Origin of the sequence: Pectobacterium aroidearum, from assembly GCF_015689195.1 — a bacterium.
In the GTDB taxonomy this organism is placed as follows: domain Bacteria; phylum Pseudomonadota; class Gammaproteobacteria; order Enterobacterales; family Enterobacteriaceae; genus Pectobacterium; species Pectobacterium aroidearum.
On record NZ_CP065044.1, the window covers coordinates 2,014,858 to 2,072,528 of the forward strand.

The 57,671-nt window shown below is 51.0% G+C and carries 49 protein-coding genes (2 of these 49 only partly in view); 25 read left to right on the forward strand and 24 right to left on the reverse strand.

Annotated elements, in window-relative coordinates; all coding sequences use genetic code 11:
- From I2D83_RS09095 to yeiP, 3 genes are all read right to left on the reverse strand, one after another.
- On the reverse strand, positions 1 to 157 hold the 5' portion of the coding sequence (locus tag I2D83_RS09095) for a phosphatase PAP2 family protein (RefSeq protein ID WP_205947970.1). 545 nt of this gene lie to the left of the window's left edge; only the first 157 of its 702 coding nucleotides appear in the window; it begins with the start codon at positions 155 to 157; its stop codon lies off the left edge, out of view.
- A gap of 38 nt (positions 158 to 195) precedes the next feature.
- Positions 196 to 1,182, reverse strand: a complete 987-nt coding sequence (locus I2D83_RS09100; protein WP_205947971.1) for a CobW family GTP-binding protein — start codon at positions 1,180 to 1,182, stop codon at positions 196 to 198.
- A gap of 87 nt (positions 1,183 to 1,269) precedes the next feature.
- Positions 1,270 to 1,842, reverse strand: a complete 573-nt coding sequence (gene yeiP / locus I2D83_RS09105) for an elongation factor P-like protein YeiP (protein WP_015839910.1) — start codon at positions 1,840 to 1,842, stop codon at positions 1,270 to 1,272.
- A gap of 78 nt (positions 1,843 to 1,920) precedes the next feature.
- Here yeiP and I2D83_RS22345 point away from each other — a divergent pair, with 78 nt between their 5' ends.
- Together I2D83_RS22345 and I2D83_RS09110 are read left to right on the forward strand one after the other, a co-directional pair.
- Complete coding sequence (locus tag I2D83_RS22345; protein ID WP_225182656.1) at positions 1,921 to 2,094, forward strand: hypothetical protein; 174 nt, start codon at positions 1,921 to 1,923, stop codon at positions 2,092 to 2,094.
- Positions 2,063 to 2,260, forward strand: a complete 198-nt coding sequence (locus I2D83_RS09110; RefSeq protein WP_225182625.1) for a YkgJ family cysteine cluster protein — start codon at positions 2,063 to 2,065, stop codon at positions 2,258 to 2,260. Before I2D83_RS22345 ends, I2D83_RS09110 begins: the two co-directional genes overlap by 32 nt.
- Positions 2,261 to 2,270: 10 nt before the next feature.
- On the opposite strand, the gene setB is transcribed toward I2D83_RS09110, so the two are convergent.
- Positions 2,271 to 3,449, reverse strand: a complete 1,179-nt coding sequence (gene setB, locus I2D83_RS09115; protein WP_205947972.1) for a sugar efflux transporter SetB — start codon at positions 3,447 to 3,449, stop codon at positions 2,271 to 2,273.
- Positions 3,450 to 3,783: 334 nt separating this feature from the next.
- Here setB and fruB point away from each other — a divergent pair, with 334 nt between their 5' ends.
- The 3 genes from fruB to fruA are packed head-to-tail and all read left to right on the forward strand — an operon-like array spanning position 3,784 to position 7,562.
- Positions 3,784 to 4,917 carry a fused PTS fructose transporter subunit IIA/HPr protein gene (gene fruB, locus I2D83_RS09120; RefSeq protein ID WP_015839913.1) on the forward strand — a complete coding sequence of 378 codons (1,134 nt, stop codon included), beginning with the start codon at positions 3,784 to 3,786 and terminating at the stop codon, positions 4,915 to 4,917.
- Positions 4,914 to 5,852 carry a 1-phosphofructokinase gene (gene fruK, locus I2D83_RS09125; RefSeq protein WP_005967280.1) on the forward strand — a complete coding sequence of 313 codons (939 nt, stop codon included), beginning with the start codon at positions 4,914 to 4,916 and terminating at the stop codon, positions 5,850 to 5,852. Before fruB ends, fruK begins: the two co-directional genes overlap by 4 nt.
- A gap of 18 nt (positions 5,853 to 5,870) precedes the next feature.
- Positions 5,871 to 7,562 carry a PTS fructose transporter subunit IIBC gene (gene fruA / locus I2D83_RS09130; protein ID WP_205947973.1) on the forward strand — a complete coding sequence of 564 codons (1,692 nt, stop codon included), beginning with the start codon at positions 5,871 to 5,873 and terminating at the stop codon, positions 7,560 to 7,562.
- A gap of 184 nt (positions 7,563 to 7,746) precedes the next feature.
- On the opposite strand, the gene nfo is transcribed toward fruA, so the two are convergent.
- Together nfo and I2D83_RS09140 are read right to left on the reverse strand one after the other, a co-directional pair.
- The gene (gene nfo / locus I2D83_RS09135; protein ID WP_015839915.1) at positions 7,747 to 8,592 is read right to left on the reverse strand and encodes a deoxyribonuclease IV; all 846 of its coding nucleotides are present in this window, start codon (positions 8,590 to 8,592) and stop codon (positions 7,747 to 7,749) included.
- 90 nt (positions 8,593 to 8,682) lie between these two features.
- On the reverse strand, positions 8,683 to 9,756 hold the full coding sequence (locus tag I2D83_RS09140) for a YeiH family protein (protein WP_205947974.1): 1,074 nt from the start codon (positions 9,754 to 9,756) through the stop codon (positions 8,683 to 8,685).
- A 118-nt stretch (positions 9,757 to 9,874) separates the two neighbouring features.
- On the opposite strand from I2D83_RS09140, the gene yieE reads away from it, so the two are divergent.
- The 4 genes from yieE (at position 9,875) to I2D83_RS09160 (ending at position 16,231) form a co-directional block, all read left to right on the forward strand.
- Entirely contained in the window at positions 9,875 to 10,747 is an 873-nt protein-coding gene (gene yieE, locus I2D83_RS09145; RefSeq protein WP_015839917.1) for a DNA-binding transcriptional regulator YeiE, read from the forward strand.
- Positions 10,748 to 10,882: 135 nt separating this feature from the next.
- Positions 10,883 to 12,358: an amino acid permease gene (locus I2D83_RS09150; RefSeq protein WP_181844314.1), complete on the forward strand. Its 1,476-nt coding sequence runs from the start codon at positions 10,883 to 10,885 to the stop codon at positions 12,356 to 12,358.
- A gap of 315 nt (positions 12,359 to 12,673) precedes the next feature.
- A complete protein-coding gene (locus tag I2D83_RS09155; RefSeq protein ID WP_181846563.1) occupies positions 12,674 to 14,818 on the forward strand; it encodes a TonB-dependent receptor in 2,145 nt (714 codons plus the stop codon).
- A gap of 423 nt (positions 14,819 to 15,241) precedes the next feature.
- Positions 15,242 to 16,231 carry a 2-hydroxyacid dehydrogenase gene (locus I2D83_RS09160; protein WP_181846564.1) on the forward strand — a complete coding sequence of 330 codons (990 nt, stop codon included), beginning with the start codon at positions 15,242 to 15,244 and terminating at the stop codon, positions 16,229 to 16,231.
- A gap of 420 nt (positions 16,232 to 16,651) precedes the next feature.
- Here the strand turns inward: I2D83_RS09160 and I2D83_RS09165 are convergent, their stop codons facing one another.
- Both I2D83_RS09165 and I2D83_RS09170 read right to left on the reverse strand, forming a co-directional pair.
- On the reverse strand, positions 16,652 to 17,572 hold the full coding sequence (locus tag I2D83_RS09165) for an ABC transporter permease (RefSeq protein ID WP_219607039.1): 921 nt from the start codon (positions 17,570 to 17,572) through the stop codon (positions 16,652 to 16,654).
- Between the two features lie 71 nt (positions 17,573 to 17,643).
- A complete protein-coding gene (locus I2D83_RS09170; protein WP_205947975.1) occupies positions 17,644 to 19,155 on the reverse strand; it encodes a sugar ABC transporter ATP-binding protein in 1,512 nt (503 codons plus the stop codon).
- A 271-nt stretch (positions 19,156 to 19,426) separates the two neighbouring features.
- Between I2D83_RS09170 and I2D83_RS09175 the strand changes: the two genes are divergently transcribed.
- Complete coding sequence (locus I2D83_RS09175; RefSeq protein WP_205947976.1) at positions 19,427 to 20,515, forward strand: oxidoreductase; 1,089 nt, start codon at positions 19,427 to 19,429, stop codon at positions 20,513 to 20,515.
- A 65-nt stretch (positions 20,516 to 20,580) separates the two neighbouring features.
- Here the strand turns inward: I2D83_RS09175 and I2D83_RS09180 are convergent, their stop codons facing one another.
- The 5 genes from I2D83_RS09180 to ptrR all read right to left on the reverse strand — a co-directional run bounded on the left by I2D83_RS09180 (position 20,581) and on the right by ptrR (position 24,880).
- Entirely contained in the window at positions 20,581 to 20,793 is a 213-nt protein-coding gene (locus tag I2D83_RS09180) for a KTSC domain-containing protein (protein WP_015839924.1), read from the reverse strand.
- Positions 20,794 to 21,032: 239 nt separating this feature from the next.
- Complete coding sequence (locus I2D83_RS09185; RefSeq protein ID WP_181846568.1) at positions 21,033 to 21,677, reverse strand: glutathione S-transferase; 645 nt, start codon at positions 21,675 to 21,677, stop codon at positions 21,033 to 21,035.
- A gap of 190 nt (positions 21,678 to 21,867) precedes the next feature.
- A complete protein-coding gene (gene fghA, locus I2D83_RS09190; RefSeq protein ID WP_277395611.1) occupies positions 21,868 to 22,713 on the reverse strand; it encodes an S-formylglutathione hydrolase in 846 nt (281 codons plus the stop codon).
- A 41-nt stretch (positions 22,714 to 22,754) separates the two neighbouring features.
- On the reverse strand, positions 22,755 to 23,876 hold the full coding sequence (locus I2D83_RS09195) for an S-(hydroxymethyl)glutathione dehydrogenase/class III alcohol dehydrogenase (RefSeq protein ID WP_015839927.1): 1,122 nt from the start codon (positions 23,874 to 23,876) through the stop codon (positions 22,755 to 22,757).
- Between the two features lie 113 nt (positions 23,877 to 23,989).
- A complete protein-coding gene (ptrR, locus tag I2D83_RS09200) occupies positions 23,990 to 24,880 on the reverse strand; it encodes a putrescine utilization regulator PtrR (protein ID WP_181828331.1) in 891 nt (296 codons plus the stop codon).
- Positions 24,881 to 25,571: 691 nt separating this feature from the next.
- On the opposite strand from ptrR, the gene I2D83_RS09205 reads away from it, so the two are divergent.
- The 3 genes from I2D83_RS09205 to yeiB all read left to right on the forward strand — a co-directional run bounded on the left by I2D83_RS09205 (position 25,572) and on the right by yeiB (position 29,568).
- Positions 25,572 to 27,254, forward strand: coding sequence for a methyl-accepting chemotaxis protein (locus I2D83_RS09205; protein ID WP_194430031.1), 1,683 nt, complete (start codon positions 25,572 to 25,574; stop codon positions 27,252 to 27,254).
- Between the two features lie 326 nt (positions 27,255 to 27,580).
- Complete coding sequence (gene folE / locus I2D83_RS09210) at positions 27,581 to 28,243, forward strand: GTP cyclohydrolase I FolE (protein ID WP_005967317.1); 663 nt, start codon at positions 27,581 to 27,583, stop codon at positions 28,241 to 28,243.
- A gap of 137 nt (positions 28,244 to 28,380) precedes the next feature.
- Positions 28,381 to 29,568, forward strand: coding sequence for a DUF418 domain-containing protein YeiB (yeiB, locus tag I2D83_RS09215; protein WP_241007295.1), 1,188 nt, complete (start codon positions 28,381 to 28,383; stop codon positions 29,566 to 29,568).
- Between the two features lie 9 nt (positions 29,569 to 29,577).
- Here the strand turns inward: yeiB and sanA are convergent, their stop codons facing one another.
- The 6 genes from sanA to I2D83_RS09245 all read right to left on the reverse strand — a co-directional run bounded on the left by sanA (position 29,578) and on the right by I2D83_RS09245 (position 39,982).
- Positions 29,578 to 30,357, reverse strand: coding sequence for an outer membrane permeability protein SanA (gene sanA / locus I2D83_RS09220; protein ID WP_015839931.1), 780 nt, complete (start codon positions 30,355 to 30,357; stop codon positions 29,578 to 29,580).
- Positions 30,358 to 30,538: 181 nt separating this feature from the next.
- Positions 30,539 to 31,867 (reverse strand): 30S ribosomal protein S12 methylthiotransferase RimO, encoded by a 1,329-nt coding sequence (gene rimO, locus I2D83_RS09225; protein ID WP_015839932.1) that lies wholly within the window; start codon positions 31,865 to 31,867, stop codon positions 30,539 to 30,541.
- A 368-nt stretch (positions 31,868 to 32,235) separates the two neighbouring features.
- On the reverse strand, positions 32,236 to 34,068 hold the full coding sequence (locus I2D83_RS09230; RefSeq protein WP_205947977.1) for an ABC transporter ATP-binding protein: 1,833 nt from the start codon (positions 34,066 to 34,068) through the stop codon (positions 32,236 to 32,238).
- A gap of 141 nt (positions 34,069 to 34,209) precedes the next feature.
- On the reverse strand, positions 34,210 to 36,018 hold the full coding sequence (locus tag I2D83_RS09235) for a glycosyltransferase (protein WP_205947978.1): 1,809 nt from the start codon (positions 36,016 to 36,018) through the stop codon (positions 34,210 to 34,212).
- 82 nt (positions 36,019 to 36,100) lie between these two features.
- A complete protein-coding gene (locus I2D83_RS09240; RefSeq protein ID WP_205947979.1) occupies positions 36,101 to 37,948 on the reverse strand; it encodes a glycosyltransferase family 8 protein in 1,848 nt (615 codons plus the stop codon).
- Between the two features lie 201 nt (positions 37,949 to 38,149).
- Positions 38,150 to 39,982, reverse strand: a complete 1,833-nt coding sequence (locus I2D83_RS09245; protein WP_181844304.1) for a glycosyltransferase family 8 protein — start codon at positions 39,980 to 39,982, stop codon at positions 38,150 to 38,152.
- A 642-nt stretch (positions 39,983 to 40,624) separates the two neighbouring features.
- Between I2D83_RS09245 and I2D83_RS09250 the strand changes: the two genes are divergently transcribed.
- Entirely contained in the window at positions 40,625 to 41,791 is a 1,167-nt protein-coding gene (locus I2D83_RS09250) for a PQQ-dependent sugar dehydrogenase (RefSeq protein WP_194430069.1), read from the forward strand.
- 31 nt (positions 41,792 to 41,822) lie between these two features.
- Here I2D83_RS09250 and I2D83_RS09255 read toward each other — a convergent pair whose 3' ends face one another.
- Positions 41,823 to 42,440 carry a glutathione S-transferase family protein gene (locus I2D83_RS09255; protein WP_205947980.1) on the reverse strand — a complete coding sequence of 206 codons (618 nt, stop codon included), beginning with the start codon at positions 42,438 to 42,440 and terminating at the stop codon, positions 41,823 to 41,825.
- Positions 42,441 to 42,584: 144 nt separating this feature from the next.
- On the opposite strand from I2D83_RS09255, the gene I2D83_RS09260 reads away from it, so the two are divergent.
- From I2D83_RS09260 to I2D83_RS09275, 4 genes are all read left to right on the forward strand, one after another.
- On the forward strand, positions 42,585 to 43,430 hold the full coding sequence (locus tag I2D83_RS09260; RefSeq protein WP_181828340.1) for a MetQ/NlpA family ABC transporter substrate-binding protein: 846 nt from the start codon (positions 42,585 to 42,587) through the stop codon (positions 43,428 to 43,430).
- 82 nt (positions 43,431 to 43,512) lie between these two features.
- A complete protein-coding gene (locus I2D83_RS09265; RefSeq protein ID WP_194430071.1) occupies positions 43,513 to 44,529 on the forward strand; it encodes a methionine ABC transporter ATP-binding protein in 1,017 nt (338 codons plus the stop codon).
- The gene (locus tag I2D83_RS09270) at positions 44,522 to 45,181 is read left to right on the forward strand and encodes a methionine ABC transporter permease (RefSeq protein ID WP_015839941.1); all 660 of its coding nucleotides are present in this window, start codon (positions 44,522 to 44,524) and stop codon (positions 45,179 to 45,181) included. Before I2D83_RS09265 ends, I2D83_RS09270 begins: the two co-directional genes overlap by 8 nt.
- Before the next feature lie 286 nt (positions 45,182 to 45,467).
- Positions 45,468 to 46,673, forward strand: coding sequence for a serine hydrolase (locus I2D83_RS09275; RefSeq protein WP_015839942.1), 1,206 nt, complete (start codon positions 45,468 to 45,470; stop codon positions 46,671 to 46,673).
- On the opposite strand, the gene deoR is transcribed toward I2D83_RS09275, so the two are convergent.
- The 3 genes from deoR to I2D83_RS09290 all read right to left on the reverse strand — a co-directional run bounded on the left by deoR (position 46,670) and on the right by I2D83_RS09290 (position 50,170).
- The gene (gene deoR, locus I2D83_RS09280; RefSeq protein WP_205947981.1) at positions 46,670 to 47,443 is read right to left on the reverse strand and encodes a DNA-binding transcriptional repressor DeoR; all 774 of its coding nucleotides are present in this window, start codon (positions 47,441 to 47,443) and stop codon (positions 46,670 to 46,672) included. The genes I2D83_RS09275 and deoR overlap by 4 nt on opposite strands.
- 31 nt (positions 47,444 to 47,474) lie before the next feature.
- Positions 47,475 to 48,143 carry a deoxyribose-phosphate aldolase gene (gene deoC / locus I2D83_RS09285; RefSeq protein ID WP_010277306.1) on the reverse strand — a complete coding sequence of 223 codons (669 nt, stop codon included), beginning with the start codon at positions 48,141 to 48,143 and terminating at the stop codon, positions 47,475 to 47,477.
- 338 nt (positions 48,144 to 48,481) lie between these two features.
- A complete protein-coding gene (locus tag I2D83_RS09290) occupies positions 48,482 to 50,170 on the reverse strand; it encodes an aspartate:alanine antiporter (protein WP_015839945.1) in 1,689 nt (562 codons plus the stop codon).
- Positions 50,171 to 50,550: 380 nt separating this feature from the next.
- Here I2D83_RS09290 and I2D83_RS09295 point away from each other — a divergent pair, with 380 nt between their 5' ends.
- Positions 50,551 to 50,922, forward strand: a complete 372-nt coding sequence (locus I2D83_RS09295; protein WP_015839946.1) for an inner membrane protein YbjM — start codon at positions 50,551 to 50,553, stop codon at positions 50,920 to 50,922.
- A 67-nt stretch (positions 50,923 to 50,989) separates the two neighbouring features.
- Here I2D83_RS09295 and I2D83_RS09300 read toward each other — a convergent pair whose 3' ends face one another.
- Entirely contained in the window at positions 50,990 to 51,256 is a 267-nt protein-coding gene (locus tag I2D83_RS09300; protein ID WP_010277298.1) for a GrxA family glutaredoxin, read from the reverse strand.
- Between the two features lie 307 nt (positions 51,257 to 51,563).
- On the opposite strand from I2D83_RS09300, the gene nfsA reads away from it, so the two are divergent.
- The 6 genes from nfsA to potH all read left to right on the forward strand — a co-directional run.
- On the forward strand, positions 51,564 to 52,283 hold the full coding sequence (nfsA, locus tag I2D83_RS09305; RefSeq protein WP_205947982.1) for an oxygen-insensitive NADPH nitroreductase: 720 nt from the start codon (positions 51,564 to 51,566) through the stop codon (positions 52,281 to 52,283).
- Positions 52,284 to 52,299: 16 nt separating this feature from the next.
- Entirely contained in the window at positions 52,300 to 53,211 is a 912-nt protein-coding gene (gene rimK / locus I2D83_RS09310) for a 30S ribosomal protein S6--L-glutamate ligase (protein ID WP_205947983.1), read from the forward strand.
- Positions 53,212 to 53,478: 267 nt separating this feature from the next.
- The gene (locus tag I2D83_RS09315) at positions 53,479 to 53,958 is read left to right on the forward strand and encodes a type III secretion system chaperone family protein (protein WP_015839949.1); all 480 of its coding nucleotides are present in this window, start codon (positions 53,479 to 53,481) and stop codon (positions 53,956 to 53,958) included.
- 372 nt (positions 53,959 to 54,330) lie between these two features.
- Positions 54,331 to 55,440 carry a spermidine/putrescine ABC transporter substrate-binding protein PotF gene (gene potF, locus I2D83_RS09320; RefSeq protein ID WP_010277286.1) on the forward strand — a complete coding sequence of 370 codons (1,110 nt, stop codon included), beginning with the start codon at positions 54,331 to 54,333 and terminating at the stop codon, positions 55,438 to 55,440.
- Positions 55,441 to 55,643: 203 nt separating this feature from the next.
- Positions 55,644 to 56,777: a putrescine ABC transporter ATP-binding subunit PotG gene (gene potG / locus I2D83_RS09325; protein WP_181829136.1), complete on the forward strand. Its 1,134-nt coding sequence runs from the start codon at positions 55,644 to 55,646 to the stop codon at positions 56,775 to 56,777.
- A gap of 14 nt (positions 56,778 to 56,791) precedes the next feature.
- Positions 56,792 to 57,671, forward strand: partial view of a putrescine ABC transporter permease PotH gene (gene potH, locus I2D83_RS09330; RefSeq protein WP_180777000.1) — the 5' portion only. 86 nt of this gene lie beyond the right edge of the window; 880 of the gene's 966 nt are visible here — the first part of the coding sequence; it begins with the start codon at positions 56,792 to 56,794; its stop codon lies off the right edge, out of view.

The window sequence follows — 57,671 nt, forward strand, 5'->3', positions numbered from 1 at the left end:
ACGTCGGACTATCGACTAAGAGTTGATTGAAATAGAAAAAGATATGGCTATCAAGTGTGAACCAAAATCCATGGTTTTCGAGTAGATACCAAGATAAAAACAAGCTAATGCCCAATACATTGAGCACGACAATAGAAGAAAAACGAGCAAATGACATAAGGCAAAGCATCCAAATAAAGACGAAAAAACTCCAGTTTAGTCCACGTTAGCTAAACGAGCCTTTAACAATGAGGCTTGTAACGTGTTCCATTCTGCTGGTGTTTCATTGATGATTTCGATACGGCTATCCATCGGTGCCGCCGATCGGGTTTCTATATGAAGGTCGTGTCCCTGACGGTTAACGACGAGCGTCCCTTCTTTTATACGCATGACTCCTTTAACTCGGTTTACGGGAGAAAGACGAACCCAGTCCAGCAGGGCCGCAGTATCAAAAGCGGTTTCAGGGGCGAATATCCAGCCGCAGGCGTGATATCCCTGTCCCTGATTGAGAGAACGACGCCAGGATTGCCCACCCGGTAATTGTAGCGCGGCCAGACCATTTGTGGGTTTATGCGAGTGGTGATGAGCGCCATCCGGCAGTTCTCGCATGTTGTGTCGCGATTGATCGAGCAGTTGTCGGTCAATCTTTCCCTCACTGGCTTCGATAATTTGCCGCCCGTCGCCGCTCGCCTGCTGCCACTGCTGTAAGGCTGCGAGATCGTCGGCGTTATAAGTGTCACGCTTGTTGGCAATAATAATGTCAGCGGCGGCAAGCTGGTCACGGAAATTTTCATTTCCCGTGTAACGAGTATCGCTTAACTGACGCGCATCCAGCAGGCACAGCGTGGACTGCAATGTCAGCCAGGGCTGATAGATATCGCTTGTCAGCAATGAGAGAATTTGTTTTGGGTGGCCGAGCCCTGTGGGTTCGATGAGCAGACGGTGAGGCTTTTTCTGTTGGAGCAGCATATTCAGACCAACCTGCATAGGCAGACCGTTCACGCAGCACATGCAACCGCCGGGAATCTCTTTTAGTACTGCGCCGCTGTCCGCCAGTAGTGCGCCGTCAATGCCTATTTCGCCGAATTCATTGACCAGCACCGCCCAAACTTCGTCTTCTGGCTTTTGTGACAGAAGATGACGGATAGTGGTGGTTTTCCCACTCCCCAGAAACCCCGTAATCAAATTGACTTTCGTTAGCATGGCAGGCTCCTATGTGTGTGGAAGGTTTACGTGTGCCGGATGTATCACCCGGCGACAAGTATTGTGCGGGAAGCACAATGTAGAATGTTAGTCTGCGCGGCCCATATAGCGACGTTCTGGAATGTGAATACGGATTTTTTCACCCGCGCTCAGGTATTCTGGAACAGGGATGGTCAGGCCTGTGCTCATGGTGGCAGGCTTGTTGCGCGCACTGGCGGAGGCACCTTTAATACCCGGAGCCGTATCCACGATTTCCAGGTCTACCGTTTGTGGCAATTCCAGCGCGATGATCTGGCCGTCCCAGCTCAAGACCTGAATTCCTGGCATACCGCCTTCAGGGATAAACAGCAGCTCTTCTTCTATTTGATCTTTTTTGAAGAGGTAAGGGGTGTAGTCCTCATCATCCATAAAGACGTATTCGTCGCCATCAATATAAGAGAAGGTGACCGTGCGGCGTGTCAGCGTGATGGTGTCGAGAATATCATCGCCTTTAAAACGCTCTTCCACTTTCAGCCCGGTACGTACATCAGAAAAACGCATTTTGTATAGCGTGCTGGCACCACGGGCGCTGGGGCTTTGGACATCGATATCCTTTACCAGCAATAACTTGTCGTTATAGTTAACGACCATACCACGTTTAATCTCGTTCGCTCTTGCCATAAAAATTACCTGCTATAAGGAGTGTGATTTTTGTGGCGACACGTTACTCGCGACGGGGAATTCAGGCAAGTGATTAAGATGAAGGAGCTGATATTGGTTTTTGACGACGAGACTGCTATCGTGGCGCTCTCTATCTTTTGTCAGCCCACCGGAGAGTTTGCTGATGGACTGTCGCTCCCATTGCGGCGCCTGTTGTACCGCGCCATCGATTTCAACCCCCATGCCGGGGTTGCCGCACGGCAAGCCAGCTAATACGCCCTGTATTCATCTAGATGACGCGATGCGCTGCGGGTTATTTCATTCACCGCTGCGGCCCGCGGTTTGTGCAGGGCTACAGCCGCGCGCAGATATGTGTTTCAGTCATCGGGATGAGGCGATGGTTTATCTGCTTAAACTGGAAGCTGACACTGCGCCTTGACGTCCGGCGATCAGGCGTCCTTGATACGCCACATGCAATAGATGGAACCGGCGATCATCAGCAGCGCGAAGAAGAAGACTGCATGATAGTTCCAGATTTCAGCAACGATCCCAGCCAGTGAACCAGAGATGATCCAGCCAACGCGCGTGGTATTGGTAAACAGCGTCGTCGCTGCACCCGCTTGTCCAGGCATCAAATCCTGGAAGTAAAGCATGCCGATTCCGGCCAGAATACCAATGAAAATGGCATTTAGCGCCTGTAACACCAGCAGGGCTATTTCCCCGTTGAGAACCAGCAAGCCGCCGAAAAACAGTAGCCCGGAGGCAACGGCAAGCCGCATCAGGAAACGTTTCCCAAAGCGTTTAGCGACGTAGCCAGCAATCAGCATGACCGGAATTTCCAGCCCGGCAGCCACACCCATCATGATACCGGCCAGCTTTTCCGGTAGATGCAGTTCATGCACCAGATACAGCGGCATATTAATGAGGTAAATACCGTTGCAGGTCCACATCAAGGTACAGGCAACGAACAGCAAGAGCGTGTCCCGGCGATTGCGACGTGGTGATTCCAGCGTAGAGGTGGTCTTTTCCACGGCTTTGGGCATGGAAGGTAAGAAGAGTTTGACCAGAATACCGCACAGGATAAAGACGGCCGCAGCGGTCAGATACATTGTTGTGAAGCCGAAGCCCAGCGCCAGTGCAAAAGCGATAGGGGGGCCAACAACCCAGGCGAGAGAAATCTGGGCGCGGAGGATGGAGCTGAACATTGCCGCTTCTCGGCCGGTTTTATCCGCGTGCTCCCGCGCCAGCGCAAAAAGCTGCGGGTTCGCGGTTGAGCCAAAGCTGCTCAGCAGAACGCCGATAAAAAGCAGAATAAAGTAGTTACGATTCCATGCAAACAGCATGCAGGCCAGTGCGCCCAGCAGGCAGCAGACGAAGATCAGAGATTTGCGATCGCCTTGACGGTCCGAGCGCGTGGCCAGCATTTGGCTGACGACAATGCCAATAACTGCACTTCCGGTATAAAACATCCCCACCAGAAAAGGACGAGCTTGTACTTCGCTGGAAAGAAAGAGGCTGAGCGTAGGAAGTTGCAGGGCGCCGGCCGTTCCGGTCAGAAAGGCAATAATCAGGAATGCTGACGATGTCAGGTCAAGCGGGCGTCGTGTTGTGTTTGCTGGAGTGAACATAAATTGATAGCGCTTGGAAAATAGGCAGAGGCTGTCGAGCGCGACATAGTACTCGGGTTTATTCTGAAACAGAAATCATGTTTCATTATTTTTCGTCAGCACAGCTTCAGCCATTTACGGATTTTTGTTGGCGGGCAGCGCATCATCCACGTTAAAATGTGCGTGATGTCAAAATTCTGTTACGTCATCAGCGTAGAAAGCTTGCATAAATGACGTAATAGAATGAGACTTTTGAAACGTTTCAGCGGAATTTTTTTTGAAACGCCCTAACAATCGACACATTTTTTTCTCATAAAAGCTGAAACGATTCAACTTTCAGCAAGAGAGGAGAGCCATGTTCCAGTTGTCACAGCAAGATATTCATTTGGGCGCAGCGGCCAGTAATAAGCAGGAAGCCATCCAGCTTGTTGCTTCAGCACTGACCGAGGCCGGGTGCGTTAACGCAGGGTATGTCGACGGCATGCTACAGCGCGAACAGCAGACATCCACCTATTTGGGAAGCGGCATTGCTATCCCTCACGGCACCACCGACACCCGCGATCTGGTATTGAAGACCGGGGTTCAAGTATTCCAGTTTCCTCAGGGTATCGCCTGGGGTGAAGATCAAACCGCCTATGTGGTGTTGGGGATTGCAGCCCGTTCTGATGAACACCTTGCGCTGCTGCGTCAGCTGACTCACGTCCTGAGCGACGATCGCGTAGCGGCACGTTTGGCAAGCACCACATCAGCAGAAGAACTGCGTAGCTTGCTGATGGGCGAGCAACAGCTGGCAGAATTCCGCTTTGACACCTCGCTGATTGCGCTGGACGTGGCAACCGATAATCTGCTGACCCTTCAGGCGCTGAATGCCGGTCGTCTTCAGCAGGTCGGTGCAGCAGACGCCAGCTTCGTCAGCACCGCTGTCAGCAACAAGCCGCTGAATCTGGGACAAGGTGTATGGTTCAGCGATAGCGCTGTCGGTAACCTCAGCAGCGCGGCGGCAGTCGCTCGTCCAGCAACGCCTTTCAGCGTTGACGGTGAAAACGTGGCGTTACTGGTAACGGTAGCTGCGGCTGACGATCAGGCTTTTGCGCCGATCGATTACCTGAGCAATCTGCTGATTGCACAAAAAGCAGAACGTCTGCTGACGGCTGATGCACCGACGCTGCTGGCTCTCTTGACCAGCGATGTACCGGAAGAAAGCGAAGTGCTGACGGCGGAATTTACCATTCGTAACGAACACGGCCTGCACGCGCGTCCGGGCACCATGCTGGTGAATGTGATCAAACAGTTCACCAGTGAGATTACGGTGACCAATCTGGATGGCACAGGCAAACCGGCAAATGGCCGCAGCCTGATGAAAGTCGTCGCGCTGGGCGTGAAAAAAGGTCACAAACTGCGCTTCACCGCCAGCGGTAGCGATGCAGAACAAGCACTGGCTGCTATTGGCGACGCAATTACGTCCGGTTTGGGCGAGGGGGCAGCATGAGCAGGAGAGTAGCCACAATCACCCTGAATCCAGCTTATGACCTGGTTGGCTATTGCCCGGAAGTTGAGAAAGGCGAAGTCAATCTGGTTCAGACAGCAGGTCTGCACGCCGCCGGTAAAGGCATTAACGTTGCCAAGGTGCTGAAAGATCTCGGGATTGATGTCACGGTAGGTGGCTTTCTGGGCAAAGACAATCAGGATGGTTTTCAGCAACTGTTCAGCGAGCTGGGTATTGCTAACCGTTTCCAGGTTGTGCCAGGACGTACGCGCATTAACGTCAAATTAACCGAAAAAGATGGCGACGTAACCGACTTCAACTTTTCCGGTTTTGAAGTGACACAGCAAGACTGGCAGCGTTTCGTTAATGATTCGCTGAGCTGGCTGGGGCAGTTCGACATGGTCGCGGTAAGCGGCAGCCTGCCTGCTGGCGTCGATCCTGATGCGTTTACCGACTGGATGTCTCGTCTGCGTACGCAGTGTCCTTGCATTATTTTCGACAGCAGCCGTGAAGCGCTGGTGGCGGGACTGAAAGCCTCTCCCTGGTTGGTGAAACCGAACCGCCGGGAGCTGGAGATATGGGCTGGGCGTAAATTACCTACGCTGGCTGATGTGGTGGACGCTGCCCACGCGCTGCGTGAACAGGGTATCGCGCATGTTGTGATCTCATTGGGGGCGGAAGGCGCACTGTGGGTGAATGCATCCGGCGCGTGGCTGGCGAAACCACCAGCTTGTGATGTGGTAAGTACGGTAGGTGCGGGCGACTCCATGGTTGGGGGGTTGATTTATGGCTTATTAATGCGTGAGTCCAGTGAGCACACTCTGCGTTTGGCGACGGCCGTTTCAGCGCTGGCTGTGAGCCAAAGTAATGTTGGTATTACCGATCGTCCTCAGTTGGCCGCGATGATGGCGCGTGTCGACCTGAAACCCTTTAACTGATACAGCAGGAGATAAACAATGAAAATGCTGCTGATTTTGGATAAATCACTGGGCCTGGCGAGAAGCCAACTGGTGAAGAACCTACTCGGCGCTGCCGCTGCGAAAGCAGGGGTGACGTTTACAGAACAGGCTAACGACGCAGAACTGGCGATCTTTCTGGGTGCATCCGCTGCGGCGGACAGCGCGCTGAATGGCAAACAGGTTTATGTCGGTGACATTGAACTGGCTGTTTCACAACCGGAAGCCTTTTTGGCGAAAGCACAGGCTGAAGCAACGGTATATCAGGCTGCCGCGTCAGCTTCCGTTCAGCAACCCGCTGCTGCCAAGCGCATTGTTGCCGTAACGGCGTGTCCGACGGGAGTCGCGCACACGTTTATGGCAGCAGAAGCGATTGAAAGCGAAGCGAAAAAACGTGGCTGGTGGGTTAAGGTAGAAACGCGCGGATCCGTTGGTGCGGGCAACGCGATTACCCCAGAAGAAGTGGAACAGGCCGATCTGGTAATCGTCGCTGCGGATATTGAAGTCGATCTGGCGAAGTTTGCTGGTAAGAAGATGTACCGCACCTCAACAGGACTGGCACTGAAGAAGACGGCGCAGGAGTTGGATAAAGCGCAGGCTGAAGCGAAAGTGTATCAGCCATCCGGGCAAACCAGTGCGGCAAGCACGAGCGAGGCTGCGCAGAAAGGCGGGGCTGGCCCATATCGTCACCTGCTGACCGGCGTATCCTACATGCTGCCGATGGTGGTAGCGGGTGGTCTGTGTATCGCCCTGTCGTTTGTCTTTGGTATTGAAGCCTTTAAACAAGAAGGTACGTTGGCTGCGGCACTGATGAAGATTGGTGGCGGTTCTGCCTTCGCGCTGATGGTGCCAGTGCTGGCAGGCTATATCGCTTTCTCCATTGCGGATCGTCCGGGTTTAACGCCGGGTCTGGTTGGCGGGATGTTAGCCGTGAGTACCGGTGCGGGCTTCCTCGGTGGGATTATCGCAGGTTTTCTGGCAGGTTATATCGCCAAAGCGATCAACAATAAGCTGATTCTGCCGCAAAGTCTGACTGCGCTAAAACCGATTCTGATCATTCCGTTGTTTGCTACGCTGATCACCGGTCTTATCATGATTTACGTTGTCGGTACGCCGGTGGCGAAAATCCTGACTGGCCTGACAGGCTGGCTGCAATCCATGGGCACGGCAAATGCGGTGATTCTGGGTGCGATTCTGGGTGCCATGATGTGTACGGATATGGGCGGCCCGGTTAACAAGGTGGCTTACGTCTTCGGTACGACCTTGCTCAGTAGCCAGATTTATGCCCCGATGGCGGCGGTGATGGCAGCAGGTATGGTGCCTCCACTGGCAATGGGGCTGGCGACCGTGTTGGCAAGTAAGAAATTCAACCCGACCGAGCGTGAAGGGGGTAAAGCGGCGTTTGTACTGGGCCTGTGCTTTATTTCCGAAGGGGCGATTCCTTACGCCGCGCGTGATCCAATGCGTGTTCTGCCTTGCTGTATTATCGGTGGTGCGCTGACCGGTGCGCTGTCGATGGCGGTAGGCGCTAAGCTGATGGCACCACACGGTGGTCTGTTCGTACTGCTGATTCCAGGTGCAATTACCCCGGTTATCGGCTACCTGTTAGCGATCATTGCGGGAACCGTTGTGGCTGGCGTGCTGTATGCGTTGCTGAAACGCTCTGATGAACAACTGGCGAAAATCGCGTAAGTCTGACTTTTACGATGCAGGAAACGGCGTCATGAATAAAAAGTAATGCCATAACACAAGGATGTGGATGAGATAGCGCCAGTTGGTATTCATCAACTGGCGCTTTTTTTATGGCGTGCCATCTCTGGCCGCCACCCTTACGGGCCGTTGCTGATGCAACTTTAAAAATTTCTCCCGGAAATTTTTAGCATTGGGCTTCGGACTTGAGCCAGGCGATTTCGTCAGCCCAGATATCGGGATTGATTGTCTCCAGAATCATTGGGATCCCATCAAAACGGGCATCTTTCATGATGTAGCTGAAGGCCGTTTTGCCGATATTGCCTTCTCCCAGGCTATGGTGTCGGTCAACGCGACTGGCGAACGCGCTTTTCGCGTCATTCAAATGCATTCCGCGCAGATAGCGAAACCCAACGATGCGATCAAATTCTGCAAAGGTCGCTTCGCAATCCGCTTCCGTTCTTAGGTCGTAGCCGCCAGCGAAGGCATGACAGGTATCGATACAGACGCCAACACGGCTTTTATCTTCTACACCGTCAATGATGGCCGCCAGATGCTCAAAACGGAATCCGAGATTACTGCCTTGTCCGGCGGTATTTTCAATCACGGCGGTAACCCCGTCCGTTTCCGCCAGCGCGATGTTGATGGACTCCGCAATACGGGCCAGACAGTCCGCTTCTTCGATCTGTTTCAGATGGCTACCGGGGTGAAAATTCAGCAGGCTGAGCCCAAGTTGCTGACAGCGGGCCATTTCATCAATAAACGCGATACGTGATTTCTCTAACGCCTCGGCGTCCGGGTGTCCCAGATTAATCAGGTAACTGTCGTGGGGAAGAATTTGTGCTGACGTATAGGCATACTGTTCACAGGCGGCTTTAAAACGGTCGATGACCTCGGTGCTGAGCGGCGCAGCCTGCCATTGGCGCTGATTCTTGGTAAACAACGCGAAAGCCGTCGCCTTTATCTCATGAGCGCGAATCACGGCCTGATCGACCCCGCCAGATGCGCTAACGTGTGCCCCGATGTATTTCATGTTGGTCTCCTCTGGTTTCGAGGACATTATGGCATCGTCATAGTATCGTCGCGCAGGTTAATCAGACGTTAACAGGTAAATAATTTATCGTTAGCCGAATAAATGTTCGAAGAACAGATTGATTCCTGCACCGCCAACCACCAGCCAGATAAATAAAACGAGAGCCAGCAGTAGCGGTTTTGCGCCTGCCTGACGAATGGCGCTGAATCGGGTTGTGAGCCCCAGAGCAACCATCGCCATGGTCAGCAGCACATTATCAAGCTGAACCAACTGCGTGACGACGACGGGGGAAAGGAGCTGGAAAGAGTTAAAGGCAGCCACGGCGATAAAACCCAGCGCAAACCATGGGAACATCAGTGGAATGGCGTTTTGTGTATCACTTTTTTGCGTCGCTTTTTTTAGGTAGCACCCAAGAATGATAAGGAAAGGCGCCAACATCATCACGCGTAGCATTTTGCTGATGACGGCGATATTTTCCGTAGCGCCATCGACGGCATGTCCGGCGGCAACGACCTGAGCGACTTCATGTATCGTTGAGCCAAAGTACAGGCCGGCGATCTGCGGCGTGACCTCAATCCAGTGATGATCGAGATTGAGCTGATAGAGCCACGGATACAAAAACATTGCCGTCGTACCGAAAATCACCACGGTGGAAACGGCGACGGCAATGGCATTGCTGGACGCTTTGACAACGGGTGCGGTTGCCATGATCGCCGCCGCGCCGCAGATACTGCTGCCAGCACCGATGAGTATCACGGTTTCATTGTCGAGCTTCAGCCAGCGTTTACCCATCCAGCAGGCGAGCAAAAACGTCAGCGTGACCACGGTAAGATCGATGGCGACACCAGTCACGCCAACGGCGGTAATCTGCTGAAAGCTGAGACGAAAGCCATAAAGTATGATGCCCCAGCGGAGTAAATGCTGTTTGGCCCACTGCACGCCAGGGTCGCACAGCGGATGAAGCCGTGGATAAACACTATTTCCCAGCACGATCCCCATCAGGATCGCTAATGTCAGAGAACCGGGTCCCCAGTGGGCGATTTTCGGAATATTTGCCAGCCAGATGAGTGAAAAAGTTATTAAACTTACTAACAGCAGACCGGGTAATCGCGCTTTTGCTCCATTGGGTGGAACCATCGCTTGTAACGTTGCAGGAAGAGCCATGGGTTTGGTGCCTATTCTGACCGTACCGAATTGAGAAGCCAGCTTATAATCCACGAGATTAAAAGAGAAATTGATTATATATTTATAACCTATAGGTATTTCAGATAAAGAGCGCACTATGCATATCACGTTACGTCAACTGGAAGTCTTTGCCGAAGTCTTGAAAAGTGGTTCAACGACACAAGCCTCCGTTGTGCTTGCCCTGTCTCAATCGGCTGTTAGCGCCGCGCTGGCGGATTTAGAAGGGCAGTTGGGTGTTCAACTTTTCGATCGTGTGGGTAAACGTCTGGTGGTCAATGAGCATGGTCGCCTGCTGTATCCGAAAGCGTTGGCATTACTTGAACAGTCGATGGAAATTGAGCAGCTCTTCCGGCGTGATAATGGAGCACTGCGTATTTATGCCAGTAGTACCATCGGCAACTATCTATTACCTGCGATGATTGCCCGCTATCGCCATGATTACCCTGAAATCCCACTAGAATTGCATGTCGGCAATACCAAAGATGTGATTACCCGCGTGTCTGAATTCAGCGTCGATTTGGGCTTGATCGAAGGACCTTGCCATCATCCTGATTTGATTACGCAACCCTGGTTGGAAGATGAACTGGTGGTATTTTGTTCTCCGGAACATCCGCTCAGTCGGGGCTCGGTATCATTAACCGCGCTGGCTGATGCGCACTGGATCCTGCGCGAACGTGGATCAGGTACGCGTGAAGTGTTGGATCATCTGCTGCTGACGCACCTGTCGCATTTCCATCTGGTTATGGAATTAGGGAATTCTGAGGCGATTAAACATGCGGTTCGCCATGGGATTGGCATCAGTTGCCTGTCGCGACATGTCATTGCCGAACAGTTGGCGTCAGGCTCGCTGGTGGAGTTGAAGGTGCCATTGCCTAAACTTACGCGGACGCTGTATCTGGTACATCACCGACAGAAACATCTTTCAAATGTTCTGCAGCGTTTCCTGAGTTATTGCTGCGAAACACCATAGCGAAAATATTTTCTGCTGCTAATAATCGGACGCGAGTTATTAAGCTCTCTTATAACTCGACGATCTTAACTATCCAGCACAATGCTATTTGCTACAATCCCGCCTCGATTTTTAGCACGAGCACGCGGGATAACAATGGCTCAGCACGATATTCAACAAACTACACAGGGCGCACCGACCCTGCGCCGTGAACTGAAAGCACGGCATTTAACGATGATCGCCATTGGCGGATCGATTGGTACCGGATTATTTGTCGCCTCTGGTGCGACGGTTTCACAAGCAGGCCCCGGTGGCGCACTTCTGTCTTATGCCCTGATTGGGCTGATGGTTTACTTCCTGATGACCAGCCTGGGCGAACTGGCGGCATTCATGCCGGTGTCCGGTTCATTCTCTACCTACGGTTCCCGCTATGTTGAAGAAGGGTTCGGTTTTGCACTGGGCTGGAACTATTGGTACAACTGGGCGGTGACCATTGCGGTCGATCTGGTCGCCGCCCAGTTGGTGATGGGATATTGGTTCCCTGAGGTTTCCGGCTGGATCTGGAGCGCTCTTTTCCTGGCGCTGATGTTCCTGCTTAACTACATTTCCGTGAAAGGGTTTGGTGAGGCCGAGTATTGGTTCTCACTGATTAAAGTGACGACAGTCATCATTTTCATTGCCGTTGGCGTGATGATGATTACCGGCATCATGAGCGGTGCGGAAAATGCGGGGTTCCACAACTGGCAGATCGGTGATGCGCCGTTTGCAGGGGGTTTTTCCGCGATGATTGGCGTGGCGATGATCGTCGGTTTCTCTTTTCAGGGAACTGAACTGATCGGCGTGGCTGCGGGGGAGTCTCAGGATCCGGGTAAAAACATACCCCGTGCGATTCGTCAGGTTTTCTGGCGCATCCTGTTGTTTTACATCTTCGCGATTTTGATTATCAGCTTAATCATTCCTTATACCGATCCGAACCTGCTGCGTAATGATGTCAAAGACATTACGGTAAGCCCGTTCACGCTGGTGTTTGAGAATGCTGGCCTGCTGTCTGCCGCGGCGGTGATGAATGCGGTCATCCTGACGGCAGTGCTGTCGGCGGGTAACTCCGGGATGTACGCCTCGACGCGTATGCTGTTTACGCTGGCATCGGAAGGCAAAGCACCGCGTATTTTCGCCAGACTATCAAAAGGCGGCGTGCCGCGTAATGCGCTGTATGCCACAACCGTGGTGGCGGCGCTGTGCTTCCTGTCTTCTTTATATGGCAACCAAACAGTTTACCTGTGGCTGCTGAATACTTCGGGTATGACGGGGTTTATTGCCTGGTTGGGGATCGCGATCAGTCATTACCGTTTCCGTCGTGGCTATGTTATGCAAGGCAATGACCTGAACCGTCTGCCTTATCAATCGAGTTTCTTTCCGCTGGGGCCGATCTTTGCCTTTGTGCTCTGCCTTATCATCACGCTGGGGCAGAACTATCAGGCATTTCTGGAAGATAAGATTGACTGGTATGGTGTCACGGCAACGTACATCGGTATTCCGCTATTCCTGCTGATTTGGTTTGGCTATAAGCTGTGCCGTGGAACGCGCTTCATCAAGTATCAGGATATGACGTTCCCCGATCATAAAGACTAAATCGTAAGCACGCGGTTAACTATCGCGCTTTTTAACTTAGCATATCGCCCTCCACGCCGCTGATAGCATACTTATCAGCGGCGTTTTTATTGGGCAAAACTTCATTTTTATATCAAATATTTTGAATTTAATTATTGCAACAAAGTCCTCCCTAACCGTTTTTATTCTTCTTATTAAGTGCTTTCGTGCTACGAAAAATGGCATTTCTAAACCGTAGTTAAACGAAATGAAGAATGCTAATACTTATCATTTACGTTTAAATGCATTCCTTTACACTCTTTTCTGCAAAAAAACTCAATAAAATAACGAGGAATCATGAAAGGAAATTCTCTGATTAATCTCAAGAATGCAGTCGCACTGGCTCTGGCGGCCACAGCAACAAATGTCGCGATAGCGGCAGGTAGTGATGATGTTTTAGTTGTCACCGCAAGTGGTTATGAGAAAAAGTTGACGAACGCACCAGCGTCCATTTCTGTCGTCAGTGAGGAAGAACTCTCGCAAAAAAGCTATCACGATCTGGGAGAAGCGTTAAGTGGCGTGGAAGGGGTTGATGTGCGCAGCGGTACGGGTAAAACGGGTGGTCTGGACATCAGCATTCGCGGTATGCCCAGCAAGTATACGCTGATCCTGATCGATGGTGTGCGTCAGAACGCCAGCAGTGATACCACGCCGAACGGCTTTGATACCATGAATACGGCGGTGATGCCGCCGTTGTCGGCCATTGAACGTATTGAAGTGATTCGCGGGCCGATGTCGACGCTGTATGGTTCTGATGCGATTGGCGGTGTGGTCAACATTATCACCAAGAAAGACAGCAAGCAGTGGCGTGGCAGCGTGAATCTGTCACATACGGTGCAAGAACATCGCAAATGGGGCGATAGCTCCACGCTGGGTTTCTATACCTCTGGTCCGTTGGTGAATGATCAATTTAGTTTGGCATTGCGCGGCAATGTGGAACATCGTCAGGGATCAAGCGTCACCTCACTGAGCGGGACGGGTGACACGCGTGTTCCTTTCCCGACCAAGACGGATAACTACACTGTCGGTGGGAAACTGAGCTTTAAAACCAGCGACGCCAATACCCTGTGGATTGATGGCGATGTGTCACGCCAGACTTACGATAACCGCAGTAGCCAACTGGGCCCGATTGGCGTGGGTGGTGGTGGATACCGCGATGAACTGCGCTTTGAGCGTAATAAACTGGCGATAGGGCATGATACCGATCTGTCGTTTGGTCGCTGGAGTTCAAACCTGTCCTATGCCACCACGGAAAATACGGGGCGTATACTGACTCCGCGCCTCTTGAATGCCGCTAACGCAGGCTTCTCTGGTAGCGATCGTGAACTGAAAAATACCAACACTATTTTTGATACGATGCTGGTGTCACCGGTAGGGGACGACCATTTGATAACTGTCGGTGGACAGTTCTGGGATGCACGCCTTAAAGATGGCATCGTGCTGGTAAACAGTGGTGAAACGTTCAAACAAAAAAGCTGGTCGCTGTATGCGGAAGATGATTGGCAGTTACTTGAACCACTCTCTCTGACTCTCGGTGCCCGCTATGAGAAACACGATAGCTTCGGCGGCCATCTGAGTCCGCGTGCCTATCTGGTATGGAATGTGGCAGATGACTGGACGGTAAAAGGTGGCGTCAGCACCGGATATAAAACGCCTTCTCTGGCGCAATTGCATAATGGTGTCAGCGGCGTGGCAGGGAATGGCTGGTCGACAGTCTTGGGTAACCCGGATCTGAAGCCGGAAGAAAGTACCAACTTTGAAACAGGGCTGTACTATGAGAATGCCGCGAACGTAAAAGCGAACATTACTGGTTTTGTTAACCATTACAAAAACATAATCGACAGCTATACGATTAGCAGCAACACAATAATGTTGCAAAATGGTACGAGAGTGACGGAGAGCGTTGGCTCTAGCCGTAACATTGGTAAAGCCAGAACGCAAGGTGTTGAGTTCGCAACGTCTTTCCCTGTGGTTGTTCCTGAATTAACGCTGGGATTGAATTATACCTATACGCACAGTGAACAAATCGGTGGGCTGAATCCTGGCGCCGCATCCACCAACACCGCTAAACATATGGCGAATGCCCGTCTGAATTGGCAAATTGACGAGCAGTGGGCTACCTGGTTGGCCGCTGAATATCATGGCAAAACGCCGCGTTTTCTCGGCAATTATGCCAATCTGAGTAATAATGAGAAGTTGGTATACAACGCGCGCGGTGCCGATCTAAAGGCGTGGACGGTGGTGAATTTGGGTGCCTCCTACAAAGTGACAAAGGATGTTACGTTGAATGGTACGGTAAACAATTTACTGGATAAAGACTTCTCCCAGGTACAATCGTATAACGGGTACTATGCGGGTGATTACTTCGACTCCAGCCGTTCTACGACCGGTTATGTCACTCCAGGCCGTAACTATTGGATGTCAGTCAACGTTAATTTCTGATTGTCATCTTTCCCCGAAGCGGATGTTCATCCGTTTCGGGGTGTTAACACGTTGCACTACAGACTCTTTCATCCCTCTTTCTGCTTCACTCTGCTTCACTAATTCCGCCTTTCTCTTCACCATGCATTTATCTTTTCTATTTTCATCATCGTTTTTTGCCCTATTTTTGTGATATTTCTGAATATTGATGCTAACAATGTCAATGAATGAAATTCGTTATATTAGGTATTGTTAATTGCTTTAATGCTGACTACGCTTCACGTTACGGAGTGATGGATTTCCGATGAGGCAGGAAGTGTAACGTTATTAATACGTTCGTTGTCTTGTGTCGTACAGAGAATTTAATTCATTATTTTTGTATGAGAATACCTGTCGTGATTGCCGATTGTGGAACGCTTGATATCTGCAATCGTCAGTCAGTGTATGAATAGCAACCAGGGCACGATGATGTTAAAAATTACCTTTTTGGATAAAGGCTCACTGCCTGAAACCATTTTCCTGAAAAAGACGAATTTTAGGCGTCCACAATGCCGCCATGAATGGATTGAATATTGCTACACCTCGCCCGAGCACGTTATCGACCGAGCCAAAGATACCCACGTTATCATTACGAATAAAGTTTTATTAACGCGAGACACTTTAGCCGCGTTGCCTGCACTGAAGCTGATTGCCGTGACGGCAACGGGAACCGACAATATCGATCTTGTTGCTGCCAAAGAGCTGGGCATCACGGTCAAAAATGTACCTGGCTACTCGACGCAAGCCGTGTCTGAACACGTAATTGCCATGATTTTCGCGCTAAAGCACAGCCTGATGGCGTGGTATCGCGATCAATTGGGCGATCGCTGGGCCAGCCAGTCGCAATTTGCCTATTTTGATCACCCCGTCAAGGACATCGCAGGCGCGACGCTGGGCATCATCGGTGCGGGTACGATTGGGCGGGAAGTTGCGCGACTGGCGCAGGCGCTGGGGATGAAGGTGATTTTTGCCGAGCATCGTGGAGTCTCACTGTGTCGTGCTGGTTATCTGCCGTTTGAAGACATGCTGCGGCTAGCGGATGTGGTTTCACTCAACTGCCCGTTGAATGCCAGTACACAGCACCTGATTAATGCGGAGACGCTCGCGCTGTGTAAGCCCACTGCGTTTCTTATTAATACCGCCAGAGGCGGGTTGATTGATGAAAACGCGCTGGCAGCGGCATTGCAGCAGCGCGTCATTGCAGGTGCCGCGCTCGACTGTCTAACGCAGGAGCCGCCGCAAAAAGACAATCCACTAATGGTCGCGGCGAAAACCCTGCCGAATCTTCTGATTACACCGCATATCTCCTGGACGTCTGCCTCATCACTGCAATTGTTGATGGAAAAGACGATTGAAAATATTGATGAGTATGCCCAGCAGAATGGATACAAATAAGAGATAATTTGATTTCGCCGGGTATGAAGGAATATTACCCGGCAGCGTAAATATGATATTCATCAATTTTAATTGATTACTAAAATTGAACGTTTCACCAGATTGAATCTTTCACTGTTGATTATCTGCTTCATGCCCACTATATCCACACCGGAATGAAAGATAGCCGCGAGCGAATGAAAGTAGCGTGCACTAGACTTAAAGCGAAAATGTCATTCTTTGTGATTATTCTGATTACCCTCTTTGTTGTGCGAGGGAATATTTATTTCTTAATAATAACGGCAGTAAATAATCAGGTGGTGCAGTGATAATTGCCAGTGTAAAAAGCCGATTAATGAAAGAAGGTGACGGTAGTGGTGGGCTGCGTTGTTAATCCGCCCCGAATTCGGATGAATGGGGCGGAAGTCAGATTAGTGCGTATCAGCGTTTCTGGATATACGTCATTGCCAGCGCGAGCGCCAGAACCAGACCTTTGATGATATCCATGGCGTAGTAAGGCACGGAGAGCATCACCAGCCCATTCTGCAAGACGCCAAGAATAACAGCGCCGAGCAGCGTACCCAGCGCGTTCGGTTTGCCGGATCCCGCCAGCGAGAAACCGATGTAGGCTGCGGCAACGGCATCCATCAAATAGCCACCACCAGCATTGACCTGAGAAGAGCCAATGCGTGATGCCAGCAAGATGCCACCCAATGCCGCGAGTAATGAGGAAAACACGTACGCCTGTACCCGATAACGCGCGGTACGAATGCCAGCAAGTCGAGCGGCTTCAGGGTTGCCGCCGATGGCATACATCCGGCGACCGTGTTTGGTAAGGGACAGATATAGCTGCACCAACACCGTTACCGCCAGCATGATGACCACAATGACCGGTACCTGACCCAGTGTGGCAAAGAACTCAGGAATAACGCCTTCCGCCATTTCACCGCTGGGCAATACCATGTTCTGGGTGATGGAGCCGCCATAGCTGTACGTCATCGCGACGCCCTGGATGACGAACAGACTGGCAAGTGTCGCGAGCATATCGGGAATCTTCAGTACGACGATAAGAAAGGCGTTGAATAGCCCAACCAGTGTACACAGAAGAAGTGTCAGAACGATCGCGCCTGTGGTGCCGAATCCGTACCAGACAAAAAGCGAGATAACCAGTGCATTGGCCAGCGACGCCGTTGAGCCCACGGACAGATCAAAACCGCCGACGGACAGCGAGATAGAGACGCCAATCGCAATCACCGTGACGATGGCGATAGAACGCAGAATATTGATGATGTTATACGGGTCAAGAAAGTTGTCCGACGCCAGCCCGAAAAGCGTAATCAGCGCGACAACCGTGATCAGCATGCCCCACTTATAGAGAAACTCGAAAACGTGGTGACGGAAGGGGAGCGCCCCGTTAGATGAAAGTGGGTGACTCACGCGGGAGTTCCTCCAGTTGAATATAAAAGTAAGGTTTCTTCGTCAATCTCAGCGGCGTTCAGTTCGGCGACAATACGACCATCCCATAACACGCAGATGCGATCGCAGAGTCCGACAAGTTCGGAAAATTCGCCCGAGGCATAAATAATGCCTTTTCCCTGACGAGCGAGGCCGTCAATCAGCGTGAACAGATCCTGCTTGGCCTTGATATCTACGCCTTTGGTGGGTTCATCAAAAATAAGAACTTGTGCTTCACTGCGTAGCCATTTGCCGATAGCCACTTTTTGCTGATTCCCACCTGACAGGCGCGCCAGCTTTTGCGTCGGACCGGTGGTGCGAACCGCAAGCTGCTCAACGACCTGTTTCGCCCAGCTAACAGCCTTACTGCGGCTGAAAACGCCCCAGCGGGAAAAGCTGTCAGTGGCAGTGATGCTGAGATTCATGGTGACGGATTCATCAATAAAAATGCCTTCTTTACGCCGCTCTTCAGGAACCAGCGCCAAACCTTGTTCGACGGACTGGTGTGGCGAGTGCGGTCGCCAGGGCTTACCGCGATATTCACCTTGCGCGATTTGGCAGGGTTCCGCGCCGAACAGCGCTTTACATAGCTCGGTTTTCCCCGCACCTGCCAGCCCGGCAATGCCCAGAATTTCCCCTTTGCGCAGCGTAAGGGAAATATTGTGCAGCAGTGTTTCATCGTGCAAACCGGTGACCTGAAGCAGCGTTTCTTCAGCAGGTGCGGTTCGGCGTGGTGGGAAAATATCGTCAAGCCGATGCCCCAGCATTCTCTCCACGATCTCTTCACCACTGAGCCCCTGCATCGCGCCGCTGCTGACAAACTCGCCGTCACGCAGGACGGTCAACGTATCGCAGATTTCGCTCAGCTCATGAATACGGTGGGAAATAAACACGATTCCGATGCCATCCGCCTGCAAACGGCGTACTACCTGAAAGAGGCGAGCGCTTTCGGCCTGATCCAGCGGGGCAGTGGGTTCATCTAAAATCAGGAAACGACATTCGTGGGACAAGGCACGGGCGAGCAGAATTTGCTGTTTCTCGGCCAGCGAACAGGTATCCAGTCGCTGACGAACATTCAGGTGAACGCCAAGTTGATCGAGAAGTACCTGCGCCTGACGGTATATCTGCGGCCAGCTCAGCAGATGCCCGTCTTGTGCCAGCGTATCCAGCATAATGTTTTCCGCTACGGACAGCGTGGGAACCAGCGCGACATCGACTTCCTGCTGCACCAGATGAATACCGTACCGCTTGGCATCACGCGGTGAATGGACATCGACCTGCTTGCCATTAATCAGAATGTCGCCCTGATAGTGATCGTAAGCGCCGGATAAGATGGTCATGAGCGTGGATTTACCCGCGCCGTTTGCGCCGGTCAGGGCATGAATCGAACCACCTTCCAGTGTGAAATTAACCTGCTTGAGGGCGTGGAAACCAGAAAAGGAGATGGAAATGTTCTGCATTTCCAATCGGCTTTGGGCGGTAGGGATCATGGTCGGTAACGCTCTTGGCGGTCAGGGTCATGAAATAACGGAAAAGAAAGGTAGCACATATCCCAGAGAATTTAATACAGCTTCAAGTGTTTGAGATTGGCTGGCTATGAACGAAAAAGCATAAATTAAGTAAAAAAGTTCTTAAGCTGCCGCAAGCAAGTGAATAAGATGGGATTATCAATAGGGTAGCGCAGCAGATTCATCTACCAGACAAACATAAGATAAAATAAGAGCCGTGCTCACGAGAGTGGTCGGCGAGGAAGATTCAAACATGCACACAACGACAGTCCGCGTACAGGTTGGTCCCGCCAACTATTTTTCGTTCTCTGGCGCTATCGATAAGCTGCTGGAGTTTTATCCGCCAGACGTGCTGAAAAACGCGTTGTGGATCTACGGTGAGCGGGCGATTGCGGCGGCGCGACCATATTTGCCCGCCGAGTTCGACGCGCCGTCAGCCCGACGCGTTCAGTTTGGTGCGCATTGCAGTGAAGGTGAAGTTGCAAAACTAGTGGCGCAGGCGGGTGATGACTGTCAGGTTGTCATTGGCGTCGGCGGTGGGGCGGTGCTGGATACCGCGAAGGTCGCCGCGCGTCATATTGGCGTGCCGCTGGTGGCGATTCCAACCATTGCAGCGACCTGTGCGGCCTGGACGCCGCTGTCCGTCTGGTATAACGATGCCGGACAGGCGCTGCGCTTCGAAATTTTCACTGACGCTAACCATCTGGTTTTGGTGGAACCGCGAATTCTGCTGGCGGCACCCGTGGAATACCTATTGGCTGGCGTCGGCGATACGTTGGCGAAGTGGTATGAAGCCGTGGTGCTTAGCCCTCAGCCAGAAACGCTGCCGCTTTCTGTTCGACTGGGTTTACAGGCCGCATTGGATATCCGCAATGTGTTGCTACAACAAAGTGCAGCGGCGCTGGAAGCCGTCAAGCGTGGCGAACTGACGCAGGATTTCCTGGATGTGGTGGATGCGATCATTGCCGGAGGCGGCATGGTTGGCGGGTTGGGGGAGCGTTACACCCGTGTGGCGGCCGCGCATGCGGTTCATAACGGTTTGACGGTGTTGCCGCAAACGGAACGCTTCCTGCACGGCACTAAAGTTGCTTATGGCATTCTGGTACAGAGCGCCTTGCTAGGGGATAGTGAAACGCTGCGCCAACTGAAAGCGGCGTTTAAGGCGTTTGGTTTACCAACCTCACTGGCTGCACTGGATGTGGATATTCACGATCGCGCGGCGCTTCAGGCTGTTATTGCTCGAACTTTGCAGGCGGGAGAATCCATTCATTATCTGCCGTTGGCGCTTAATGAAGGCGTGTTGATGGCAGCTTTTACTACCGTTGAATCTACTGAAGAATAAACGGATGCGAAGAAGCGGAGAGAGAACTCTCTCCGCCCTTAACGACTATTCTTTATCTTTAAAAGCTACTGTGTTTTCTCGTAGGGGAATGAATTTTTGATGTAGCTGGCGTAGTAACGGTACTTCGTCTTGCTTGCCATCAGCTCTTCATAAATCATGCGTGCGACGCCGCTATAGAGGTAAATGCTCCCATTCAGCATTTCGACTTCTAACTGACTTTTTTCTGCATCGTATCCGACTGAAAACAACTCTGTTGATGAAACTCGTTTTCTCTGCAAAATTAATCACTCCCAACGTATCAATGCCGCATCCTGACGGTATACCACCTTTCGAGCCTTCTAACCATATTGTGTTATAACCTGAAAAATAGAGTTACAGCTCGAAATATATCGCGGGTAAACAGCAGCATATCGTTATTAGATCATGAATAATCAGTAAACGCTCACAGAATTCTTGCTCTGTCGCTTCCCTATCGATTTGTTATTCATCCCCGATCAGGAGAGGGTCTATTGCCTCGTTAATCCTGAGCGAGAGCGCGTTGAAACGCTGGCTGGCTCTCTATCCGCTCAATGTATTGCTGGATATGCGGATAGCGGTTGAAATCCAGACGCGTTTTCGCTAACACCAATGGGACTGCCATTTGTATATCGGCACCGCTGAGCGACTCTCCTGCAAACCAGTCTTGTGTGCTCAAATGCTGTTCGATGAACTGAAGTTGCGTCGTCAGTCTCGGCACAATAAAGGCCTTCTCGATGCTCTGCACAATTTTGCGTGCGATGGGGCGGATGAAAAACGGCATCGGCGCGGATTCTGTTTTTGCCAATACCAAGCGCATTACCAGCAGCGGCATGAGTGAACCTTCAGCGAAATGCAGCCAGAAGCGATAGTCCAGTAGCGCTTGTCCGTTCTGTGGACGGAGTCTGCCATTGCCGTAAGTCTCAATCAGGTATTCCACAATGGCTCCGGATTCGGCAATCGTGAGTTCGCCATCGGTAATCACCGGTGATTTACCTAACGGATGAATTTGTTTGAGCGATGCGGGAGCACTAAATGTTTTTGGGTCACGCGCGTAGCGAATGATTTCATAATCAACGCCCAGCTCTTCTAACAGCCAGGTCACGCGGGTTGAACGGGATTTTTCGAGGTGATGAACGTGTATCATCAAGATTTCCTTTTTTTCTTTTTTGATCCGTTAAGGCCGCACGCGGCAGGTGCGCTCGCGTTGTTCAGGGATTACGGCGATTGGGTTATTGCAGGGAGAGAAAACGCGCTCAGGAGATTCCTGAGCGCGGCGCTCAACGAGGTAAGCATAGCACCATTATTCGAGCTGCTATTCTTCAAACAGCGAGCAGTTATTCTTCAAACAGATAGTGCGCGTGGAAGCGCAGATGATCTTCGATAAAACTGGCGATGAAGAAATAGCTGTGGTCATAGCCGGACTGTGTCCGCAACGTCAGCGGCCAGTCATACTGGCTTGCCAGCGCTTCCAGTTTCGCCGGTTGCAACTGGTCGGGGAGGAACTGATCGCAGTCTCCCTGATCGACCAACATTGGTAGCTTCTTCTGGCTATTTGCCAGCAAATGGCAGCTATCATACTGCAACCACTGCGTTTCATCCTCGCCGAGATAGGCGGTAAGCGCCTTGCGTCCCCAGGGAACCTGACTTGGGTTAACGATCGGCGCAAACGCGGATGCAGACAGGAATTGCTCTGGGTTGCGTAGCGCCAGCATTAGCGCGCCGTGTCCGCCCATCGAATGCCCACTGATAGACTGACGACGGTTCACGTTAAAATGCTGCTGGATCAACGCTGGCAGTTCGCTGCTGATATAGTCATACATCCGGTAGTGTGCCGACCAAGGCGCCTGCGTGGCATTCACGTAGAATCCCGCGCCTTGACCCAGATCGTATCCGGTATCATCTGCTACGCCGTCACCACGCGGGCTGGTGTCAGGCATCACCAGCACCAGACCCAGCTCGGAGGCAACGCGCTGCGCGCCTGCTTTCGTCGTAAAGTTTTCGTCGTTGCAGGTTAACCCGGACAGCCAGTAAAGCACGGGCGGCGGCGTGTCATCCTGCGTCGGCGGCAGATAAATGCTGAACGTCATCGTGGTGTTCAGCGTGTCTGACACATGGCGGTAACGCTGTTGCCAGCCGCCAAACATACGGTGTTCTTCCAGCAGTTCCAGTGATGAGGTCATCGCTGTACAGCCTCCTTTTTCTGTTCCTGACGGTGGTGCAATTAACCGAAATGAATCACAGTGCGAATCGATTTGCCTTCGTGCATTAAATCGAATGCTGTATTGATCTCGTCAAGCCCCATGGTGTGGGTGATGAAGTCATTCAGCGGGAATTCGCCTTTCAGGTAGCGATCGACAATACCTGGCAGTTCGCTACGGCCTTTTACGCCGCCGAACGCAGAACCGCGCCATACGCGACCAGTCACCAGTTGGAACGGACGGGTAGCGATTTCTTCACCTGCACCAGCCACGCCGATGATGATGGATTCACCCCAGCCTTTATGACAGCACTCTAGCGCGGAACGCATGACATTAACGTTACCGATACATTCGAAGGAGAAGTCTACGCCGCCATCGGTCAGCTCAACGATGACGTCCTGAATCGGCTTATCGTAATCTTTCGGGTTGATGAGGTCGGTAGCACCGAGTTTACGTGCCAGTTCGAATTTACTGGTATTGAGATCGACACCGATGATGCGTCCGGCACCGGCCATTTGCGCACCGATAATCGCCGACAGGCCAATGCCGCCGAGACCGAAAATCGCAACCGTATCGCCCGCTTTAACTTTTGCCGTATTCAGCACGGCACCCATGCCGGTGGTCACACCGCAGCCCAGCAGGCAGACTTCTTCCAGTGGCGCTTCTTTATTGACTTTCGCCAGCGAAATCTCAGGCACGACGGTGTGTTCTGCGAAGGTGGAGGTGCCCATGTAATGGAAAATCGGCTGGCCGTTTTTGGAGAAGCGGGTAGTGCCGTCTGGCATCAGGCCTTTGCCCTGCGTGGAGCGAATAGCCTGACACAGGTTGGTTTTGCCTGAGCGACAGAATTTACACTCGCCACATTCTGGTGTGTAAAGCGGGATCACGTGATCGCCGACAGCGACGCTGGTTACGCCTTCCCCAATGGCTTCAACAATCCCGCCGCCTTCATGGCCAAGAATCGCCGGGAATACGCCTTCAGGATCTTTGCCGGACAGGGTATAGGCATCCGTGTGACACACGCCGGTTGCGACGATGCGTACCAGGACTTCACCTTTCTGTGGTGGCATCAGATCCACTTCTTCAACCGACAAGGGTTGGTTGGGACCCCAGGCGATGGCGGCACGGGTTTTAATCATTTGCATGGTGGAGGACTCCTAATGGCATTCCGTTATGGGTTGTAAGTTGAATGATAGGACGTGGCATTCATCACCGTATCGTCCTGTCTTGAAAATGGTCGCTCAGGGAAGATAAGGGATTATTCCTGCTGAGCGGGTGGTTCAATCATGCTGCTCTGTTCAATAATGAGCTTTTTCAGCGCCTCGACATTAGGGCCGAAGGCGTCACGTCGCCAGACGAGCCACGTGGACGCATCGGCGATATCGGGCGGTAATTCATGTACCTGAACGCGCGCGCCAGCGGGCAGCGATTCCAGGATGGCATACGGGAGCATGGCAAGTCCGGCACCACTGGCTACACAGGCAAGCATGGCATGGTATGAGTGGATCTCCATGATAGTACCGGGCACTACACCATCCTGTCGGAACCAGCTCTCAAGGCGCTTTCGATAGGAACAGCTGGGGCGGAAAGCAAACAGCGTATCGTTGCTCGCATCTCGCGCATGAGTAATCGGCGCGTGCGTCGTGTCGGATATCAGCACGAGACGTTCCGTAAAACATGCGCAGCCATTCAGCTCATCGTAGACGACAGGGCCATCGACTAACGCAGCGGCCAGCGTTCCCGCGCGCACACGCTCAATGATTTCCCCGGATGTGCCGGTATTCAGAGACAGCGAGACGTTGGGGTAACGCTGATGGTAAGCCGCTAATAGCGTGGGCAAACGGGTTGCCGCAGTGCTTTCCATCGAGCCTAACGCGAAATTACCTGCGGGTTCACCCGTGCGCGTCATGCTGATCGCTTCTTCGCTAAGCGCCAGAATGCGCTGCGCATAGCATAAGAAATTGTGCCCGATAGGGGACAGGCGCAGACGCTGTTTCTCGCGGATGAACAGATCGGTACCCAATTCCTGTTCCAACTGGCGTAACCGCGTGGTCAGATTTGAGGGCACCCGATGAAGCTGTTCCGCGGCGCGTGCGACTGAACCTGTTTCGGCAACGAGGCAGAACATGCGGAGCTGGGTCAAATCCATATCTTTCTCTTTTTGTAATGAACTGGCGTTTGATTATTCATTTTTTGTGAAGTGTAGCGGCAAGCTGCGCATTTCGCAACTGTCTTACGCCACACTGATACGAACGTAACGTAAACCAGCGGTATGCAGACCTCGCACGAATGTGAAAATGACGGGCGTAATTATCATCAGGATTAATATTTGGACATAGAAAGAGATAAAATGATCGCGGCCTGAATTAATAGCACCACAATCAACTTTACAACTTATATGGGTATATTTTCTAAAGCAGAGGCGTGAATGGAAAATAAGAATAATCACAGAAAAATAAAACTGTATTTTACCGTGATGTAATCGCGGAGGAGAGAAAATAAATAGATAATTAAAATAAACAGTTAAATGTGTAGATAAATTGTTGCAACGAAGCAATAGCCAAAAACTATCGCATTTCTTCATTTTGATCGCATTTGTTGATGAGAAGGCGTAAAGTGCCCACGCAAAGTGCCGATAATGTTAATGTATGGTAGGAATATCTTATCGTTATTGTAAGGAAGTGTATCTTTTGGTCATTAAAGGAAAATAACTCTAACTAATGAGAGCCTCTGCTCTTCATTAAATGACGTAACACCAGGCGTATTTCCAATTAAAAATGTGCAGCCATGTTGCAGAAAGCGCAGAGGAAAGTCGCCAAGATAATTTATAGGAGTCTTCTGTGAATTTTTTAAAAAATATCACCATCAGGGCAATGCTTTTAACAATATTGGGTCTGTTTCTGGCTGTATGGGGGGGAGCATCTTTCTTTACTACCACCTCGTTGAGTAGCATGACCAAACTATTGGAATCCGGCGAAACTCAGCGTAAAAACGTAGAGAAGCTGGTAAAAGGCAATGACCAGTATTTTCGTACGGTTACTCGTCTTTTACGCTCAATGGATTTCCAGCAAACGGGCGAAACGGCGGAAGCAGAAAAAATATTTACGTCCGCAACTACCGCATTTAAAAACACGTCGGATCAACTGGCTGCGTTTAAAGCCGTTGAGCACGCCGGTGTCAGCAAGGAAACCGCGGATAATATGATCGCTGCGTGGACTCAGTTACTGGATAACGGACTGACGCCGATGCTGAACGCCGCACGTGAGAATCGACAGGAGGAATTTCGTCAGCTTTTCCGTAAAACCTACCCGCCGTTGAGCGTGGCGTTTGGCGCGAATATGGAAAAATATCAGACCGCGATTCTTTCATCGTCGGAAGCGTCAATGAATGAGGTCTACGGTCTGGTTGGCTGGAGTAATCACATCCTGCTCGGTGCGGCAGTTCTTGGATTGCTCATCCTGCTGCTGACGGATCGCTATCTGGTTAACTATCTGGTCAAGCCGTTGAATATGATCAAAGGGTATTTCCAGGTGCTGGCTGCCGGGCAACTAAACCACCCGATAGACGAGTTTGGTCGTAACTGTGCCGGACAGCTGATTCCTTATCTGAAAGAGATGCAAGGCAGTCTGGTTAATACCGTCTCTATTATCCGCGACAGCTCGGCATCGATTCATCAGGGCTCCAGCGAAATCAAAAGCGGCAATAACGATTTGTCCGCGCGCACCGAACAGCAGGCTGCGGCACTGGAACAAACTGCCGCCAGTATGGAAGAGTTGAGCGCGACGGTGAAACAGAATGCCGATAACGTTCATCAAGCCACTAAGTTGGCGCAGGACGCTTCCGTTGCGGCGAAGAAAGGAGGCGACGTCACGGCAGATGTGATGGCGACGATGGCAAGCATTACGACCAGCTCGAAGAAAATTGCTGACATCACCAGCGTGATTAACGGTATTGCCTTCCAGACCAACATTCTGGCGTTGAACGCAGCGGTAGAAGCTGCCAGAGCCGGTGAACAGGGGCGTGGCTTTGCGGTGGTTGCGGGCGAAGTTCGTAATCTGGCGCAGCGCAGTGCTCAGGCGGCGAAGGAAATTGAAAGCTTGATTACAGAGTCGGTTGAACGTATCAACACGGGGTCAAATCAGGTGACACAAACTGGCGAAGCGATGGATTCCATCATTTCCGCCATTACCCGCGTAAACGATCTGATGGGAGAAATCGCATCGGCATCGGATGAGCAGAGCCGCGGTATTACGCAGATTGGTCAGGCGGTGACCGAGATGGATGGCGTGACACAGCAGAACGCCGCGCTGGTGCAGGAGTCTGCTGCTGCGGCTGCCTCGCTGGAAGATCAGGCCCGTCAGTTAACTGAGGCTGTATCGGTATTCCAGCTGTCGGCCGCAGAGGCGCATCGTCGTCCTCAGCAGCGTCTGGCGGAGAGAGCGCCAGCGGTAGAGAAGCCGATGCTATTAGCGGCTGCTGGCGGTAAAAAAGGTAATGCTAACGACAACTGGGAAACCTTCTGATCATCCCACGACACGCGGCGTCAGACGGCTGACGACCGCAAAAATCGAGTGATTTTCCACTAAAACACCGGGATAACCTCCCGGTGTTTTTTCATTTACCACGGAACATTGGTGACTGAAGCGTGGTTTTTCTGTGCATAAAATTCGCGCCTCATTACTGCACACTGGCACATCCGCTGGGCTTGATAACTTGAATCTATTTCAACAATCATGACATACAATCGCTGGATAATCGTGACTCTCTCAACTAGAGTGTTGACGGCGCTAGGGTCTAATCAAGGCCGTGATAGTGCGATAGGCATAGTTACACCTGCAGGAGAATAATAATGTCATCACTAAGTAAAGAAGCCGTTATGGTGCACGAAGCGCTGCTGGCACGCGGTCTGGAAACGCCGCTGCGCGGAGCGTTGTTAGATCGAGATACGCGTAAGCAACGTATTGCCGAGCATATGACGGAAATTATGAATTTGCTGAGCCTTGACCTGAGCGATGACAGTCTGGCTGAAACACCGACGCGTATCGCCAAAATGTACGTTGATGAAATATTCTCCGGTTTGGACTACGCCAATTTCCCCAAAATCACCATCATTGAAAACAAAATGAAGGTTGATGAAATGGTCACCGTGCGTGATATCACACTGACCAGCACCTGCGAACACCATTTCGTGACGATCGATGGGAAAGCAACGGTGGCGTATATTCCGAAAGATGGCGTCATCGGCTTGTCGAAGCTCAACCGAATCGTCCAGTTTTTCTCTCAGCGCCCTCAGGTGCAGGAGCGCTTGACGCAGCAGATCCTCGTCGCGCTACAAACGCTCTTGGGCACGAATAACGTCGCGGTTTCGATTGATGCGGTGCATTACTGCGTGAAAGCCCGCGGTATTCGCGATGCAACCAGCGCCACGACCACGACATCGCTCGGCGGGTTGTTTAAATCTAGCCAGAACACGCGTCAGGAATTCTTGCGCGCCGTGCGCCACCATAATTAAGCCTGCTCTTATCGGCGATGATGAAGGAAATACCCTCGTCATCGCCACATCGGTCATTGTCAAATCAGCAAGTACCTTCGCTTTTTCCCTTTCTGTGCATACAATCGCTACTTCGATGATTTGAAAATGTAATTTGTATGCCTTCTCACACTGTACCGTCACCTCATTTGCCACTTTCGCGGCCACCTTCACGGATAGCTACGCTGGATTTTGCGCGCGGCGTCGCCATTCTGGGCATTTTACTGCTGAATATTACGGCGTTTGGTTTTCCGCATGCGGCCTACCTCAACCCAGCCTGGCAAGGAGAACCGACGCTGTCCGATGCCTTGACGTGGGCGGCGATGGATCTGCTGGCGCAGGCGAAATTCCTGACGCTGTTTTCTCTTCTTTTTGGCGCGGGGCTACAGCTACTGCTGTCGAGGGGGAAGCGCTGGATACATGCGCGTCTGTTCTGGTTGATGATCATCGGGCTAATTCATGCCATCTTCCTATGGGATGGCGACATTTTGCTCGACTATGCGCTGATTGGGCTAGTGTGTTACGGCATGATTCGCCATGCGGAAAGCAGCCAGTTGCTAATGCGTACGGGGGCGGTTCTTTATCTGGTGGGCATCGGCGTGCTGTTTGTACTGAGTCAGATTCTAAGCCTGCAACCGGGGCGATTCTGGCTGCCGGGTATGGCGGATGTTACCTATGAGGCGTACTGGCGGGCGTTAGGTGGACCGGAAGCGTGGAGCAACCGCGTCGATCTGCTTACGGAAAGCCTGCTGTCGCTAGGCGTACAGTACGGCTGGCTGCTGGCGGGATCGATGCTATTAGGGGCCGGATTGATGCGCAGCGGCTGGCTAAAAGGTGAATTCAGTACGGCACATTATCGCAAGGTTGCACTGTGGCTGATCCCTATGGGGCTGGCGATTAACAGCGTTGGCGTGGTGGGACAGTGGCTGGTGGACTGGGAATATCGCTGGAGCGGGCTGTTATTGCAAATTCCGCGCGAGCTGAGTTCACCCTTGCAGGCGATCGGCTATCTGGCGCTGTGCTACGGTTTTTGGGGCTCGTTATGTCAATGGCGCATCACGTACTGGATTACGGATGTCGGGCGTATGGCGCTAACTAACTATTTGCTGCAAACGCTGATTTGCGTGCTGCTGTTTAACCAGCTTGGCCTGTTTATGGCTTTCAGCCGCCTGCAATTGCTGGCACTGGTTCCTGCTATCTGGATCGCCAATCTGCTCTTTTCCCACTATTGGTTGCGCTATTTCCGTCAGGGGCCGCTTGAATGGCTATGGCGTAAACTCACCAATGCGATAGGGAAAACGGTGTAGAGAGAGAGGCTACGGTGCGGCGTGCTCGTTCTGTGGTTTGGATTCGGGCTCGGCTTTCGCCGGTTGCTCAGGTTTACCCTGATGAACGGGTGAGGGGAGCACCTGCTCCGGCAGGACGGCAGGATAATCCGGGGCATCCTCTGGGATGGTATGTTCTGCGGGAATTGGCACCTGTGGCCCTAAAAAGCGCGGTTCGCGTTTGAGGATATACAGGTCGAACAGCGCACCCAGACGAGCGCCAAATTCACGAACCCGTACGGTCATCATATTTTTGGGCGAAGGCACTGCATAGCATTGCGCCTGAATGCCGAGGTGCAGCGCGATGAATAGCGCGCGTTCGCAGTGGAAACGCTGGGTGATAATGGTGAAATCGTTGGTATCAAACACCTTACGTGTTCTGACGATAGAATCCAGCGTGCGGAACCCCGCATAGTCCAGCACGATATCCGAAGGCGGAACGCCTGCGGCGATCAAATCGCGACGCATTGTCATCGGCTCATTGTAACTTTGCAGCGCGTTATCACCGCTGAGGAGCAGATAGCTGACTTTTCCGCTGTTGTAGGCGTTAATCGTCCCTTGCATACGGAACAGGTAATACTGATTGATCACGCCGGTACGGTAGTATTTCGCTGTCCCCAGCACGACGCCAACCTGACGCTTCGGCAAGGCCTGAAGTTCATCGTAAATAAATGGCGCGGTTTTCCAGCTGATCCAACGATCGAGGGCAAAAGCAGAGAGCAGCAGCACGCCAATGAGGGCTAACAAACCGAATGTCAGGCGTTTCCACATGCTTATGCCTCGGGTAAGGCTAGTCGACTAATCATGCCTCAAGGCTACTTTACCTGACAGAGTGACGCAAGATGAAGGCGAGGAACGGACGGTTTATTGATTGAATTTTCAGCGTTAGGATGAGAGGGCGAGAAAATAACACGCCAGCCTTTCGGGCAGAAAAGCTGGCGTGATGGGGAGGTTATACTCGGCTACCCCACAGATCGTATTCGTCAGCGTGTTCAACTTTGACCTTAACGATATCACCGACTTTCACGCCAGTTTCACCGTTCAGGTAAACTGCGCCGTCGATCTCAGGTGCATCGGCCATGCTGCGGCCAATCGCGCCTTCTTCGTCGATTTCATCAATCAGTACCAGCACTTCACGGCCAATTTTATCCTGCAAACGCTGGGCGGAGATCGCCTGTTGAAGCTGCATGAAACGGTGGAAACGTTCTTCTTTGACCTCTTCCGGCACCTGATCCGGCAATGCATTTGCCGCAGCACCTTCGACCGGGCTGAATTTAAAGCAGCCCACGCGGTCGAGTTTGGCTTCTTTCAGGAAGTCGAGCAGCATCTGGAAATCTTCTTCCGTCTCACCGGGGAAACCGACAATAAAGGTAGAACGCAGTGTTAAGTCCGGGCAGATTTCGCGCCAGCGTTTAATACGTTCCAGCGTTCTTTCGACTGCGCCAGGGCGCTTCATCAGCTTGAGAATTTTCGGGCTGGCGTGCTGGAGTGGGATATCCAGATAAGGCAGGATTTTGCCTTCCGCCATTAATGGGATCACATCGTCCACGTGTGGGTAAGGGTAGACATAATGCAGGCGCACCCACACGCCCAGCGACGCCAGTTGCTCACACAGGCTGACCATACTGGTTTTGACCGGCTGCCCGTTCCAAAAACCGGTACGCTGCTTCACATCTGCGCCGTACGCCGAGGTGTCCTGAGAAATCACCAGCAGCTCTTTTACGCCGGCATCAACCAGACGCTTCGCTTCATCCAGCACCGAACCGATTGGGCGGCTATCTAAATCGCCACGCATAGATGGGATGATGCAGAATGTGCAGCGGTGGTCACAGCCTTCTGAAATTTTCAGATACGCGTAATGGCGCGGCGTGAGTTTTACGCCCTGCTCAGGGACTAAACTGGTAAACGGGTTGTGCGTCGGTTTAGGAACATATTGATGCACGTGCGACAGCACCTGCTCGTAGCTGTGCGGACCGGTAATTTCCAGAACTTTTGGATGCACTTCGCGTATTTGATTTTCTTTGGCACCCAGACAGCCTGTTACGATAACTTTACCGTTCTCATTCAGCGCTTCGCCGATGGCTTCCAGCGACTCTTGTACGGCGCTGTCAATAAAACCACAGGTATTGACGATCACCAGTTCAGCGTCGTCATAGCGGGGGACGACCTGATAACCTTCAGTACGCAGTTCGGTCAGAATCCTCTCGGAGTCGACGAGGTTTTTCGGGCAGCCGAGGGAAACAAAGCCGATACGTGGTTGTGGGGGGGCGATATTGCTCATAAGGATAAAAAATAGTCAAAGTTATGTTCGTTAGGGCAGCGATTGTACCGATGTCAACATCAAATGCCTATAAGAAGATGAGGGAGAAAGTGATAACAATGGGTATTTTTATCCACGGGACGTAGGGGCTAATACCGCACGTTTAAGCATTGATAGGCTCAGCGAAACTACGGGGAGAGGTGTTCCTGAGAACCTGTCCCCTATTTATCTTAAAAATGGTTTTAAGTGATAAGCATGAAAGGTAGGACTCACTTTCTCCGTTTTCCGGCCAAATTGTAGCGAATCATTAAGATTAGTAGTCGGAAGTGTGGATGGTAGAAGCGATGTCTGTTAGTGGCCATGCCTTCCGGTTGTGCTTTACGCCAGATCTAGCTTATCCCGACGAACCCATCCGTTTGATGCCGCCACAAACGGGCATATACCCCCTCTTGTGCCAATAAATCTCTATGGTTTCCTACTTCGACAATTCTTCCCTGTTGCATTACCACCAGACGATCCATTTTGGCAATGGTCGATAGTCGGTGGGCGATAGCGATAACGGTTTTTCCCTTCATTAAAATATCCAGATTATCCTGAATAGCGGCCTCGGCTTCCGAGTCCAGTGCTGACGTTGCCTCATCCATAATCAAAATAGGGGCGTCTTTCAGTAAAACGCGTGCGATGGCAATACGTTGACGCTGGCCTCCCGATAATTTGATACCTCGTTCTCCTACATGTGCATCTAGTCCTGAACGGCCTTGAGAATCGGCGATTTGCATGATGAATTCATCTGCTTGTGCATTCCTCAGCGCTTGCATCAACTCTTTATCAGTGGCGTTGTATTTACCGTACAGCAGGTTATCGCGTATCGAGCGGTGCAGCAGCGAGGTATCTTGTGTAATCATCCCGATTTGCTCCCGCAAACTTTCTTGTGTCACGTCGGCAATATTCTGGTTATCGATGAGGATACTTCCACTTTGCAGGTCATAAAGGCGAAGAAGCAATCCGACCAACGTTGACTTTCCTGCTCCAGAAGGCCCGACGAGACCGATTTTTTCCCCAGGCCTGATGCAAAAATTTAATCCTTCAATGATGTGATGTGAGGTGTTGTAACAAAAACTAACCTGCTCAAAAGTGATGGTGCCATGTTGTACCTTCAAGGCTGGTGCATTTAATTTATCGGTAATACTGATCGGCTGAGAAATCGTCTTCATGCCTTCTTGTACGATGCCAAGACTTTCGAAGATGCTATTCACCACCCACATGATCCACCCTGACATATTGGTGATACGAATTACCAAACTTGTCACTATTGCGATTGCGCCAGCGCTTAGTAACGAGTGCGTCCAGAGCCATAGCGCAAAACCGATACTACCGACGATCAGCAGACTGTTCAGCATGATGATTGTCAGGTCCATACTGGTGAGTATACGGTTGGCCATCTGCATTTTATGCGTATGTTCTGTTATAGCGTCCCTAACGTAGCGTGCTTCAAGCATGGTATGAGAAAACAACTTCAAAGTGAAAATGTTGGTATAGCCATCAACGATACGACCAATGAGTTTTGAGTTAGCCTCTGTTGATTCAATGGATCGTGCTTTCACCCGTGGCACGAAATAGCGCAGACAGCTGATGTATAGCACCACCCAGATAATAAGTATTACCATTAAACGCCAGTCCATTTCTGAAAGCACGAACAGCGTACTTAATACATAAATCAGCACATGCCAAATGGCCGATACAGCCTGAACAATAGAGTCACGTAAGGCATTCCCTGTTTGCATAATGCGGTGTGTGATACGTCCGGCAAAATCACTTTGAAAGAAATTCAGGCTCTGCTTGAGTACGGTATTGTAGTGCTGCCACCGAATCATGCTTGTCATGCAAGGGTTAATTGATTGATTAGTTAGTAAATTTCGTAATCCAAGGAAGAAGGGCTGAATGATGAGCGTAAGGGCTGCCATCCAGAGAAGTTCATTACCATGTTCACTGAAGAAGCGGTTACTGGGGGTAATGCGGATGAGATCGATGATACGGCCTAAATAACTGAGTATAACCACGTCAATGAGCGCAGTAATCCCCCCTACGACTAACAGCGCAGTGAAGCTTGGCCATACCTGATATAGATAGTGAAAATAAAATGGTCGTAATCTATTTGGTGGTATATCTGCTGGTACATCGCGAAATATAGTAATCAGTTGCTCAAATCGACGATAAAGCATATCTAACCCCTTGTATATTCTTCCCTGAAGAAAGCGGCCTGTTCTACTATTCCATCCAGAACATACTCAGCCGCATTTAGCGATAACCCGTGAATGTTTATATTTATGCTCAATCTGGTAGACCGTGCTTAGAGCCGGGTCCTAGAGGGAGAGAAAAATATCTTTTCCGACAATTCGCACGGCATGGTCATAAAAACGAGACCAAAGTGCCGTCCCTTGACCTAAATAGGCCAGGTGCCACGGCTTGGGCGTGCTGACAAAATGGACGATAGCCGCGTTTTCATACATAGCGCTCATTGGTCGACCTGGAGGCATATAGCAGTTATATTTTCCATCCAGCGTCAGATAGAGACCACGAATCGCTTTGTTCAATGCGCACTGATCTTGAAAAATAAGGACGCTATCTGTGTCTTCACTGTAGGCAATCGCAGCTTCTATTGCGGGTAATGTAGCTGGGTGATGGAAATCCAATAGCATCACGCCAGAGTTAAAATAGCGACCATTAGGGATACCATGCAGTGTGATTGCATGGTCAACCAGAGGACCCACCTGGTCATGGCACGCAGCCAACGGAAATTCTTCCATATCCATATACAACAGTGGCAGCGGTGAAGATTGGATAACTACATCGGAATCAAGATATAGGGCCCGTGCTACACCACATTGGGATAGATAACGGCTGGCATAAAGTCGAGCGTATGCCATGGTGCTCAGCATATCTCCCATGGAATTAAACCCGTAGTGTGCCCGGCTCTGATCAAGTTGCATTTGCAACGTTGAGACTACCCGTAGCGTCAAAGACGGAAATTCTCTGTTGAAGCTGCTGGCGAGTTGTCCCCATAGACCATGTGCTTCCGGCAACACGAAAATATAGATGTCAGGTAAATTTTCGCTACGCTCGATGGCGATTGCCAGCGAGATGAGGGCGACGATAGCCGGAGCCGTGTACGCCGTATCGGCACAGAAGAAAATGGCATTTTCAGAAACGGGATGGGGTGGTGAGAGAGAAACGCCAAGCGGATAGTATGCAGTCAAGCTTGTGCTTTCGGTTTCATCCCCCTTGTCGTCCTCACGCTGAATGCGTCGTTGTGTAGCATCTAACGTTATTAGCGCGGAGCGTAAGCGGATCAGATCAGGTGAGGTAAACCAGCCGTGTAACTGCTCTATAGCGCGTATCAGCCTGATGGTTTCTCCAGTCTGGGTCGCAACCAGCAAAATACGCTTAGCGGCCTCCTGATAAGAAAAATCGAGGTTAAACCATGCTTCGAGCAAAGGTATAACATCGTTGTAACGCGCTAAACTGATCAAGCACTGGATGGCGCAATGAATAAGGTTAGCCGATAGCGTTTCAAGTGGGCCAAGGTCGGCCAACCATGCCAGCCCTGCTTCTGGATTGCCTATAGTGCACTCATAGCGGGTACGAAGCGCTACGAGTGCTTCCGACATCTTATAATCTCGAGCGGGAATGCTCTCGAGCTGCTGGCGAAGTTCCTCAAAACGCCGGCCTTTAAGTAGGTACTTTAAGTGAAGCATGCGGGTATTTGGATGCTGGCCAGCAAACTCTGATAAATGTGAAATGATGGCATTAGCTTCTTCTAATTGTCCGGCATCGAGCAGGCGGTTTGTGGTGCCGACAAGGCTGTAGTAGTGACTGGAGGAGTAGGCGACGGGTGTGCGCTGAAAAAGCCTGGCTACCCCACTGTCAGCACCATACTGCAGGCAGATTTCCACATAGCGGGTAGCCAGAATACCTGATGAAAGCGGCATTTGTTGCTGTAGTGCAAACATCACCTCGTCAGTATCATGCTGGTTGAGAAGTGTTTTGAATATCTCAGCATGAATATCGCCACGCAGTGTGCTATTGGCAAGAGAAGATGCTGCCACCATTGATTGTCTCTCTGGCTGCGGTGTATGGTTTGAAAGTACTAAGTTCCGATCTTGTTTAGGCATATCTGCGTTCCTTGCGTTGTTGGTTTTCCAAAATCGATACCAAACACATGATTCATTGGCGGCGGTCAATATCTGCTCATCGTCATGCCACCTTGCTTATGGCGTAAAAAATACCCTCGCCGATCACCTGTATTGCATGATGTTTGTAGTCGGCCCAAAGTGTTGCTCCTCTCCCGCTGTAGTTAAGATCCCAGGGTTTCGGCGTGCTGATAAAATGCATGATCGCGGCATCCTCGTCTTGAGGATGGGCAGTATCGTCAGGAACAATGAACCAGTTAAATTTTTCATCCAAATCCAGATACAGCCCCTGAATGGCTTTGTTCAGCGCACATTGATCTAGATAGAGCAGCTTGTTGTCGAGTTGCTCGCTATAAGCGATGGCCGTATTTAGCGTTGATTGCGTTGCCGGATGCTGGAAATCAAGCAGCAAAATACCAGAGTTAAAATAGCGGCCGTTGGGAATACCGTGCAGCTTAATCGCGCGGCTGATTCTTGGGTGTGCACGTTCAGTACGTGCTGCGAGGGGATACCCTCCCATGTCCATATGTAGCAAACCAAGTGGTGAACGGCGGATAACAACATCGGAGTCTAAATACAGTGCGCGTGCAATACCAAGTCCTTGCAAATAGCGGCTTGCGTAAAGCCGGGCGTACGCGGTGATGCTCAGTATTTTGCCGTAGTTTTGAAACCCGTAGTGCGCTCGGCTTTCATCGAGATCCATCTGTAATGTCGATACAATTTTTACTGTCAGAGGAAATTTTTTGGCAAAACAATGTGCGATCTGGCTCCAGATTTCATGCGTTTCAGGCAGAACAAACATATAAATGTCGGGGGGAGGATTAGCCTGTGCAATCGACATTGCCAACGAGGTTAGCGCTACCAGCGCTGGAACGTTATATGCGGTATCAGCACATAAGAAAATAGCGTGTCTTTGCCTTGGGGTCGTCATGGATATCATGCCGTTGGCGTAGGGGAAGTCGAGCTCTCTGATGCTCTGCTTTTCATCAACAGAAGTCACTTTTGCATGAGCAGAATGGCGTGCTTCAATTGTTTGGAGTAATGCGGTACGCAGGTGTAACAGGTCGAGCGAAGTGAACCAGCCATGTAATGCCTCGATAGCCCGCACGAGCCTCAAGGTGCCACTGCTTTTTGACGCGGTATTCAGCACCAGTTCCGCGTGATCCTTAAAAGAGAAATCGAGGCTGATCCACACCTCAAGTAAAGCTAAGGCATCTTCAAATTTGCCGAGTTCGTTCAGACATTGTGCCGCTGACCACATGAGATCGACAGGTAGCGTGTTGCGAGGGCCGAACTCGTCCAGCCATGTGAGCCCGGCATCGGGTCTTCCTGTAATACACTCGTATCGAACACGCAGCATAAGAAGTTCCGCATTGATCCGATAATCCCGTAACGGAATATGGGCAAATTGTTTGTGCAACTCGTCGAACTGTGCAGTCTTAAACAGGAATTTTAAACGGAGAATCCTAATCTCTGCAGTCGGCCCCGTGAACTTACATAAGTGTGCAATGACCGATTCGGCGTCGGACATCAGACCTGCATTGATGAGACGAGTTGCGACACCGATCAGCGCGTGATAACAGCTATGCACGTATGCCATTTGCACGCTCTTTAGCAAGCGGGCGACACCTTGATCGGCACCATAACGGAGGCATAGTTGTAGGTAACCGGTTGTCAACGTAACCTGAGAAACACCTGCATTATTCTGTTGCAGCGCAGCAAACGCGATGCTGGCGTCGTGCAGATTAAGTAATATTCTGCCTATCTCAGTACCGAAATAGGCATCGGTTATGGCACTGCTAGCCGTAGGCCCGGCCATTCGGTTAGCCGGTAAATGATCTGAAACAAAGGGCGGTACAACGGGCCCTCCGGTATGATGTGAGGAAACAAAATCCTTTTCTTGTGCCGCCATCTCTGCACTCCTTAATTTGCGGATATCGTGAATTGGTACAGCCGCCTCATGAAATGACGGCCAGCGCTATCCGCGCGCAGTTGTATTACCTGTATCGTTAATCAGGTGAAATCACGATGGGATTTCACCTATTGCGTCGATAGAATATTTGAAGCGCCCTGGTGTTCCTGAATGTTTATTTTTATCAAAAGTTCTCACCTTTCATGAGGGACAAACCGGGCTAGAACAAAAAATTTCATCGCCGATTATGCGTATTGCGTGGCGTTGGTATTCACCCCATATCGTGAGTCCCTGGCCAGCGTAGCCCGCTTGCCAGGGCTTAGGGGTTTCAATGAAGTGCATAATGACGGTGTTGTCCTCTATCACTTGTGTAGCGCTACTTGGTGGCATGAACCTGTTGTAGCGCTCATCCAGTGCCAGATAAAGCCCGGAAATGGCTTTATTCAACGCGCATTGATCGAGAAAAAGTAACGGGCTATTTCCTTGTTTGCTATACGTAATTGCAGTGTTGATGGTAGAGATCATGGCGGGATGTGTCAGATCAAACAGTATCACTCCAGCATTAAAATAACGTTCATTGGCGATCCGATGTAGCCGGATAGCGCGCTTTATCAACGGAGTATTTCGGTCAGTACGCGCAGCCAATGGGAACCCCTGCATATCCTCATAGAGCAGGGATAAGGGCGAATGCAGGATCACAATATCAGAGTCGAGATAAAGCGCACGGGTCACGCCGAGATAGTGTAAATAGCGGCTCGCGTAGAATCGCGTGTAGGTGGTTGTGCTCAATGTCTCACCGACGTTATAGAAACCAAATTGCGCACGGACTTCATCCAGATCCATCTGTAAGGTCGAAACAATTCGTAGCGTTATAATTGGAAATGCTGACGTGAATCGCTCGGCAATACGTTCCCAAAGCGGGCGAATTTCAGGCGGAACAAAAATATAGATGTCGGGGAGATTATTGGCACCACCTATCGACATCGCCAGCGATGTTAATGCCACAACGGCTGGAAGACTAAAGTCGGCGTCAGTACAGAAAAATATGGCATATTCAGAGAGAGGCTTCGTTGGCTGTAGCGCGGCATCTCCGCATGTCGGGCCGTTGACTGTTGGAGAGGTCTCGCTAATTTGAACGGGGTGTGGAGGGGAATAAGCCTGAAGCAGCGTCGTGCGTAAGCGGACCAAATCAGGGCAGGTAAACCAGCCATGGAGGCGTTCGATAGCCAGCACCAATCTGGGGGTTTCCCCCGTTTTTTCTGCCACCCGCAGTACGCGCTTGGTATCTCTCCGATAAGAGAAATCAAGGCTAAACCACGCCTCCAGTAAGGGGACCGCCTCCTCGTACCGTTCTAGTGTCGTCATGCAGTCCACCGCCCACTGGAGTAAGCGGGGAGGAAGTGTGTCGAGAGGTGCTAATGCGATTAACCATTCCAGGCCAGCAGATGGGTTCCCCATGACACAGTCATATTTGACTCGAAGTGCAATCAGTTCGTCCGAGGTTTGGTAATCCCTTAATGGGATGTCTTTAAACATCTCGCTCAGCTCATCAAGTTGTTCGAGGGCAAACAGGTATTTTAAGCGCAAAATACGTTGAGCGGGATGCCGACTAGCGAACTCTGATAAGTGCAAAATAATCGTATTAGCCTCGTTCATGAAACTGTTGTTAATCAAACGTGTTGCGACATTAACAAGATTATGATGAGTGCTTCGGTTGTAGCGCATTCTGATCTTTTGAAACAGGTTGGCCACACCGCGATCGGCACCGTACATCAGGCAGAGTTGTAAATAGTGGGCTGACACATGAGCTAAAGTCAGTTCTGGCATTCTCTGCCGTATTATTTCAATCACTTCCTTTGCATCATGTCTATTGAGCAATGTTTTAAATACTTCCGAGTGAATATCCTGAACTGGTTGTGTAATGGAATAAAATTCTTTTACAGGGTGAATGGCTGGTTCTATTCTAATATGTTCTGGGGGATGTGGTAATAAACTATCGTGTGGAATAAGTAAATCTTGGCCTTTTTGATCCATATATGCACTCCTTGCTATTAGGATTTTAATGTGATGTACGTCACAGACTTGTCAAGTTAATGAATGACTTACAATTTACCATTATTAATGGATGTGTTTTCAATGCTTGTTAAAATAGATTTTTCTGGATCAAGCAGTCAAAGCATTAAGCATTGCGTGTGATGCTTGAGCTATGCTGAATGTAATTTATAAGGTATTGATTTTTTATTAAATTAATCTTTAAGGTGTTGGGTTGTATGGTGATGAAGTTTTTTATTTCCTTTGTTGAGTCTATTAATGGCGTTGTGTTTTTTTTTTTGATGTTTAATTATGTGGGTTTGATTTGTTGATTTTTATATGAATACGAAAAAAATCGTATCTTATGCTAATGTTTGTTGCAAATGAATATTTCAACAACCGCATTTTATGCACATTATCGAGATTTGACATTTTTTTAATTTAATTCGGAATGGTTTCTATATTTCATGAAATATGAAGATATAGGTTCTTAATATTTCTAATTGCAGAAAGGTGGTAAAGAAAAAATAGAAGTGTATAGGTATGATGTCAAAGGCTTCCTCGTATTGGCTTGTCGTGATTTTTTTGCACAAACACAGCCTGACGCCTAAATTTACAGGACTTTTGTTTGATGGAGACAACGCTATGTCCTATTGCCCCATGCCTCGCAATTTTGCTTCATACACCCGGTTACGACGATTTTCTGCTGCGCCTCATTGGCTGCTGCTTAGCGTGACGCTGCTGTTTTCCAGCCAGCTAGTAGCGGCGGAACCGAAGGTGACGGAATTGCAGGATAAGCTGGACCACCCGTGGTCATTAGCGTTTTTACCGGAGAATCAGGGGATTCTGATTACAGAACGTGCCGGGCATTTACGCTTGTGGAAAGCGGGGAGCGCGCTGTCTGCGCCGATCGCTGGCGTCCCGAAGGTTTTCGCGAAATCACAAGGTGGATTACTGGAAGTCGCGCTATCACCAGATTTTGCGCAGAATCGGCGCATCTACCTGAGCTTTGCCGAAGAGGGGAGCGATGGTAAAGCGGGAACCGCTGTCGGCTATGGCACACTCTCCGAGGATAATAAACGGTTAGAGAATTTTACGGTCTTCTTCCGGCAGGAACCGAAGCTGTCGACGGGTAACCACTTCGGCGGCAAGCTGGCTTTTGATCGACAAGGGCACCTGTTTATCGCGCTGGGTGAAAACAACGAGCGTCCGACCGCACAGGATCTGGATAAGTTACAGGGCAAGATTGTTCGCCTGACAGCGGAGGGTAAAGTACCGTCCGATAACCCGTTTGTGAACACGCCTAACGCGCGGCCGGAAATCTGGTCCTACGGACACCGTAACCCACAAGGATTGGCGATTAACCCGTGGTCTGGTGTGCTGTGGGAAAATGAACACGGCCCGAAAGGCGGCGATGAAATCAACATCCCTAAAGCGGGAGCAAATTACGGCTGGCCGATTGCGACACACGGCATTAATTATTCCGGGTTGAAGATTCCAGAAGCGAAAGGAAAAGAGATCGAAGGGATGGCGAACCCTGATTTCTATTGGGAAAAATCACCGGGCATCAGCGGCATGGCCTTTTATAACAGCGATCGTTTCCCACAATGGAAAAACTCAGTGTTTATCGGTGCGCTGGCAGAGAAGAACCTGATTCGACTGACGCTTGATGGCGACAAAGTCGCTTCACAAGAGCGTTTGCTGAGCGATCGCGGTGAACGTATTCGTGAGGTAAGACTGGGGCCTGATGGCTACCTCTATTTGCTGACCGATCATGACAATGGCAAATTACTGAAAGTCGGACTGGAGTAAGAAATCAGGCACCTTGCGGTGCCTGCCTCACTTAAGACAGCGGAATCATGACGTGCTTCTGATAAGCCGGACGTTCGGTGAGTTGCTGATACCAGCGTTCCAGATGCGGATGCGACTGCTGCTTAATCGGCATATTCAGCCAGCCGTAGACAATACAACCGAGTGGAATATCGCCAACACCAAACTGTTCGCCGGATAGCCACGGCTGATTAGCCAGAACGGTATCGACAATATCGAACAGGCGTTCGCATTCGGCGATGCCTTTCTGTACTGAGGCCATATCGCGTTTTTCCGGCGCGACGCGCACCATATTAATGAACACCGGTCCGAAGGAGACGGCGAGGGCGCTTGCCCAGTCCATCCACTTTTCAGCACTGGCGCGTTTGCCTGCATCCGCGAGATACAGCGAATCCTGCCCGTACTGCGCCGCCAGATAACGTACGATGGTGTTGGATTCCCACAGCACCAGATCGCCGTCTCGCAAACAGGGGATGAGGCCATTTGGGTTCATCGCCAGATAATCGGCTTCATGGTTAAGACCGAATTGTCCACCCGCCGCAATATGCTGATAAGGCAGCGCCAGTTCTTCTGCACACCACAGGACCTTCTTTACGTTGGTCGAGTTATCACGACCCCAAATCGTTATCATACTTGCCCCTCTTTCTTCGTGAAGCCTGCCCAGGTCATCCGCAGCAGTTGATGAGAAATAATGATATGCCTTTTTAGTCTTTATGATTTAACTTGTCATTCTTAATAATGACAGCAAGTTACATTCAGACAGGAAAGTTACACAATGAAATTGACGCATTCTGTTCGCGCCGCTCTGGGCATCACACTGTTTGCTGCTGGTATGCAACTGGCGATGGCCAGCAGCGATCCACAGACGATCACATTTGGCGTGGCGCCAGGGCCGTATGGCGACATGGTGAATCTGGCGATCAAACCTGAGCTGGTGAAGAAAGGCTACAAGGTCGTCGTGCGTGAATTCAGCGATTACGTTCAGCCCAATCTGGCGTTGGCTAATGGCAGCATCGATGCCAACCTTTTCCAGCATACGCTGTATCTGGAAAAATTCGCCGCTGATAAAGGGCTAAAAATTTCCCCGTTGATTACCGTGCCGACGGCCAGCATGGGCTTCTACTCGAAGAAAATCAAATCGCTGGATGAACTGAAGAAAGGAGATGTCGTCACGCTCTCTAACGACGCCACCAATCTGGCGCGCGGCCTGCGCTTCTTACAATCGATGGGGCTGATTACGATTAAGGCGGATATCGATCCGACCAAAGCTTCGGAAAAGGATATTCTTGAAAACCCGCGCGGGTTGGTCTTCAAACCGATGGAGGCGGCGCAACTGCCTCGCACGCTGGATAGCGTGACGGCCTCGCTGGTGAACGGTAACTTCGCGCTGGCGTCCGGTCTGAAACTGTCATCGGCTATCAAGCTGGAAACGCTGGATGAGAACCTGAAGAACATTATTGCCGTACGCACCGACGATCTCGATAAGCCTTTTGTTAAAGATACCAAAGCGATTGTGGAAGGACCCGCGTATGCCGCAGTGATCAACGATCCGGCATTGATGTATAGCCAGTTCCAAAAGCCGGAGTGGATGCAGGCGAAAACGCCAGCGCCCGCACAGTAAGCGTCAGGCTTGCACAGCATACTATTTGGCCGGTCTCTGACCGGCTTTCTTCTTTTCCGCTCAGGCCAGGAGTTTGCGGATAATGATTCAGTTAGAAGGGGTAAGCGTTGACTTCTCTCATGGGAAGCAGCCAGAAAATCGCGCGGTAGACAACGTGTCACTGCACATCCAGCGCGGAGAGGTTTACGGTATTGTCGGCACCAGCGGCGCGGGAAAAAGCACGCTGTTGCGGACCATCAATCTCTTACAGCGTCCGACGTCAGGTCGTGTGCTCGTTAACGGTGTGCTCATCAGCGAACTGTCAGGGCAGCTTCTGCGAGAGCAGCGGCAAAAAATCGGCATGATCTTTCAGCATTTCAACCTGATGCAGACGCGCACGGTGGCGGAAAACGTGGCGTTTAGCCTGAAAGCCGCCGGAAAATCCAACGCGGATATCGCAGCGCGCGTGCCGGAAATTCTGAATCTGGTGGGGCTGGCGGATAAAGCATCATCTTATCCGGCACAGCTCAGCGGCGGACAGAAACAACGCGTAGGTATTGCCCGAGCGATTGCTAACGATCCCGAAGTGTTGCTGTGCGATGAACCAACGTCGGCGCTCGATCTGGAAACCTCTGCCGCCATTTTGGCGCTGCTGAAAGAGATAAACGACAAGCTGGGTATCACCATCGTGCTGATTTCTCATGAGATGAGCGTGATTAAAGCCGTCTGCGATCGGGTCGCGGTAATGACGGGCGGTCGGGTGGTGGAAGAGGGCGATGTTTTCGACATCTTCGCGACGCCGCAGCATGCATTTACCCGCCAGTTGGTTTCCCACACGCTCGATTTGGCACTGCCGCCGCGCTTGCTGAAGGATTTGCAGGGCACATTATTGAAGATTCTATTCGTCGGGGAATCGGCGGAGCAACCCGTGCTGTCGGATGTCGCGACGCGTTTTGGTGTGTCCGTCAACATCCTGCACGGTAAGATCGAATACATCGGCAATCGTGCGCTAGGCATTCTCGTGGCGCTATTGACGCATCCATCCGACCCCGCAAAAGTGGCGGAAGCGGTGGAACATATTCAGGTAAGAACGGCGAACGTGGAGGTGCTGCATGGCTGATTTATGGATCGATCTGGTCGCGGCATTCGGCGAAACATTCCAGATGGTAGGGATTTCCACGCTGCTTGCCATCATCGGCGGTTTGCCACTGGGGTTGCTGATTTACGTCACGGACAGGAATCTGTTCTGGCAAAACCGCGCCGTCTACCTGTTTGGCACCGTGCTGGTGAATATTATTCGCTCTATTCCCTTCGTGATTCTGCTGGTCTTGCTGCTACCGCTGACGCAGTTTCTCTTGGGGAATACAATTGGACCTGTGGCGGCGGCGGTGCCGATGTCAGTGGCGGCGATCGCGTTCTATGCGCGGCTGGTGGATAGTGCGCTGCGTGAAATCGATCCCGGTATCGTGGAGGCGGCTGAAGCATTTGGAGCCAGCCCGATGCGTATTATCGGCACGGTGTTACTGCCAGAGGCGAAAGCAGGATTATTGCGCGGCCTGACGATTACGCTGGTGAGCCTCATCGGCTATTCAGCGATGGCGGGCATCGTCGGTGGCGGCGGCGTGGGGGATCTGGCGATCCGCTTCGGCTATTACCGCTATGAAACCGAGGTGATGGTGATCACCGTTGTTGCATTGGTCATTCTGGTGCAGGTGGTACAAACACTGGGCGACTGGTTGTCAAAGCGTGCAGATAAGCGCGAACGCCGCTAAGGGTTTTCATGTATCGGCACGAGGGCGGGGCTACACTACCATGTTCCTCGTGCCATTCGTTATTTCCTCTGATTGCTCGATCGTTTGCATTTTCAGATATTCCTTATTTCCCCTAACTCCTTTTTTTATCAGCATTTTTTTAGAAGCTTTCATTTCTTTGACTATCTTTACAGAAGGAACGGTTTTCATCCCAGAGATGACGCGTTACCTTTATATGTTACTAAAGTTTTCAAAACATATTGAAAATTAAGAATTTTTAACGACTGATGGACATTGCGGCGAACTCATGAAAACAACCCCTTTCCTGACCAGACTCACGTCTTTCTCTGTAGGTGCGGTATTGCTTGTTGGTGTGGTGCCATTCACCTATGCGGAACAAATGCCTGCGGTGCCGCAAATCGACGCCAAAGCCTTTATCCTGATGGATTACCACAGCGGTAAGGTGTTGGCGGAAAGCAATGCCGATGAGCGTCTTGATCCTGCCAGCCTGACAAAAATCATGGCGAGCTATGTCATTGGACAGGCGATTAAATCCGGTAAAATTAGTCCGACTGATGAAGTGACCGTCGGAAAGGATGCCTGGGCAACTGGCAACCCAGCGCTACGTGGTTCGTCACTGATGTTTCTTAAACCGGGTGACCGCATCCCCGTTTCTGAGTTAAATAAAGGGATTGTCATTCAGTCTGGTAACGATGCCAGCATTGCGCTGGCGGATTACGTCGCAGGCAGTCAGGATGCATTTGTCAGCCTGATGAATAATTATGTGAAGGCGCTTAACCTGACGAATACGCATTTCCTTACCGTGCACGGGCTTGATGCCACAGGGCAGTACAGCACCGCGCGTGATATGGCTCTGCTCGGTCAGGCGTTGATTCGCGACGTACCGGAAGAGTATGCGCTGCACAAGGAAAAAGAATTCACCTTCAATAACATCCGCCAGCCTAACCGCAACCGTCTGCTGTGGAGCACTAACCTGAATGTGGACGGTGTGAAAACTGGCCACACCAACGGTGCGGGACACAATCTGGTCGCCTCGGCAACTGAAGGCAATATGCGTCTGATTTCCGTGGTGTTGGGGGCGCAAACGGATGCCATTCGCTTCCGCGAAAGTGAAAAGCTGCTTACCTGGGGCTTCCGCTTTTTTGAAACGGTAACACCTATCAAGGCGGATGCACCGTTTACCACGCAGCGGGTCTGGTTTGGTACCGAGAAAGATGCGCGACTTGGCGTCGCACAGGACGCCGCGCTGACCATCCCGAAAGGGCAGATGAAGAACCTGAAAGCCAGCTTTACGCTCAATCAACCACAGCTTTCCGCACCGCTAACCAAGAATCAGGTTGTCGGCACCATCGATTTTCAGCTAGATGGCAAAAGCATCGGGCAGCGCGAACTGGTGGCGATGGATGATATCCCCGAGGCCGGTTTCTTTAGCCGCCTCTGGGATACGGTGATGATGAAGGTTCAGCAGTGGTTCGGTGGGTTATTCGGTTAATCCCCTGGGTGGATTAACTGGATGCCGTTGTTGGAAAAGTAACGTAAGTAGGTTTCGCCCGGTACGCTGTCGGAAATGACCGTATCAAACAGCGTCATCGGGCCGATACAGGCGCGTTTGATCTGGCCGAATTTGCTGCTGTCCGCCACAATAATAATTCGTTGGGCGGTCGCCATTGCGCGTTGTTTCATGCCCAATTCGGCAAAGTTAAAGCAGGTAGCACCTGCGTTAAGTTCAATACCCGCCGCAGAGATAAACGCTTTATTCGGGCACACGTTGTCCAGTTCGCTGCGCTGGTTGAGCGGAGTGAAAATTGCGTTATCGGGATGATATTCCCCGCCGCACAAAATCACTCTGCATGCCTTTTTGTCCTGTAGCGCCAGGAAGGTATTGAGCGAATAACAAATCGCGGTAAAAGGCAGCTCATCAGGAATGGCATCAATGATGAAGGGGATGGTGGTGCCGCAGTCGAAAAAAACGGTATCGTTTGCCTCTACGAGAGGCGCAGCCACCGCACCGATAGCCTGCTTTTCTCTTACGTGCTTGTTCTGCTGGTCGGAGACAAAATAGTTCGTGACACCGTTATTTTTCAGGTCGCTCACGACGTAGCCGCCGAGCAGCATAACGCTGGTGGAATCGGCATTGAGATCGCGGCGCACGGTCATCTCGGACACGCCGAGTAGCTGTGCGGCGTCCTTAAGATGGAGTTTATCGGTTTTCTTTAATGCCTGAGCCAGTCTGCCGATTCGTTCGTCGCGCCGCGTTTCCATAAAATTCCCAGCTCGTAAGCTATTTTTGTTGTTAGTAGTTTCCTGCTGCGGCAGCTTCACCTGAAACGATAGCAACGCCAGAGCTGGTGCCGATACGCGTAGCGCCAGCTTCAATCATGCGTTGTGCCGTTTGGCGATCGCGAACCGCGCCGGATGCTTTGACACCCATTTCGCTGCCGACGGTGTTACGCATCAGTCGAACGTGTTCTTCGCGTGCACCGCCGGTGCTGAAACCAGTAGACGTTTTGACGAACGCGACATCCAACTGACGACACATTTCACACACCAGGACAATCTGTTCGTCGTCAAGCAGACAGGTTTCCAATATTACCTTCAACGGTATAGCGGCGCAAACCTCACGCACGGCCTGAATATCCGCCTGAACGGCGGCAATTTTCCCGCTTTTCAACCAGCCGACATTAATCACCATGTCGATCTCCTGAGCACCGGCATCAATCGCCGCTTTGGCTTCAAAAGCCTTACTGGCAGTCAGGCCTGCTCCGAGAGGAAAACCGATAACAGAGCATACCTGCACGTCCGTGCCTTTCAGCTTTTCGGCGACTAAGGGAACGTAACCTGAATTCACACAAACGGCATAAAAACGGTGTGCTACCGCTTCATCACACAGCGTGATGATTTGCTGTTCGGTGGCATTGGCGGCCAGCAGTGTGTGGTCGATATAGCGTGCGTAGTCAGTCATGGTAAATCCTCGGTGGTATCGATAAAAAATCAGATGGTGCGATTATGACACTCAATGATTGAAATGTCATAAAAATAACAAAAAAATTATTATTTGTTATTTTAATAACAAAAATGAAGCGAGAGATGACTATCCGTGCACGGGGAGAGGGAAAGATAGATGGGGTTACATCGCGTAAAACAGAAAAGAAAACGCCCATCGTTCTTGAACCTGAAAGGCGGGAACGATGGGCTCCTCAATAAGGGGAATCAAAGAAAAGCAGTGGCACTTATTCAGACTTTAGGGAAAAGAAAAAGTTCTCGCTTTTCTGGAAAATATTGACGATTTTTTACATTTTTTCAGCCGGGTAATTCAGGCCAGATAATCACGATAAGTGAACCCGCTAATGTCAGCAGCACGTTGGCGATCGCATAGGTGCCCGCATAGCCGAGGGCAGGGATGTTACTGCGAGCCGTATCGCTGATAATGTCCATCGCGGGAGCACAGGTTCGTGCGCCCATCATCGCGCCAAACAGCAGTGCTCGGTTCATTTTCAGAACATAGGCGCCGAACAGGAAACAAATCACCACCGGCACCAGACTGACAATAAGCCCCGAGGCCAGCATCTGGATACCGACTTCACCCAGGCTACTGTTGATGGTGCTGCCTGCACTCAGCCCAACGCCAGCCATAAAGACCATCAGGCCAAATTCTTTGACCATGTTGAGTGCGCCTTGCGGAATATAGCCGAAGGTCGGGTGGTTGGCGCGCAGGAACCCCAGCATGATACCGGCGAATAGCAACCCGGCTGCGTTACCGATACCAAAGGTGAAGTTGCTAAATTGGATGGTGATCAGTCCGACCATGATACCGATAACGAAAAAAGCGCAGAAAGCCAGTAGATCGGTGACCTGGCTGTGAATAGAAATGAACCCGATTCTGTCAGCAATGCTTTTTACCCGGCGAGCGTCGCCGCTGACCTGCAAGACATCTCCTTTATTCAGCACGACGCTATCGTCAATCGGCATTTCGATCTGGCTGCGGACAATACGGTTTAGAAAACAGCCGTGGTCGGTCAGCTTCAATTGGCTAAGGCGTTTGCCGACGGCATTGTGATTCTTGACGACGATCTCTTCGGTGACAATACGCATGTCCAGCAAATCGCGATCGAAAACTTCCTTACCGTCGCGGAAATTGGAGTTCAGGCGGGAGTGCGAATCTGGATAGCCAACCAGCGCGATTTCATCACCGATTTGTAAAACGGCATCGCCGTCAGGACTGGCCAGAATGCCGTTGCGTCGGATGCGTTCGATGTAGCAGCCGGTCTGACGATAGATCCCCAACTCGCGCAAATTCTTGCCCGCTGCCCAGTCAACCAGTTCCGGTCCGACGCGATAGGCGCGAATCACTGGCAGATAGACTTTTCTCTGGCTGTCTGCGTCTAGCCCGCGCTCGCGTGCAATCTGCTGCGCGCTGGTGGGGAGATCCTGATGCTGAAGTTTGGGTAGATAGCGTGCGCCAAAAATGAGGCTGACCAGCCCGACCAGATAGGTCAGTGCATAGCCCAGGCTCAGGTGGTCTTGCTCAATACCGAGCTGGCTGCCCATACTGGCGGTGTTGCGCAGCGTGTCGCCAGCGCCGACCAGCACCGGCGTGGATGTCATGGAACCCGCCAGCATCCCGGCCGTCAGGCCAATTCCCCAGCCAAAGAATTTACCTAAACCCAGCGCGAGTAACATTGCGCTACCGACCATCACCAGCGCCAGCATGAAATAATTTTTTCCGTCGCGGAAGAAAATAGAAAAGAAATTGGGTCCGGCTTCCACTCCCACGCAAAAAATAAATAACATGAAACCGAGGCTCAGCGCTTCGGTATTAATCGAAAAATGTTGTTGGCCGAGTAATAAAGAAACCACTAAAACGCCAATAGAATTACCGAGTTGTACTGGCCCGAGGCGTAATTTCCCCAGACAGAGTCCTAATGAAAGAACCACGAATAAAAGCAGAATGTAATTCCCATTTAACAAATTAGCGACGTTTATATTCATGGAATGTAACTTGTTGTTTACCAGTAAGTTCTTGATGTTATTCATTATAGCGGCTAGATTTAGCCATGAAATGCATGAATTCCCGTGACGGTATCAATACACGTCAGCTGAAAGGAATCAGCCTCGTTCAGTATAATTTATCCGATAAAATTGTTCAGTGTAATTATTGTTTAATTTAATGATTGTGGTGTCGCCGGTGAAGGAATGCGGCGGGTTATTCTCTCTTTCTACGGATAACCTGCGCGTCGAATAAATCGTAGCGAAGCCTCATGTTTTTCATATCGGGGAATAGAGAGACCCATCATTTTTACCATACCGCACCATGTGTTTTCGGTATCTGGTTGATGCAGGTTGGGAGGCATATTGAAAGGGGGCGATTTATGGCAAAAAATAAAGGTTGGGTCGGCGCGACCTGCTGTTTTCTTTTGTTCACCGTGGTATTTCTGAGCCAAAAGATTGAGGCATCGGATGTTGTGGTGAATGACGGGCTGCGTGGTAGTCCGGGGATGTTGCTTTTTCTACTGCCCGGCATGGTGGCCTGTTTTCTTTCCGCACGTGGCCGCTTGCTTTACCCGTTGTTTGGCGCACTGGCGGCGATGCCCGTATGCTTACTGGTGCTTCATCTGTGGAATACGCCGATGCGATCTTTCTGGCAAGAGCTGGCCTATGTGATGAGCGCGGTCTTTTGGTGTGTGCTGGGCGCGTTGGGCGTGCTGTGTTTACGTAGCCTTTATCGACGCTATCTTCGCTAAGAGCCTATCTCATTGCCATAAAAAAAGCGCGGACTGTCGCCGCGCTATTGTTCTGCCAGTTCGATGATTATGACTGGAACAGAGCCAGGTGCTCTTTGGCATAGGCTTCAAAATCGGTGCAACCGCCGATGTGTTTCTCGTCCAGGAAAATCTGCGGTACGGTTTCAACCGGCTTTCCTACCGTCTTGGACAAATCTTCTTTCGAGATACCTTCTGCATGGATGTCTACATAGCGGAAGCTGAAGTCATCACGTTGCTCGGCCAATTTCTCTGCCAGTTCTTTCGCACGAACACAATAAGGGCAAGCGGGGCGCCCGAAAATTACAGCGAACATGTAAACTCCTTTGTAAAATTAGAAAATGTTCTCATTCTTGAAACGTATAGCGTGACGCCTGTTGCAGACAAGGTCACGACTAAAAGTGTTACGGTTAATGAGGTTACTGCGAATCGCGTTACTATACCGAAATTTATCAATACTATGCCCGCATTCATTGATGAAAAAAAGTAGTCATTACCTGTTACAACGATTTGCTACGCCGATTAGACTGTGGGGTAATGCAGACTCCGCCTGAGCTACGATATACTCCCGCCATACTTCAAGCTGCATGTGAGATGTACTTTACCGACTGAAGGATGCCCGTGTGACACCGACCATTGATTTGCTACAGCGCCACCGTTCTATTCGCGCATTTACGTCTCAGCCAGTAACGGATGAGCAACGCCACGCCATTATTACCTCCGCACAAAGCGCGTCCAGTTCCAGTTTTTTACAATGCAGCTCCATTATTCGTATTACCGATCCTGCCGTGCGCGAAACGCTGGTTCACTATACCGGCGAACAAGGCTATGTAGCGCAGGCGGCAGAATTTTGGGTCTTTTGTGCCGATTTCCACCGCCATGTAGCGATCTCCCCACAGGCAGAAACTGGGCTGGCCGAGCAGTTGCTGATTGGCTGTGTCGATACCGCGCTCATGGCGCAGAATGCGCTGGTTGCCGCGGAGTCGCTGGGATTAGGCGGGGTATTTATCGGCGGAATCCGCAACCGAATCGCCGATGTCACGCAGTTGCTGCAATTGCCAACGCTGGTTATACCATTGTTTGGCCTGTGCCTGGGACACCCGGATGCGGAACCGATGCTGAAACCCCGTATGCCAACCGCTATGCTGCTGCATGAGAATGTCTATCAACCGCTCGACCACGATGTGCTGGCGCAATACGATCGGCAAATGGTGGAATATTATCTGCAACGTACCGGTAGTCGCCGCGAAAGCTGGAGCGAGCACGTCGAACGGACGCTGAAAAAAGAGTTGCGTCCATTCATGCTGGACTACTTACATCAACAAGGATGGGCGATACGTTAGTATCTGTAGGATATTTATGAAGATAGCCATTCTGTCTCGTGATGGGGCGTTATATTCCTGCAAACGTCTGCGTGAAGCGGCTGAGACGCGTAAGCACAGCGTTGAGATCATTGATCCGCTTTCTTGCTACATGAATATCAATTCAGCGGCGCCGTCGGTGCATTATCGTGGGCGTCGGTTGGATAAATATGACGCGGTCATTCCGCGTATCGGTTCACAGATCACGTTTTACGGCACGGCGGTATTACGCCAGTTTGAAATGCTGGGAAGCTACCCGCTGAATAATTCTGTGGCGGTAATCCGTGCCCGCGACAAACTGCATTCGCTACAGCTACTTGCCCGTGAAGGCATTGATCTGCCGATTACCGGTTTTGCTCACTCGCCGGATGATACCGGTGACCTGATCGCGATGGTAGGCGGTGCGCCGCTAGTCGTAAAACTGGTCGAAGGCACGCAGGGGATTGGTGTGGTGTTGGCTGAGACGCGTCAGGCGGCGGAAAGCGTGATTGATGCCTTTCGCGGGCTGAATGCGCATATTCTGGTGCAGGAATATGTACGTGAAGCGCAGGGTAAAGATATCCGCTGTCTTGTTATCGGCAACCGTGTGGTAGCGGCGATTGAACGGCAGGCAAAAGCGGGGGAGTTCCGTTCAAACCTGCATCGCGGCGGCTCGGCGAATAACGTGAAAATTACAGCGCAGGAGCGTGCCATCGCCATCAAGGCGACGAAAACGCTGGGGCTGAATGTCGCAGGCGTTGATATTTTGCGTGCCGACCGAGGGCCGCTGGTGATGGAAGTTAATGCTTCACCCGGGCTGGAAGGGATTGAAACGACGACTGGGTTTGATATTGCTGGCATGATGATTGAGTTTATTGAGCAAAATACTCAGAGGCGCTTCGCAACATCGGCAAGCATAAGTAAAAGTTAGCTTTCTGAAACAGGGGCAGCGCCGTAAAATACGACGTTCCCGATTGCGGGGGCATCGTGCCACGGCGCTATCCGGTACGTCGTCGTGTAGCAGAACGAGGAAAGCGGGGACGACGCGCTTTTATCATGGCATCGTCGCGCAATATTCCGTAAGCTATGTGCCGTTTTTAATGATGTTTCTGTTTTACGTTTTAACATCGCTCCGATATGAGCGGTGCTTTCTTTTCAACAACGCTGTTTTTACGGCGACAGGTATGAGGCAAACATAATGGATTCACTCATCGTCCCGGATTTGGCTATGCTACGGCGGTGGCTGGATCAACTGAATATTCTGTATTTTGAATGTGATTCCTGTCAGGCGCTCCATCTTCCTCATATGCAAAATTTTGATGGCGTGTTCGATGCGAAAGTTGATCTGGTAGATAACGTGATCCTGTTTTCCGCACTTGCCGAAGTGAAACCCAGCGCGTTGATCCCTCTGGTCGGCGATCTGAGCCAAATCAACGCCAGCTCGTTGACCGTCAAAGCGTTTATCGATGTGCAGGACGATAATCTGCCGAAGCTGATTGTCTGCCAGTCATTCAGCGTTGCCGCTGGCATGACGTTGGAACAGTTCCGCCACTTCATGCAGCAGTCTGAAGAACAGATCTCAATGGTGATCCTCGAAGCTGGTGCTAATAATCTGCTGTTTATTGGCGAGGAAGAAGAGGGCTCTGCTGTCAGAGTCACAACCTCACATCTGCATTGATACGGTTGCTGCCAAAGGCAGCAATTGGTTTTACTTATTTTCCTCTCGCCGACACTTATTCTGGCTATTTCGCATTATTGCCAGATATTTCTCTTTGTTTGCCGCTAAACACCTTCATCACATCGATAAAATGTGAATAAATAATCGTTAAAACCCATTTTTTACGTTCAAGTATGGTGCATAGGATGTTGTGGGGTTATGCTTTATTCCTGTAAGACACGGACAGCTGAATCAGGGCTATGTCTGTGTTTGAGCGAATAAAAATCGGTGCATACTCATTCACCGATTGGATAGCGCGGCAGGACATATTTTGTATCGGAACGATACAGGCTCATTTCCATGAATCACCCCCTTATATGGAGGAAGGAACGGATGTTCACCCAACGTAAAAAATGGCTATCGGGTGTTGTTACCGGCTTGCTGATGGCCGCGTCCGTCACCGCATCTGCGGAAGAGAAAACGCTGCATGTTTATAACTGGTCCGACTATATCGCGCCGGACACGTTAGCCAATTTCCAGAAAGAAACCGGCATTAAAGTCGTCTATGACGTGTTTGATTCCAACGAAGTGTTGGAAGGCAAGCTCATGGCGGGCAGCACGGGTTTTGATCTGGTGGTGCCTTCTGCCAGCTTCCTGGAGCGCCAGCTCTCTGCGGGAGTTTTTCAGCCATTAGACAAGAGCAAGTTACCGAATTACAAAAATCTGGATCCTGAGCTGATGAAGCTGATTGCGCAGCACGATCCAGAGAATAAATATGCCCTGCCTTACCTGTGGGCGACCACGGGCATCGGCTATAACGTTGAGAAAGTCAAAGCAGCGCTAGGGGCTGACGCACCGGTTGACAGCTGGGATCTGGTACTGAAACCAGAGAACCTGGAAAAACTGAAAAGCTGCGGCGTCTCCTTCCTGGATGCACCGGAAGAGATCTTTGCAACCGTGCTGAATTATCAGGGTAAAGACCCAAACAGCACCAAACCGGGTGATTACACCACGTCTGCGACCGACCTGTTGCTGAAACTGCGTCCGAGCATTCGCTACTTCCATTCATCGCAGTACATCAACGATCTGGCAAACGGCGATATCTGCGTCGCAGTCGGCTGGGCGGGCGATATCCTGCAGGCAGGAAACCGTGCGAAAGAAGCGAAGAACGGGGTGAATATCCAATACAGCATTCCGAAAGAAGGCGCGTTGGCATTCTTTGATGTTCTCGCTATTCCAAAAGATGCTAAAAATCTGGATGAAGCCTATGCGTTTCTGGATTACCTGATGAAGCCGGAAGTGATGGCGGGAATCAGTAACCATGTGTATTACGCGAGCGGTAATCTGGCATCCTTGCCGTTGGTGAACGCAGAAATTCGTAATAACCCGGGCGTTTATCCGCCGGCGGATGTGCGTGCCAAACTGTTTACGCTTAAGGTGCAATCTCCTCAGATTGACCGCACGCGTACACGTGCATGGACTAAGGTTAAGAGCGGCAAATAGCCTTTTAGCTTTGAATAGTTACCCAAGCGCTTGATGGTTGCTGGTTTCAGCAACCAAAGAATGGATGGGTATAAAATGTGGCAAACAGGCGGATGAACCGCCTGTTTGCGCTCTATATTGTGTCACATCGCTGAATGCAAAAAACGCCGAATGGCGGCATCTGCGGTGTGGCTTGTTCTGCTTTTGCCGGAGAGCAATGCGAAGTGAATGACGCGATCCCCCGCCCTCAATCAAAACCTCAAAAAGCGGCCACACCGCTGCTGGAAGTGCGTAACCTGACGAAGTCGTTCGATGGTCAGGCCGCCGTCGATGATGTCAGCCTGACGATTTATAAAGGCGAAATTTTTGCTCTGCTGGGTGCATCCGGTTGTGGGAAATCCACGCTGCTGCGCATGCTGGCGGGTTTTGAGCTCCCCACGCAGGGGCAGATTGTTCTGGATGGTCAGGATTTGTCATTGGTGCCGCCTTACCAGCGTCCTATCAATATGATGTTTCAGTCTTATGCGCTGTTCCCACACATGACGGTGGAAAAGAATATCGCGTTTGGTCTGAAGCAGGACAAGCTGCCACGTGCAGAAATTAAAGATCGTGTGGAAGAGATGCTGTCTCTGGTGCATATGCAGGAGTTCGCTAATCGTAAACCGCATCAGCTTTCTGGCGGTCAGCGTCAACGTGTTGCGCTGGCACGTAGTTTGGCGAAGCGTCCTAAACTGCTGTTGCTGGACGAACCGATGGGGGCGCTGGACAAGAAACTGCGCGACCGCATGCAGCTCGAAGTCGTCGATATTCTGGAGCGCGTGGGCGTGACTTGCGTGATGGTGACGCACGATCAGGAAGAAGCCATGACCATGGCAGGCCGTATTGCCATTATGAATCGCGGTAAATTCGTACAGATTGGCGAACCGGAAGAGATTTATGAGCACCCGAACACGCGTTTCAGCGCGGAGTTCATCGGCTCGGTCAATATGTTTGAAGGGATCTTGCAGGAACGTCAGGACGATGCGCTGATCATCAAAAGCCCTGGGCTGGTGCATCCGCTGAAGGTGGATTCGGATGTTTCGGTGGTGGATGGCGTTCCGGTCTACATCGCGTTGCGTCCAGAGAAAATCATGCTGTGTGAAGAGGTTCCAGCCGATGGCTGTAACTTCGCGGTAGGGGAAGTGGTGCATATCGCCTATCTGGGCGACCTGTCGATTTACCACGTCAGGCTCAACAGCGGGCAAACCATCAGCGCGCAGTTACAAAATGCTTACCGCTATCGCAAAGGCGCACCGACCTGGGGAGATGAGGTCCGGCTGTGTTGGGATGCGGATAGCTGTGTGGTTCTGACGGTGTAGTGAGGAAGAATGCCATGACTTTATTTCCCGAACGTAGCACGGCGGAACCACCGGGCAAGGCCAGACTCTGGCTCCGTGTGCTGATGGCACGCTGGCGTCAAAAGCACGGACGTAAGCTCGTCATCGCGCTGCCGTATCTGTGGTTGCTGCTGCTGTTTATGCTGCCATTCCTGATCGTATTCAAAATCAGCCTTGCAGAGATGGCGCGGGCGATTCCGCCCTATACCGATCTGGTTTCCTGGATGGACGACAAGCTGGATATTTCCTTGAATCTTGGGAATTACCTGCACTTGTTGGACGACCCACTGTATTTCGATGCCTATATGCAATCACTCCAGGTTGCTGCCGTGTCGACGTTGTGCTGTCTGTTTATCGGTTATCCGTTGGCCTGGGCGGTAGCGCACAGTAAACCTTCAACGCGTAATATCCTATTATTGTTGGTGATTCTGCCATCGTGGACATCGTTCCTGATTCGCGTCTACGCCTGGATGGGGATTCTGAAAAATAACGGCATCCTGAATAACTTCCTGCTGTGGCTGGGTGTGATCGATGAACCGCTGGTTATTCTGCATACCAATTTGGCGGTTTATATTGGTGTCGTGTACTCCTATCTGCCGTTTATGGTGCTGCCGATCTATACCGCGCTGATGCGGTTGGACTATTCGTTAGTGGAAGCATCGTTGGATCTGGGCGCGCGGCCGCTGAAAACCTTCTTCAGCGTGATCGTCCCCTTAACGAAAGGCGGAATTATTGCAGGCTCGATGCTGGTCTTCATCCCTGCGGTGGGGGAGTACGTCATCCCTGAACTGCTCGGCGGGCCAGATAGCATCATGATTGGCCGTATTTTGTGGCAGGAATTCTTCAATAACCGTGATTGGCCGGTGGCGTCTGCCG

Coding starts and splice junctions, on each gene's coding strand:
- I2D83_RS09175 (WP_205947976.1), top strand. CDS start 19,427: ATGCACACAACGACAGTCCGCGTACAGGTTGGTCCCGCCAACTATTTT.
- I2D83_RS09185 (WP_181846568.1), bottom strand. CDS start 21,677: ATGATACACGTTCATCACCTCGAAAAATCCCGTTCAACCCGCGTGACC.
- I2D83_RS09260 (WP_181828340.1), top strand. CDS start 42,585: ATGAAATTGACGCATTCTGTTCGCGCCGCTCTGGGCATCACACTGTTT.
- I2D83_RS09150 (WP_181844314.1), top strand. CDS start 10,883: ATGGCTCAGCACGATATTCAACAAACTACACAGGGCGCACCGACCCTG.
- I2D83_RS09195 (WP_015839927.1), bottom strand. CDS start 23,876: ATGCAAATGATTAAAACCCGTGCCGCCATCGCCTGGGGTCCCAACCAA.
- deoR (WP_205947981.1), bottom strand. CDS start 47,443: ATGGAAACGCGGCGCGACGAACGAATCGGCAGACTGGCTCAGGCATTA.
- folE (WP_005967317.1), top strand. CDS start 27,581: ATGTCATCACTAAGTAAAGAAGCCGTTATGGTGCACGAAGCGCTGCTG.
- yeiB (WP_241007295.1), top strand. CDS start 28,381: ATGCCTTCTCACACTGTACCGTCACCTCATTTGCCACTTTCGCGGCCA.
- rimO (WP_015839932.1), bottom strand. CDS start 31,867: ATGAGCAATATCGCCCCCCCACAACCACGTATCGGCTTTGTTTCCCTC.
- setB (WP_205947972.1), bottom strand. CDS start 3,449: ATGTTCACTCCAGCAAACACAACACGACGCCCGCTTGACCTGACATCG.
- I2D83_RS09265 (WP_194430071.1), top strand. CDS start 43,513: ATGATTCAGTTAGAAGGGGTAAGCGTTGACTTCTCTCATGGGAAGCAG.
- ptrR (WP_181828331.1), bottom strand. CDS start 24,880: ATGGATTTGACCCAGCTCCGCATGTTCTGCCTCGTTGCCGAAACAGGT.
- I2D83_RS09295 (WP_015839946.1), top strand. CDS start 50,551: ATGGCAAAAAATAAAGGTTGGGTCGGCGCGACCTGCTGTTTTCTTTTG.
- yieE (WP_015839917.1), top strand. CDS start 9,875: ATGCATATCACGTTACGTCAACTGGAAGTCTTTGCCGAAGTCTTGAAA.
- I2D83_RS09230 (WP_205947977.1), bottom strand. CDS start 34,068: ATGCTTTATCGTCGATTTGAGCAACTGATTACTATATTTCGCGATGTA.
- I2D83_RS09160 (WP_181846564.1), top strand. CDS start 15,242: ATGAATAGCAACCAGGGCACGATGATGTTAAAAATTACCTTTTTGGAT.
- I2D83_RS09290 (WP_015839945.1), bottom strand. CDS start 50,170: ATGAATATAAACGTCGCTAATTTGTTAAATGGGAATTACATTCTGCTT.
- fruA (WP_205947973.1), top strand. CDS start 5,871: ATGAAAATGCTGCTGATTTTGGATAAATCACTGGGCCTGGCGAGAAGC.
- I2D83_RS09170 (WP_205947975.1), bottom strand. CDS start 19,155: ATGATCCCTACCGCCCAAAGCCGATTGGAAATGCAGAACATTTCCATC.
- I2D83_RS09300 (WP_010277298.1), bottom strand. CDS start 51,256: ATGTTCGCTGTAATTTTCGGGCGCCCCGCTTGCCCTTATTGTGTTCGT.
- rimK (WP_205947983.1), top strand. CDS start 52,300: ATGAAGATAGCCATTCTGTCTCGTGATGGGGCGTTATATTCCTGCAAA.
- I2D83_RS09240 (WP_205947979.1), bottom strand. CDS start 37,948: ATGGCGGCACAAGAAAAGGATTTTGTTTCCTCACATCATACCGGAGGG.
- I2D83_RS09155 (WP_181846563.1), top strand. CDS start 12,674: ATGAAAGGAAATTCTCTGATTAATCTCAAGAATGCAGTCGCACTGGCT.
- I2D83_RS09315 (WP_015839949.1), top strand. CDS start 53,479: ATGGATTCACTCATCGTCCCGGATTTGGCTATGCTACGGCGGTGGCTG.
- I2D83_RS09270 (WP_015839941.1), top strand. CDS start 44,522: ATGGCTGATTTATGGATCGATCTGGTCGCGGCATTCGGCGAAACATTC.
- I2D83_RS09275 (WP_015839942.1), top strand. CDS start 45,468: ATGAAAACAACCCCTTTCCTGACCAGACTCACGTCTTTCTCTGTAGGT.
- I2D83_RS09235 (WP_205947978.1), bottom strand. CDS start 36,018: ATGCCTAAACAAGATCGGAACTTAGTACTTTCAAACCATACACCGCAG.
- fruB (WP_015839913.1), top strand. CDS start 3,784: ATGTTCCAGTTGTCACAGCAAGATATTCATTTGGGCGCAGCGGCCAGT.
- deoC (WP_010277306.1), bottom strand. CDS start 48,143: ATGACTGACTACGCACGCTATATCGACCACACACTGCTGGCCGCCAAT.
- potF (WP_010277286.1), top strand. CDS start 54,331: ATGTTCACCCAACGTAAAAAATGGCTATCGGGTGTTGTTACCGGCTTG.
- I2D83_RS09110 (WP_225182625.1), top strand. CDS start 2,063: ATGCCGGGGTTGCCGCACGGCAAGCCAGCTAATACGCCCTGTATTCAT.
- I2D83_RS09255 (WP_205947980.1), bottom strand. CDS start 42,440: ATGATAACGATTTGGGGTCGTGATAACTCGACCAACGTAAAGAAGGTC.
- sanA (WP_015839931.1), bottom strand. CDS start 30,357: ATGTGGAAACGCCTGACATTCGGTTTGTTAGCCCTCATTGGCGTGCTG.
- I2D83_RS22345 (WP_225182656.1), top strand. CDS start 1,921: ATGAAGGAGCTGATATTGGTTTTTGACGACGAGACTGCTATCGTGGCG.
- fghA (WP_277395611.1), bottom strand. CDS start 22,713: ATGACCTCATCACTGGAACTGCTGGAAGAACACCGTATGTTTGGCGGC.
- I2D83_RS09165 (WP_219607039.1), bottom strand. CDS start 17,572: ATGCTGATCACGGTTGTCGCGCTGATTACGCTTTTCGGGCTGGCGTCG.
- I2D83_RS09100 (WP_205947971.1), bottom strand. CDS start 1,182: ATGCTAACGAAAGTCAATTTGATTACGGGGTTTCTGGGGAGTGGGAAA.
- I2D83_RS09140 (WP_205947974.1), bottom strand. CDS start 9,756: ATGGCTCTTCCTGCAACGTTACAAGCGATGGTTCCACCCAATGGAGCA.
- fruK (WP_005967280.1), top strand. CDS start 4,914: ATGAGCAGGAGAGTAGCCACAATCACCCTGAATCCAGCTTATGACCTG.
- yeiP (WP_015839910.1), bottom strand. CDS start 1,842: ATGGCAAGAGCGAACGAGATTAAACGTGGTATGGTCGTTAACTATAAC.
- I2D83_RS09250 (WP_194430069.1), top strand. CDS start 40,625: ATGTCCTATTGCCCCATGCCTCGCAATTTTGCTTCATACACCCGGTTA.
- I2D83_RS09245 (WP_181844304.1), bottom strand. CDS start 39,982: ATGGATCAAAAAGGCCAAGATTTACTTATTCCACACGATAGTTTATTA.
- nfo (WP_015839915.1), bottom strand. CDS start 8,592: ATGAAATACATCGGGGCACACGTTAGCGCATCTGGCGGGGTCGATCAG.